Origin of the sequence: Nostoc sp., assembly GCF_036917635.1 — a bacterium.
In the GTDB taxonomy this organism is placed as follows: Bacteria; Cyanobacteriota; Cyanobacteriia; order Cyanobacteriales; family Nostocaceae; genus Nostoc.
Window position 1 is genome coordinate 57,672 of record NZ_JBALCW010000023.1, and the last position, 57,671, is coordinate 115,342.

The following is a 57,671-nucleotide window of genomic DNA, read 5'->3' on the forward strand; positions in this document are numbered from 1 at the left end:
CTAAAATTGAAATTAAACAAAAAGCAGCTAATTTAATTTATAAAGGTTTTCTTACTAGCATCCAAGAGTTACGCGATTGGTTAACATTGCCAAAATTACTCACGAAATATCAAGCTGATGCAGCAGTTGCATTGGCAGAAAATAACTTTAAAAGTTGGCAAACAAATACTCTTAAAAAAGACCTGACTCAGTTGCAATTTGCTGTGGTAAAATGGCTTTATCAAGCTTACGAATTTTTCCAACAAGAACGACCACAAGATTTGTTAATTCCCTTTCCTAGCGAACCAAAAGTAACACTACCCTCAAAACTAAGCAATACTGATAATTTAAGTGAACCGGGTTCTATCGCTGTTGGTGGTGGTATTGGTTGGTTGTTAGGTGGCCCGGTGGGTGCTGCTGTCGTCGGGAGTATTTCTTATTTGTTAAACAAGAACATCGAAAAACAAGACGAACAATTAGCAAAAGAATCTTATCATCAGGAAGTTGCTAAACTTTGCATAACTGCAATTGAAGATTATTTCTCTCACTTCAGTAATCAAAGCTTATCAATTTTGACTGAATATGAACAGCAAGCCGAAAAAGTAATTTCTTTTGAATTTAGTCAAGAATCGAGAGAAACTACTCAAAAACGCGAAAATTTGCAGCAGTTACAAAAGGCTTTTAATCAGTTGCTACGAGAGTTAGAAAAAGCCAAAATTCTCTCAAATCATCAACCTTATAAAGAAATACCCAAATACACGAATACCAATAGAAAATATTCGCCACAACCTGAAAGAGTTCAAATTTATCCTAAAAAAGATTCTGGTGTTAAGCAACAACAGGAAAATAGTGCTAATAATACTTGGACAAGGGTAAAATCTGTTTCTCCACCACCACCGCCAAAAGCTTCTCCCTCTCCACGGAAAGAAGAGTTAGAGGCTAAATTTCGTGATTGGGAACTCAATGAAGAAATAGCGCGAATGAAAGCAGAGATGCGTAGCCCTAAGGCTTGTCGTCAGACATCGCCTAGTTCTCAAACTAGCAAACAGCAAAATACAACTCAAAGCAATAAAGCACCCAATCAACCAAAAACCCAAGCCCAAAAAGATAAGACTACTCGCGCTTACAACATTTTAGGATTGCAAACAAATGCTTCTTTAGCTGAGGTAAAACAGGCTTATCGAACTTTAGTAAAAAAATGGCATCCAGATTTATTTGTGAATCAGCCGCAACTACAAAAACAAGCTCAAGAGAAAATGCACTTAGTTAATGAAGCTTACACAATTTTGAGTGACCAATGAATAATAAGATACTTAAATAATTCGTAATACTTCTCTACGAGAGGCTGCGCCAACGGCTACGCTCAGTACAAGTTCGTAATTCGTAATACTATCCGTAAACATCAGGATTTTCAGATCCGGGAGTAACTAGGAGTGGCGATTCATCCTAATTTCATCTCTAGCTGCAAAAATAAGGAGTAAATATAGAATTAAGAAACTGTTTAGGTGAGACTTATGCAACTGCTATCTTTGAGGAATGGCTTTTTGGTGTTAACCTTTAGTGCGATCGCCTCAGCAGGTGGATTAATCACAGGGTGTACTAGTAGTGCTTCCCAGATCCAAAGCCAAGCGCCAGAAGCAACCGCCACCAATGCTAACGACAAGCAGATGATGAACCACGGCGGTGGGATGATGAACCACGGCGGTAGTATGATGAATCACAGCATGGGAATGGATTTAGGCCCAGCCGATGCTAATTTTGATTTACGATTTATCGATGCTATGATCCCGCACCATCAAGGGGCTGTGGAAATGGCTAAAGAAGCGCAGCAAAAATCAAAACATCCTGAAATCAAAAAGCTAGCAGACAATATCATCAAATCGCAAAACCAAGAAATCACCCAGATGAAGCAGTGGCGACAAGCTTGGTATCCCAAGGCGGGAAATAAACCAATGGCTTACAACAGTCAAATGGGTCACATGATGGAAATGTCATCTGATCAGATGCAAGCTATGATGATGAGTCAAAACTTAGGTGTAGCTGATGCTGAGTTTGATCTGCGCTTCATCAATGCGATGATTCCTCACCACCAAGGGGCTGTAACAATGGCAAAAGATGCCTTAAGTAAGTCTAAACGCCCTGAAATCAAGAAATTAGCCCAGGAAATTATCCAAGCCCAAAATATAGAAATTAAGCAAATGCAACAGTGGCGAAAATCTTGGTACAAGAAATAATTCGTAATTCGTAATTCGTAATTCGTAATTTGGTTTTTGCGGAAGTTTTATAACTATCTTTGTGAATCTGCAAGTAATCAATATGTATTTGCGGTTGGGAATTTCAGGAGCAATGTCTAGGGACTTCCAACAAACAAATTACCCAATCTTGTGGGGTGGGCGTCTCGCCCGCCCATATACAAGGGTGGGCGTCTCGCCCGCCCCACAATAAGTAGTTGAGTATTTTTTTATTTGGAAGTCCCCTACAACGGACTATTGGGTATCGCAGCCCAATTTCATCCTAATTTCATTTTTCAATGGAAGACTGGGTATTGAAACCGAACGACATATTTTCTCTGCGTCTGTATCCAAAAACTTTTGATAGTGATGCCTAATTCCTATTCCCAACCATTTACAGTTATTCGTTGTGTTTCTGGGATACTTTTTAATATTTTGTTACTTGCTAGTCCCGCAGTTGTTTTGGCTCACGGCGGACACGGAAACGAATTTCAAGGAGGAACTGAAACAACGGGTGCTACTGGTTCTATTCAAGTTGATGTTCAAACAGCCAAACGACTAGGAATTAAAGTTGAACCTGTCAAACGCCAGAGGCTAGATGTTGGGATTAAAACTACTGGACAGATTGAAACTTTACCCAGCCAAAAAGTAGAAGTAAATACACCAATTTCTAAAGCAAAAGTGGTTGAGTTATTGGTTGAACCTGGTGTTATGGTGAAAAAAGGTCAATCAGTTGCTGTTATATCCAGCCCGGAACTGGTGGAACTGCGGGTTAATTCCCAAGAAAAACTTGCTCAAGCTCAGGCGGATTTAGAGCAAGCGCAGGCCGATTTAAAACTAGCTCAACAAAACCGCGATCGCTATCAACAAATAGCCGCAGCTGAAATAGCTCAAGCACAAAGCCAAGTGACTTATGCTCAAGAAAAGTTTAACAAAGATCAACAGTTAGCTGATGCTGGCGCTTTACCACGGCGTAATGCTCTTGAATCCGAAACTCAGTTAGCTCAAGCCAAAGCGGATCTTGCTAAAGCCGCCAATCGTCGGGACGTTATCGAGGCAGAAAATCAGCTAAAACGCGCTGATTCAGCCGTTCAGGTCGCAAAGTCTCGTATCCAACTAAGTAATAGTATTTATCAAACTCGGCTTTCTCAATTGGGAACTCGCGCCAATGCTCAAGGACTTATTACCGTAACGTCTCCAATTTCGGGGAAGGTTGCTGATAGGGAAGTTACCCTTGGTCAATCATTTGAGGATGCGGGTGGGAAGCTGATGACAATTATTAATGACAGTCGCGTTTTTGCCACAGCGAATATTTATGAAAAAGATTTAAATCAGATAAGAACTACTCAACAGGTAAGGGTCAAAGTAGCTTCCATACCTAACCGGATCTTCAACGGACGAATTACCCGAATTGGCTCTGTGGTGCAAGGAGAAACGCAAGTAGTACCAGTGCAAGCTCAACTAGAAAATTCTGGTGGAGTGCTAAAACCAGGAATGTTTGCAGAACTAGAAGTTGTTACAAACCAAACATCATCAGCCATATTAGCAATTAAGAGCGCGGCTGTAGTTGAAACCAATGGCAAAAAACAGGTTTATGTACAAAATGGCAACGCTTATCAGCCTGTTGAAGTTACTTTAGGTCAAACTTTTGGGGATATGGTTGAGGTCAAAACTGGCTTATTCGAGGAGGATTTGATAGTTACCGTGCGATCGCCTCAACTTTATGCTCAGTCTTTACGTGGCGATACTAAGCCAAAAGTAGACGAACACCCGGAAACTCCTCGACAGACTACAACAGAGCCAGTACCACTGTGGCTGTTGGGAACTGGGGGAGCAGCATTAACCACTGTAGCTTTCATTCTAGGTGCTTTTTGGTCTAGTCGTCGTACTAATCAACTTGAATTAGCTAGTTCTGCACAAGTAGATGGATCGCCAGAATGGGTTGATAACCATCGTGTAACGAGTGAAGATTCCGAAATTAAGATTCAGAAATAGTCATGCTGAGTGCGATTATTAAATGGGCGATCGCCCGCCGTTGGTTAATCATTCTGGGTACAATTGTCATAACGCTTTGGATATTTCGGATAATTATCCAAATGCCGTTGGATGTTTTTCCTACTTTTGCACCGCCCCAAGTTGAAATTCAAACTGAAGCACCAGGATTAGCACCAGAAGAAGTTGAATCTTTAGTAACTTTACCAATTGAAAGTGCGATTAATGGTACTCCAGGAATCACAGCAGTACGTTCTTCTAGTGCGTCGGGAGTTTCCGTTGTCAAAGTAATTTTTAACTGGGGAAGTGATATTTATCAAGCTCGCCAATTGGTAACAGAGCGATTACAACAGAGTTCTAGAAAGCTTCCTGAAGGAGTGGAAACGCCACAAATTTCTCCCACCAGTTCCCCCATCGGTACTGTGCTGCAATATGCCTTTACTTCTGAAAATACTCCTTTGATGGAAGTGCGGCGCATTGTCGATTGGCAAGTAACAAATCGCCTTTTAGCTGTTCCCGGTGTTAGTCAGGTTGTAGCCTATGGCGGTGATATTCGCCAATATCAAGTATTAATTAACCCAGAGAAGTTACAAGCTTTTAATGTCACCTTAGAAAATGTGCAGGAAGCTGTATCTGGTGCCAATGTTAATGCACCTGGTGGTTATTTGATTACCCGCGATCGCGAAAAAATAATTCGAGGCATTGGACGGATTGAATCTATTGAAGACTTACAGCAATCAGTAATTACTGCCCGCAACGGTACACCGATAAAAATATCCGATGTCGCTGATGTCCAAATTGGTGCAGCTATCAAACGGGGTGATGGTAGTTTTAACGGTCGAAAGGCAATTATTGTGATGATTAATAAACAGCCTCAAGCCGATACTCCTACTGTTACCCGTGCTATAGAAGAGGCGATGTCGGAAGTAAAAGCTGCCTTATCTAAAGATATTAATATAACTTCTACCTTCAGACAAGAAAACTATATTGATTCTTCGATTGCTAATGTTAGACAAGCTTTAATTGAAGGCAGTATTATTGTTGCACTTATCCTGATTCCGTTTTTGATGAATTGGCGTAATCTAGTTATTTGCCTAACTGCCTTACCCTTATCCTTACTAATAGGATTGCTATTACTAAATTGGCTAGGACAAGGTTTAAATACTATGACATTGGGAGGATTAGCAGTATCAATTGGTTCAGCAGTGGATGATGCAATTGTCGATGCCGAAAATGTCTATCGTAACCTGCGAGAAAATAAATACTCTGCCAATCCGCGCCCAGTTTTAGATGTGGTATTTTCCGGTTGTCAAGAAGTACGTGATTCCCTTTTTGGAGGCACTATAATCACCATAGTTGTCTTCTTTCCAGTTTTTGCTTTAGCTGGGGTAGAAGGTAGTATTTTTATCCCAATGGGATTAGGCTATATGGCGGCAGTTATCGGCTCTAGTATCACAGCATTGACTGTAACTCCGGCATTATGTGCAATCTTATTACCTTACGGGAACTTGCCAGAAACTGAGCCTTGGATAGCAAGATTTTTTAAGAAGTTTTATCATCCCCTGTTAGCATTTTCTCTGCGGCGTTCTGGAATTATTTTAATCTTAGCTGCTGCCAGTTTAGTCGCAGCAATTGTGATTGCTCCTTCCTTTGGAAGAGTGTTTTTACCAGAATTTCAAGAGCAAACTTTGGTGAATACCCTCACTCTCTATCCTGGTGTATCTTTAGAAGCTACCAATGTTGCTGGAGAAGCACTAGAAGACGCGCTGAAGGGAGATTCTAGATTTCCTTACGTACAATTGCGTTCTGGACGTGCGCCTGGTGATGCAGATGCAGCAGGGGTAAATTTCGGACATTTGGATATCGAGTTGAGCAAAGCAGCGATGGAAGACAGGGAGAAAACTATTAAAAAGCTGCGGGAAGAATTTGCTAAATTACCAGGGGTAGCAGCAAATATTGGTGGTTTTATCTCTCATCAGATGGATGAGGTTTTGTCCGGTGTGAGAAGTGCGATCGCTATCAAAATTTTCGGCTCAGAATTAGAACAACTCCGCATGATTGGGAGCCAAGTAAATGAGGTGATGAAAACTGTTGATGGTGTTGTTGATTTACAACTTGAGCCTCAAGTCCCAGTCGAACAAATACAAATTAAGTTTAACCGTCAAGCGGCTTCTCGATATGGTTTAACGGTAGGAAAACTTTCTAAAATTGTTGAAACTGCCCTGAATGGAAAAGTAGTTTCTCAAATATTGGAAAAACAACAAACTTTTGACTTAGTTGTGTGGTTAAAACCGGATGCACGTCAAAATTTGGATACCATTGGCAATTTATTAGTTGATACTCCTAACGGTCAAAAGATTCCTTTAGCACAAGTTGCTATAATTAGCAATGGCACAGGCCCAAATACGATTAACCGTGAAAATGTTTCCCGCTTGATTGTTGTTTCTGCTAACGCTAGCGGTAGAGATTTGCGCTCTATTGTGAATGAAATTCGGGATAAAGTCAACCAACAAGTGCATTTTCCCTCTGGTTACTATATTCAATATGCAGGGCAATTTGAGGCGCAAGAACGAGCCACTCAGAATATCTTAATTTCTAGTGCGATCGCCTTCGTCGTCATTACAGTAATTATGTATCTTTCAGTCAAATCTATCCCTTCTACAATCATGATTATGATTAACTTACCTTTAGCATTAGTGGGAGGAGTATTTTCGGTAGCTTTCACAGACGGAGTTATTTCTATTGCTTCCTTAGTTGGCTTTATCACTCTATTTGGAGTTGCTACTCGCAATGGTTTGCTTTTGGTAGATAATTACAATACAAAATTTGCGGAAGGGATGCCTCTTAAAGATGTGCTTATTAAAGGTTCAATGGAACGACTAAACGCCATTTTGATGACAGCTTTTACCTCAGCTTTAGGATTAGCACCATTAGTCGTTGACAGTGGTCCTGGTAAAGAAATTTTGCAACCACTTTCGATAGTAGTATTAGGTGGCTTGTTTACCTCTACTGCCTTAACGCTGTTAGTTATTCCTGCGTTGTATTCTCAGTTTAGGAAGTTTTTAGTTCCTAGAAATACTAGATCAATACAAAACATCGTTTTAGTCAAATACCCAGAATAATAAATGGGTTTTTTAGTTGTTTATGTCTTAGGTATTAATTGTTTTTGATGCGGAGTAAACAGATGATTTCACTAAAATCGACCTTAATTGTTATAGGAAGTGTAGGGCTGCTTTTTTTGGGAGCTTGTAGTAATAGTAATCAAGCAGCTAATACCGAAAAAAGTCCAGCTATTTCTACCTCAAGTGTTAATTCCCCAGCTTCACCTATTGCCAAAACATCTAGCCAGCATGGTCAATCGAAAGGAGGTCAAGTTGTGGAAACAGGAGCCTATCATTTAGAGTTTGTACCTGAGAAAGAAGCTAATGGCACTCACATGGATTTTTACTTACAAAAAGGAGATAATCACGAAGCAATATCTAATGCCAAAGTGAAGGCTCAAGTTCAGACACCTGATGGAAGCCAGAAAACTTTAAACCTTACTTATGACCAAGAAGGTAAACATTATACTGTTTTGCTCCCAGAAAAATATTCAGGTCAATATCAAGTGAAAATGCTCGTAGATATGAATGGCAAAAAAGTAGATGGTCGTTTTACTTTTAATAAGTAAATCGGCGTAAATAATTATCACTGGTTTGTAGTTGCGCTTTAGCGAATACAGCGCAACTACGAGCCAAATACAGAGATTTTACTTTTCGTTACATAGTTGGGTTTAACAGAGTTAAACCCAACAATTAACGCTTGATGTTGGGTTTCGTTCCTTAACCCAACCTACGCGAATTAAGGTTTTTGTGGATAACTAAACCCTATTGGAACATACCTAAATTTCATCATGATTTCATCTGTCTCTGTCAAGCTAGTTAATAGCAGATTTATTTAAAATAATGAGTCTGATACTACATTAACAAGATTGATTTATTAGAGATTTGAAATCATGAAAAAAATCATTTTTACAACTGCGGTTAGTTTGACACTTACAGCTTTATTTTATCCTGTCTATGCAAATCAGATACCAGCTAATAAGAGTTTTCCTCATATTCTTAGCACAGTCCAATTTCCCCAAACTAAATGGGGAACTGTTCGACATACTTTAAAATTGGAAATACCTCAAAATAGCAGTGCTATTACCCAGATAAATATCGATGTTCCACCGGGTTTAACTGTCAAAAATGATTTCAGTATTTCTGACAAATCTGGTCGAAAAATTCAGGCAAACACTACTGTTAACGATAGCAAGATTACGATCGCTTTCGCCCAACTTGTCACTCCTGCGAATATACTCAATATTGATATGAATAGAGTAAACCGGACGGGAACTTCAAATGCTTGGCTCTACCGAGTTTATGCTAAATTTGTTGGTAGTGATGCAGAAATTCCCGTAGGTATAGCCCAGTTTCGCATCTACTAATCTACAGTTTTTGATGGCAAATCATAGATTTTTAACCCTTGAGGAGGTGAAGGTGGTTCTCAGGATATCAATCTAGGAGATAGAAAGGCTGGTAAATGATATGAGAGTTCTGTTAGTCGAAGATGAGCCAGATTTGGGTTTGGCAATTAAGCGTACTTTGAACCTAGAAAAGTATGTAGTTGACTGGGTTTTAGATGGTAATGAGGCATGGGATTATCTAGAAAACCAATGGATGCAATACACCCTAGCTATTATCGACTGGATGTTGCCAGGATTGTCTGGGTTAGAACTGTGTAGTCGCTTACGAACACGACGTAATCCTTTGCCAGTTTTGATGTTGACAGCTAAAGATCGGATGGAAGATAAAGTTGCTGGGTTGGATGCTGGTGCTGATGATTATTTGGTGAAACCTTTTGGTATGGCGGAATTGTTGGCGCGGTTACGTGCTTTGCAAAGGCGATCGCCCCAATTTCAATCTCAGGAGTTAACTGTTGGCAATCTGACTCTCGATTACAGTAACAGTATGGTTGTCACTCAGAACCATCAGGGGGATAAACAGGTAATTCCTTTAACTAACAAAGAATTCCAGCTACTAGAGTATTTGATGAAGCATCCGCACCAAATTGTCACAACTGAACAGATTCGCAATCAGCTTTGGGAGGTGAGTGCAGAACCAGTTAGTAATGTGGTGGCGGCTCAAATACGTTTGCTACGCCGGAGATTGGCTAATAGTGGTTGTGGGAACCCCATTGAAACTATGCATGGTGTGGGATATCGTCTCAATCTTACCGATGAAAATCCCCGTTTTTAAGAGTGAAATAATTGTCATAGATACTCATTTCCTGGCTATCCCAATCATCTGCAAAGGTTGCTAGATGCGATCGCTGTTATGAATCAAAATAAACTTTTTAACCTAACGCGAATACGTTTAGCTCTGTGGTATGCGCTTGTAATGGCTGTGATTTTAAGTCTATGCGGATTCGGGCTAGACAAAGCTGTATCCCATGCCCATTGGGTAGCATTAGACCGAGAATTGGAATCTGTCGCCGGAACGATACACGATAGTATCGAACTGAAACTAAAGCAACCCGGACGCATTGAACCAGTTGTACAGCAGCTTTTACCAAATATTTGTCTGATTGGGGAAAGCTGCATTCAACAGCAGCCAAATTCTAAACGGCATATTCTCAGCGCAATTCATCAAGGCTACTACTATATACGTTTTTTTGATAATTCAGGACGCTTAATTGCGATCGCAGGTTTTCATCCAGAGGGACTTTCTCTAGTCTTTAATAAGGAACTTTGGCAAACGATAAAAGACAGCAAAGGCAATCCATATCACCAAATTTCATTTGTACTGCACACTCAAGACAATCATAATTGGGGATACATCCAAGTCGGGCGAAGTCTGGAAGATTTCAATAGTTATTTGGATGCTGTTAAATTAATTTTAGCCGTGGGATTGCCTACAACGATGCTTGTGGTGAGTGTTGCTAGTTGGTGGCTAGCAGGATTAGCGATGCAACCGATTTATCAATCTTATAGACAAATCCAACAATTTACAGCAGATGTAGCACATGAGTTGCGAACACCTTTAGCTGCAACCCAAGCAACGGTGGAATCAGCTTTGTTGATGCCAAAATTGGATGAAATCGAAGCGCGGGATATTCTACAAACTATACAGCGTCAGAATCATCGACTTAATTCTTTAGTTGTAGATTTGCTGCTTTTAGCTCGTCTAGATCGGCAACCTCTGCCATTACGACATGAATGTTGCTTAAATGATATTGTCAGCGACTTAATAGAGGAATTTGCCGCGATCGCCTTTTCTGCAAAAGTGACACTAACATCTGCAATCCAACTCAATCAACCTCTAAATATTATCGGCGATTCTGAGCAACTTTATCGTCTGGTTTCTAATTTAATTATCAATGCAATTCAATACACGCCACAATTCGGAAAGGTAACTGTTATCTTAAAACGCAGTGAAAATTATGCTATCATTCAGGTTCAAGATACAGGTATTGGTATTCCAGATCAGGAACTGACTCGGATTTTTGATCGCTTTTATCGAGTAAATAGCGATCGCTCTCGTAAAACTGGCGGTTCTGGATTAGGATTAGCGATCGCTCAGGCAATTATTCAGGCACACCAAGGTACTTTCAACGTGCAGAGTCAATTAGGCAAAGGTAGCACTTTTACCATTCAATTACCCTTCGATGTCACCTCAATTTATCAATTTAAATTGTATCGCCGCCAGCCGAAATTTAAATAATTTATCATTCGTCATTCGTCATATCATGTCCGCTTGATTACTTATTAAATAAAACTTATTTTACCAAACTTTACTCATATTCAAAATAAACCCAGGCAATACTAACTCGCCGCTAACAGTCGCAGGATTATCTAAACATTCCTCTGGCAATCCAGGACGATAAATATAAACTTTACGCTGCTTACGGTCAATCAACCAGCCTAACTCTATTCCTGGCTCATTCATATATTCCTGCATTTTTTCTTTCAAAGTCTGGAGGTTGTCGCTGGGAGATTTAAGTTCGACTACAAAATCTGGACAAATGGGTACAAACTTTTCTTGTTGTTTTGGAGACAGAGAATTCCACCGTTCTAGCTTAATCCACGAGGCATCTGGCGATCTGTTTGCACCTGTTGATAGTTTAAATCCAGTACTAGAGTCAAAAGTTATACCTGTACTATCTTGTTCGGACCACACCCACAGTTGCCCAAAGATGTTGCCTCCACGGTTGCCTGTTGTCCCACCGGTAGGCGGCATAATTGATATCTCTCCAAATTTATTTCGCTCAATGCGTAAGTCACGATTCACCTGACAGAACTCAAAAAAATGTTCGTCTGTCATTTGCATTGATGAGGGAATTTGCAAAAGCAAACCAGATGAGAACATAGGGATTTCCTCTAGCTTTAGATACCTAGCCTAATTACTATATTTTCACGCAAAAAACAAAGACGCAAAGTTATATCTTGGCATCTTTGCTTTTTTATCCGAAATCATTTTCAGATTTACTTGTTAGGCTGAGGAGTTAGGCGCAGATAGGGTTTAACTTCCTGGTAGCCTTTGGGGAATTTCTCTTTAAGTACTTCTGGATCTTTGAGTGAGGGGATAATTACACAATCGTCTCCATCTTTCCAGTCAGCTGGTGTCGCCACGCTGTAATTATCAGTCAATTGCAGAGAATCAATTACCCGCAAAATCTCATCAAAATTGCGTCCGGTACTGGGAGGATAGGTGAAAGACAGACGGAGTTTCTTGCTGGGGTCAATCACGAAAACCGATCGCACTGTCACCGCCGCGTTAGCATTCGGGTGGATCATGTCGTAAAGGTCAGAAACCTTGCGATCGCTATCTGCCAAAATTGGATAGTTAAGGGTGGTATTTTGCGTTTCTTCAATGTCTCCCACCCAGCCTTTGTGAGATTCTACATCATCAACGCTGAGAGCGATCGCTTTAACATTGCGCTTGTCAAATTCTGGTTTTAGCTTGGCAACTGTGCCTAATTCTGTTGTGCAAACAGGTGTAAAATCAGCAGGGTGAGAGAACAGCACAATCCAGCTGTCACCTGCCCATTGGTAAAAATCGATGTCGCCGTGTGTTGAGGCTTGCGTAAAGTTGGGTACTGTGTCACCTAGACGGAGAGTCATGTAAGATTCCCTGTAGTTTAGAAGATTATTATATATGTTCTACTTTGCAATCATGACATAAAACCCCTATTGCCCAATCGGGCTTTGGCGGTTTGAAACAAAATTTTAGGTTGCCAAAATTTCCTGGTAGGCTTGAATTGTTTGCCGAGCTATCGCATCCCAGCTAAAATTTTCCAATGCATATTTTTGAGCGTTTAATCCCCGTCGTTGGCGTTCTTGGGGATTTTCCAAAGCTTCTTGCAATAATTCTACCAGTACTTGCACATCTGTTGCACCTACCCAACCCGACTCACTATCACGTATCTGTTGACAAATATGCACTTGGTCAGAAATGACTACAGGTATACCTGCTACCATCGCTTCAGCTACAGCAATTCCAAAGTTTTCGTAGTAGGAAGGCAAGACAAATAAATCAGCAAGTTGTAGTAAACTAACTTTTAATTCACCAGTCACAAAGCCAGTAATTGTAGTGTGCGATCGCAGTGGTGAATTTTGAATTTGGGATATGATCTTTTGTTCGTAATCTGGATCTTGAGGATTTGTCCCAGCTAAGACAAAATGAAACTTATAACCAACCGCTAACAGCTTCTCTAGCGCCGGAATCAACAAATTTAACCCTTTTTTCGGGTCAATTCGTGACAGAAATAGCACTAATGGCACATCCTTTGGTATTTCTAACTGACTAGATACATTTTTAATAGAGAATTGAGGCGGAATCACACCCAAGGGAATCACCAAATCTGGCGTAGATACTCCAAAGCGTTCTGATATTTTAGCTTCTTGAACACTGGTAAAATGAATAGCCGCCGCACCAGCTAAATTTTGACGTTCTATAATTGCAACATAAAGCCGTTTTAATTGTTTTTTCTTCTGTAAATCAGCCGGATCAAGAGTACCCAAAGGACGGAAAATATAAGGTAGCTTTTGTTGACGACACACAATAGCAGCAGCACTAATTATCGGAGAGAATAGAGCATGAATATGTGCTATATCAAACTCATGAGCATGAAGTTTTAGCCAGTTTAATAAATCTAGAGAAAATTTGTAGCGACGAAATGGGGCGCAACGAAAATAAATTATTTCATAGCCATCTTGTTTAATTGGGCGATTTAAAGGAACATCCAGAGGTGTTTGGCCATTATCCCCATTACTATCAGTTGTGAGAATTGTAACTTCCACTCCCTCTTTTACCAAAGCTGGAGCTAATCCTAATACCATTTGACTGGGACCGCCGTAAATCAGAGAAATTGAGGGAACAATTTGTAATATTTTCATTTTTTTGTCATTTTTCCTTTATCATTTGTCCTTCGTCCTTTATTATTCACCAATAACCAATGACCAATGACTAGTGACTATTAACCAATTCTTGATAAAACTCTAATTGCTGTTTAGCCAAGGCTTTATTTGTATATTTAATCATTGCGTTTTGATAGCCAATTTCACCCAGAGTTTGAGCAAAATCTGGTTTATCTATTAATTGAACTAAGCAATTAGCAAGGGATTGAACATCACCTTCAGGAAATACTAAACCAGCATCGCCAATTACATAGGGAATTTCACCAGAATCAGAACCAATCACAGGTACTTGGCAAGCCATCGCCTCAATTAGCACATGACCAAATTGTTCTTTCCAGCCAACAGAAGTTAAGGTTTTAAAATTGTGAGCAGTTTCAGAAGGCAGTACTAAAGTACTCATTAAATTGATATAGTTTGCAACTTCGTTATGGGGAACACTTTCTACCAAAATTAATCGTTCTTCAATATTGTTTGCTGCCGCCATTTTGATTAATTGACTTTGTAACTCTCCTCGTCCCAGCAGAAGTAATTTCCAAGGTTTATTTTTCAAAGTGATTAAGGCTTGCAAAAGCGTTAACAAACCTTTTTCTGGCACAAATCGCCCAACAAAACCTACAACAAAATCTTCTTTTTTAATATTCAACTTAGCTGCTAACTCTGGTTGAGCTTTGGGAGTAAATAAACTTTCATCTACACCCAATTGTGGCATGACTTTAATTGCCCCTTTATATCCCCGTTGGCGCAAAACTTCTGCTCCATCTTGATTGCCAGAAATAATGCCGTGGCTGTTATTGAGGTTATATGTTTCTAATAAAGCAACTGGTAATTTCAGATGATATGGTAAATTCCACCAGGTAAAAAATACATTTTTTGCCTTGAGTCCTAATAGCTGATTTAAGCCAATCATCTGAGTATAAGCTAACCCCCTAGAACCTTGTTCAACTTGGATGATTTGGGGACGAAATTCTTTTAACAATGATATTAAATCAGCACCAAAGGTAAGCAGTCCCTGGTGATTTTGACTTAAATTAGAAAGAGGAACTATTCTAAATGTCCCTTCATCACGGTATTCAGTTTCAATAATTCTATTTTGTACACCGCCTGGTTTCCAGCGCTTTGGTACTACAACTGTTACTTCAATTCCCGGTTTTAGTTGAGATAAAGCACGTAGTTTTTCACAGTTTAGGTCTACGATATAAGTGTGACTAGCAACTAAAATTCTCATGGATATTTATTAATTGATATTTATTCTTTGTCAGCTATTCTTTATTCTTCACTAACTCCCAACTCCCAACTCCTAACTCCTAACTCCTAACTCCTAACTCCTAACTAAACCAGTTCATCCAATCGGCTGTAAATTTGACCATCGTTCCATAATGATTGGATGATAGTACCCAACGCTTTGAAAAAACCTAAAATGTAGAAAAAACCGCGAGTCACAATTTTCATTGGGGAACCGCTTTTGTTGCAAGGTGGGTGTCCGAGAACGTGACAGTCAAATAAACGGGCATATAAGCGTAAAGCTTGAGTAGCAGTAAGGTTTTTCAGCCCTAGTAGGAAATGGTTGTGGTAGAAGGTGAGTTGATATTTGAGCGATCGCATACTAATATCATGACAACCTCCTGTTTCTTCGCCTAAATGCACCAAATGGGCTTCTGGGTCGTACCAAATTTTATACCCCGTCTGTCGCACCCGCAAACAAAAATCTGACTCTTCGCGTACAGCACTACCGCCAAACCTCTCATCAAACCTTAGCCCATACTTTGTAAAAATTTCGCGGCGAAATGACATATTGCAGCCCCTCGCCGTCAGCACTTGCTGAGGTTTGATGGTATGTACTAAATCAATATGATACCAAGCAATTCCAGGGTCCATAGCTTGGGGAGGTAGATATTCAATCTGTAAATCTCCTCCAGAATCACCCAATTTCATTCTGTCAAATACCCGACCGGCTACAGCTCCCACTTCTGGATTTTGCAAATAATTTTTTGCATGGGCTGTTAACAATTCTGGGGTTAGCTGAACATCATCATCAATAAATAATATTATTTCACCAGATGACCGCCGCACAGCATAATTCCGCGCTCCTGGCAAACTTGCCCAATCTAAGCGCAACCACTTAATTTTACCTGCCCCCGCCATCTCTTCTAGATAGGCTTGAATTTCTGGCTGGTGTTTTGCGGTTTGGTCTACCACTAAAAATTCAAAATTTGGATAGTCCTGTTTCAGGACATCTACAATACTATCCCGTAGGGCTTCTTCTCTACCATAGGTCGGGATAACCACAGTAATTAATGGCCAATTATTCATGCTTTTTATTAAGGAATTTTTCTACCTTGATAATAACCTTATAGAGCAGTTTTCACTTGGGTACAATTCAGTCTGAAGCTCACCCCGTATTTGATGGGTGCAAACACTCCCCTCTCCAAAGCATCGGAGAGGGGTTGGGGGTGAGGTGAGAACTGTTATAAAACTTAATTTTCATTCACTTCACTAAACTACTATTGCCTTAATTTAAATTCAGTCAATAGCCGAAGGACTGCTTAAGATTATCTTTCGTTCTTTAGGGACTTCCAAATAAAAAAATGTTCCAAAACTGACGCAAAAACTCCTCTATTTATTCTCTCTCTGCGTTATCCCGAAGTTTGCTCAACGCTCTTAACCCGCGCAGGCAACTGCTCTCTGCGTCTGGAGTGGTTCGTTTATTTGAATAATTTATTTCTTGGAAATCCCTATACTCCCGCCGCAGCTGCTGCATAAAGATCATCAAATAACTCATTTTGCTTTTCAGAGTTATGTACAATTTGCGCTTGAGCTAACGCTCCGGCACTTAAGAATTCGTAATGTTCTCGTTTATCACTTCTATCAAGAAATTGAATGATTTGGTGCAATGCTTGCTCTACCAAATAATCATAAGTGCTATTTAAAATTTCCCAATATTCATTAGTTTTAGTTTTTTCTTCATGCAGCCAATCACTCCAGTGCCTAAGTTCATTAATTGGTAGCTTTAAAATATAGCCATTTTCGCCATGACGAATAAATTCTGGTAAAGCGCATACATTTGTTGTAATTGCAGGAGTGGCAACAGAAAACCCTTCAATGATACTATAGCCATAAGTATCATGTAATGTCGCCATTAATTGAAAATGACTTTGCGATAATAACTCAATAACTTTGTCATTAGGAAGATTTTTATGAAAGACAACGTTATTTAAATCCAATAACTTTAAATCCTCTACATATTTGGTTTCATCGGGAAAATCAGTTGGGACTCCTGAACCAAGTCCCAGATCGGAAATTATATGTACAGTAATAGGTAAACCTAGTTTCTCCGCTTTTTTAGCGAGTCTTAAAGCAACAACTCCGCCTTTGCGGGCAATATGATTTCCTATAAATATAAGCTGGAGTTGCTGTTCTTGATAAAGTTTCGATTCCTTAACCCTTACTGGAAAGCTTGGATGGATTACATCCAATTTTTTACTTGCTTTTTCTTTTAGCTTCCAACCTTCTATCCGCTTAATTAATCTCAATTTTGCATAATCGGAGATAGCTATAAGTTTTTGGCAATTTTCTAATGCTAATCGATTATTTAACAATTCATAAATTGCGGCTTCACCTTGATTTTGAGGATTTCTATATAAAAAACGATGATCCTCAAAGGTGAGAAACCAAGGTTTGTTTGTATATAAAATTTTGTTGAAAGAATGAATAGCTTGGTATCTTTCCCATATAGGTTGCCAGGGAAAAAAGCTGCTTAAAGGATACCAAATTTTTTCTATAGGATATCTGCCACCAGGGAAAGGCTTGGGGCGGATGAGTATATGCCGAGATTTTCGAGGTAGGTTGGGAATGCTGAGGTGTTTTTGACCTACTATGATAACTTTTGCCATTTTTTTCACTTAAATTGTTTTTAGACGTTTTTTCTTATTGGTTGTCTCGGGGTTAGCATCTTCTATATCTTGTTTCTCCAGTTCTGGCAATTTAAAAAGAACTCCCGCAAAAAACCAATAATAGACAGCAACCGGATCAACATCCAGAGGATAGTAATAGGTGTTGTAGCTAATAAACAATATAAACACCCACAAAGCTGCTCCGTAACTGCGGAAATTACGGTTCTTTATGGAGCGATAAGTTTTAAAGCCAATAATTGTTAAACTAGTGACCAAACTCAGAAAAGCTAGCACTCCAACAATTCCAACTTCAAAAAGAACTTTGGGATAGTAGGTTTCCACTAGCTTAGTTTGACCCATTACGCGGGCAGAGTTAGTTGCTCTACCTAAGCCACTTCCTAATGGCCCGTCTACGTTTTTCCAATTTTCTGCAAATTGCTGAACGATAAAGTCTTGAGGTGGTGAAGCCTCCCATCGACCTGTAAAACTCTCCGTTCTCTCTTGCACGACAACAGGGTTAGTCACCATTACTATTCCCACAACTAGGGCAAGTCCTATTCCTATGGGGATAAATCGTTTTAGGTTGCCAATTTGACCAGTGAGCAATAGCAAAATTCCGAAGCAGATTGGTACTAAAGCTAAGGCGATTCTCTGTCCAGAAATTACAGCATTGATAAAGACTATCACTAAAGAACCTAAACCGAGCAGCCGCCATATTGGGGAGGGGTCGGTGAAGCCGGTAGCAAAGGTAAAAAAGGTGCTGGAAATTAAGAACCATGCCCACTGCCAAGGAGCTACAAATGTCCCTGGTAGGCGAATGACTCCTTCTTCAGGACTATATAAGAGCGCTCCACCAAAATAACACCGGGCTTCTAATGATGTGACAAATAGGGCATTTCCTTCAAGACCTCTAGTGCCTTGACATACACCAGTTAGTAATAACAGGTATTGAATAAATCCCAGCACACAGCAAATCAGTATAAGGACAATTTGGAGGCGCGATAAAAATAGAAAATCCCGTTTATCACGAATTAAATAGTAAGCACAACCAAGCAGGGGGACATAGCCTAAAAATACTTTCAGTCCCAGAATGCCCATACCTAATGGTATTTCTTGGGGTGCTTTTTCCAATAATCCGACGCTAGGCGGGTTAAACTGCTGTCCACCATTAACAAATAATAGTGTTAGCAGACTACAACCTAAAACAATATAAAGTGGGATTTTAATGCCTTGAGGAATAATTAGAGGTAGCCCCTGTTTACGGCAAGTCTGCCAAAGTCCAATTAGGGCTGGAACATAAAAGGCATCTTTAGCTAGTTGGAGTATGGGACTATTGCCCAAGTAGTAGGTGATAGTACCCCCAATAGGTACGTAAATGATGAAGGCATATAGTGCTTGACGCGGGTATTTGTAGGAAAGGGACATGATAATTATCCCCAAAACAGCAGGGATTGCTGCTTTAATTCCACCTACGAAAAAAAGCGCAATGCCAACGAAGACACCGCCAAAGGTGGCGGTGGTGAGTAAGCTAGTAAGTTCTTTACGTGCTTGGGCTGCTTTGCGTTTTTGAGCTAACTGTTCTTTGAGGTTAAGGGTAGAAGTTTCCTTTTTAGCCTGCTTTTTCGAGTTTTTAGATGGTCGGGATTTTGATTTTCTTTTCGGCATAATGGTGCTGTAGCCTATCAGCATCAGGGAAATATATTATAGTTGACAAATTTCTCTGGATTGCTGTAAATCGTACAATCCGAATTCATCCATAACTGATTGATTTAATAATTTACGATTAAAAATGCTAAATTTTAATCTTTTTGAATTATCAAAAAGATTTTCTCCTGTGTCCAATATATAAACTGCGCCTGGAAATGGTAATGATTTAATGGGTTTTGCTCTGTTATTTAAAATATCTCTGACTTTGGCGTGGTCTATATAATATCTATAGTATCCATAGCCACGATTATATTCTGCGACTTCAGGCAAATCATTTAAATCATATCGGATAATGTTACAACTGCCGCACATTTTATAAAAATTGTTTCTTTTAATATATATGTAATTACTACCTTCTTGATATTTATAACCTTTATTTATAAACCATCCATTAGAATCTGGATATTGTTGAATAAATTTGGCTAAATTTTTACTAACACAATCGTCAGCATCAACTGTCATAGTGTGAGTGGGAGAAAATTGACGAGCATAAACCAATCCTTTTAATATTTTCCGCCCTTTATCTGTATCTCCTTTAGCTACAGGGTTAGTTTCGTTGGGAGGAGAAAAATCAACTGTAATGTATGTGATGTGAGAATGAGTGAATTCTATTTTTGGCTTTTCGTGACAAACAACAATAACGTGAAAGTTAGGTGAGGTTTGATTGCAAACTGATTTAATGCATCTTTCAAACAATTGTGTAACACGTTCCCAGGAATTGGAAACTTTTGCACTTTTGAGTGGGATAACAAAAATAAGCATAATATTATCTTAGAACATATAACTAAGAATCTCGAAATAAATAATAACACGTTCCGAGTTACGCCAGGACTAATTATATTGATGCGGTGAGTTTTGTTGACAAGTAATTAATTAATTCGGTGACGATCTAACAATGCAAATATAAATGTCACAGCTTCTACAAATTAACCAGCCTTGGCCATTAGTAGAAGCTGTGACGTAAAATTGGCGCTTGTTAAAAGCTGAGATAATAACTAATTTAGTCCATCAGATGCTGTTGGACTTTTGAAACTAATTCATTTGTCCAGTAGTTGGTAAGTTCAGCATTGGCAGCTTCTACCATAACCCTGATTACTGGTTCTGTACCAGAGGCGCGAACCAAAATTCTGCCGGAATTACCCATTGCAGCTTCAGCAAGAGCGATCGCTTCTTGCACAGGTTGACAATCTTCCCATCCTAAACGGCGATCGCGATCTATAACTCGCACGTTCCGCAAAAGTTGCGGATAGGTTTGGAAGCTTTGATCTACTAATTCGCTAAAGGGAACACCCGCCTCTTTCACCAAAGCTGCTATATGTAAGGCTGTTAACAAGCCATCTCCAGTTACGGCATAATGACGGCAAAGAATATGACCTGATTGTTCGCCGCCCAGCATTCCCCCAGTCCGTAACATTTCGGCTTGTACGTATTGGTCGCCGACTGCGGTACGAATTAAGTTACCACCAATTTGCTGCCAAGCTTTTTCAAAGCCTAAGTTGGCCATGACTGTAGATACAATCAGGTTATCTGGCAATTGTTGGTTTTGTTTTAAGTGGCGTCCCCACAGGTAGAGAATGTAATCGCCGTTAACTTGCCTGCCAGTATTGTCTACTGCTAAGACGCGATCGGCATCGCCATCGAAGGCAAAGCCAATATCGGCGTTGTGTTCTTGTACTGTGGCTGCAAGAATATCTAGGTGGGTGGAACCACAGTTAACATTAATGCGATCGCCATCTGCTTCGTTATGCAAGCAGATTACCTCTGCCCCCATTTCTGTAAATACTGCTGGTGCTAACCCGACTGCTGCTCCCCACGCCAAGTCTAAAACAATCTTCATCCCCTGAAGCTTGATGGCACTGTTCAAGGGTTTTTTTAACGCCGAGCTATAATGCCCCACTAACTCGAAACGTGAGTAATGCCGTCCGCAATTACTGATAGCAATAGGTGAGATTTTGCCACGCAGTCCGGCTTCAATTTCTGCCTGCAATATTTGGGGTAACTTTCCACCATCGGCACTAAAAATTTTAATCCCATTGTCTTCTGGCGGATTATGGCTGGCAGAAATCATCACTCCGCCAATAGCATCACTGATGCTGGTGAGATAGGCAATGCAAGGAGTGGGGCATAATCCCAAATACCAAACCTCTAGCCCTGCTGCTGTTAACCCTGCACTCAAAGCCATTGCCAGCATATCGCTAGAGTTTCTAGAATCTTGTCCGAGAATGACTGGCCCTACTTGAGTAGCATGGTTACGTAAAACAATCCCCGTCCAAAAACCAACTTGCAATGCTAGGGGCGCACTCAGTAATTCTCCCACTCGTCCCCGAATCCCATCTGTGCCAAATAAGGGATTTGTTGGTAATGAGATTAAATTCAGTTCAAAACTGCTCTCAATCCCTTTCCCCAATCCGTCAACAGAAGCAGAATCCCCCGGAATGCCCGGTGTCCGAGTTATAAATGAAACCATCTGTTTCAATACTCCACACAATCACACTAGAAAATAGCATTTAACACTTGATTCAACAATTCTGACAGAAAACCTTTTCTCAAATCTTGCATTACAAAACCGAAGACTGGAATTGGTGGCTAAATAAACCTTGGCGTAGCGTCCCGTAGGGTAAGTCCCCTTTGAAGTTCTGATTTTATCTAGAAGAAACTGTCATTTAGGTATCTACGTATTTATCTGGCTCAATAATTATGTATTGAGTCAGATAAAATACTCAGCAATTATCTACCTGGTAAAATCCCCACCCTTTGTGGCGATCTTTCAACTTTAAGCTGAGGCACCGACTAAACGCCCAGCTAATGCTAACGGAACTCAGCACTTTTCATCTTAGGCGATATGATAGCGATCGCGTTAATGGGATGCTCTCAAAGATGGTTGTTTTAAAAGAAAATTGAGTTTCTTCCAATTACGAAGCTAAGAACCTAGATTTTTTGGACAAAAACCTGATTTTTTCAGTTGGATAACAGTGTTCAGATTTCAGTTTAACAAAGAAGACCGAACAATTTTGAACCGGATTTTTCTGTAAAAATGCATAATTGCTTTTCCAAGTTTATCTATAGCTTTGCTCACAAAAGAGCGTTTAGGGTATAAAATTTTCTCGTGTTCTTCAAAATATTTAGAAATTTCATCCGTATTTGATTGACCCTTGCTAATTTTTACTAATTCAATTTTATTATTAAAAAATGAAATGCCTTCCATTTCACTCCATCTAACTGCCAGCCCAGCTTTATAAGCAGCTAAACCTATTGCATTCCCTTCACCTTCATAAATTCCGTTTAGCTCAAAGTAATTAGCGAGCATATCCCATTGTTGCAAAAATTCAATTTCTTTGCCTGAATCTTTAGTGACTGAGAATAAGTACTCGTGAACAAAACTAATATCTTTCCAACTTGTTTCCAAGTTAAGCATTTTTGTTGCATTTTTAACAACTGCAAATTCTTTCAAAAATTTACTATTAGCAGTTCCTGCAAGAACTTTAGTAAATTTTTTTGGCATATCCATACAAGCTCTGGCGCTAATTCCTGGTGTTAGCAGCCATTGCATATCTTCTGGTACTGGTGCCAAAATTCGCATATCTGAGTCGATGAATATACACGAATTAAAGAGTGACAGAGCTTTTGCGATCGCAAATCTTTTATCGTGGTAACACTTAACACCCTGTTGTTCATGCTTAAAGACTACAACTTGAGAATGTTTACTAAATTCTTCAGGATGATCGGTTAAGATAATAAAAGAAGTATTAGGGGAATATATCTCTATATCTTTTGCTAATAAGGAAGCAAGAGCGCTATATTTTTTGCCTAATGCTAAAGTACAAAAGCAAAATTCTTTTTGTGATTGAATCATTTATTTTCCTGTTAATTTTCAATAAAGAGATTGGGATTTGGAAAGTAGGTATTTTATTGGCTTAAGCTATTAAGTGATGTAAAAAACATCAAAAATCAGCTATCCATCAATGAATAAATGGCTAAAAACCACATTAAATCTAAAATTTAATGTTAACAAAAAAGTGGTTCTTCCGAATCTTCCACTAATTTCTATTCTGCCTTATTCATTCAAACAAAGTTAAACACAATTTCATTTTCTCCAATTCCAAAGCAGAAAGCTATAGCTTTGGCAATTCTGATTTGAAAAAAACCTCATGAGGTAAGAAGAACCGCCAGAGAAAACCAGGAGGTAGTACTGCGCTAGATTCACCATCTATAGGTAAATATTGAGAACGATAGGTTTTGATCGCCTCATTCTTTTTGGATTGCACTGTGTGGATAGATAATCGATAAGCACCTGCCAATTCGTCAAATTTGAGATCCCGAAATAGTAAGGATTTCCAAAGCAACCAGATGGCATACTCCCACAAATCAACCTTTACTCCAGCTTTAACAATAGCGGCCTTAACAAGTTGATAAGTCATCTCATGATCTCGACTCCGATCTTTTTTGTGAGTTACATAAACTTCTTGAGGGGCAAAGGTATGCAACAATTGCGCCATTTCTTCAATCGTTTGCTGCTGTTCGGCTTCTGTCATTTTGTGTAGTGAGCCATCAGATTTATTAAGAAAGTGAATATCTTTGGAATCAACACCCAAAATGTTTAAAGCTGTCAGTGCTTCTTGTCTGCGAATTTGAATAATTTCGGAGCGGCTAATCTTGGCATTACCATGATGAGAACCCCCTCCATCCGTGACAAAAACAACCTTAATAGGTACACCTTGCTCTCGCTTTAGTGCAATAATTCCACCACAGCCCAGTGCCTCATCATCTTGGTGAGGAGCAAACACAATCAGCGATTTATCACTAACATTTAGCGGTTGACTACCTCGATACAAAAGCCAGTAGAACTGTAGTCGGATTTGAAGTTCTCGCAATCGGTAGTTAAACAGCCATAGCTTATTGTGCAGACTAACCTTTAAACGATTTAAAATATTTCCCATATTGTTTATGTAATCATTTATTGCAATTAAGTAGCTCAAAAGTTGAAATTTAATTGAGTACTTATAATATCATTAATGTGTCATTAATCAAAAATAAGACAGTTTCTCTGTCTGGCGTTGAGACTTAAATGTTGTCAATTACTGAGTTAGAAACTGCTGTATAATACATTATTAATAATGAAAATATGCGTTTTTTCCTCAGTTAATCTATTTGTAATATATCACTTGCATATTCTATGTTCCTCAGTATCTGTACTTAAATTGGTATTAAGTCTTAGATTTTATCAAAGAACTACTGAAATAAGAAAAACTCGCTAATTTATTATCTAGGCATTCATCTGGATAGAATTAATACGAGGATTAAGAGATGTTTGATTTGAGCATGAAGTTGACTTAATTTAAAAATCTATATTACTGTAGTGTATTATTCCTTTCGGAATTTTGGAAACACAAAAGCTGATTTTCTGACTGGAAAATAAGGAATGGGCAATGGGGAATGCTGGGGAAATAATTTTCATGCGTTCAGGGCAATTATTTGCTTACGTCGTCATTGTATAAAAAGATGCGTTATTGTGGCAGCTTAAAAAATTTTAATATAAATTCTCATCAAATAGTTTTAAGGTAACCTTTTAATGGCTTTTTTAGCCGTTAGTAAATTAGAACTTCGGTAGTTAACTTTATTAAAAGTTGAGAAATTTAGTATGAGCAGCAATTTAGCAACCAAATTACGTGTAGGCACTAAGAAAGCCCACACGATGGCAGAAAATGTAGGTTTTGTCAAGTGCTTTTTAAGAGGAGTAGTCGAGAAAAACTCTTACCGGAAACTTGTTGCTAATTTCTACTTCGTCTACTCAGCGATGGAAGAAGAAATGGAAAAGCATCGCCAGCACCCAATTCTTTCTAAAATTAACTTTCAAGAGCTAAACCGCAAGTATACCTTAGAGCAAGACCTGAGTTATTACTTTGGTGCTAACTGGAGAGAGCAAATCAAGCTATCTCCCGCAGGTGAAGCTTATGTAAAGCGCATCCGAGAAATATCTGCCACAGAACCGGAACTGTTAATCGCTCATTCATATACTCGTTACTTGGGTGACTTATCCGGGGGACAAATTCTCAAAAATATTGCTGTAACGGCGATGAATTTGTCTGATGGGCAAGGAACAGCCTTTTATGAGTTTCCAGAGATTTCTGACGAGAAGGCATTCAAAGCCAAATATCGGCAAAATTTGGATGAATTACCCCTTGACGATGCTACAAGCGATCGCATCGTTGATGAAGCTAATGCCGCCTTTGGCACGAACATGACGATGTTCCAGGAATTGGAAGGCAATTTGATCAAGGCGATCGGGGTAATGCTTTACAATAGCCTCACACGGCGACTGACACGCGGTAGTACTGAACTTGTTACTGCTGAGTAAACTTTAATTAAGTAAAATTTTGTAAATCTAGGGGCAACCTTCCTGGGTTCACCTGAATAAAATCAGGCGATCGCGGGGATGTTGCCCCTACTGCTGTTTGTTAGCGATCGTGGCTATTACAGCAGAATTCAGAATAACAGAATTCAGGAGTAAAACACGCTTTATACCTGGCTTTGAGAGGAACATCATTAGGTTTTTGTTTGATTATGGATAGCCGAAGGACTTCCGCCTCCTGGTAGTTTCTGATGTTTTCGGCATATTTTGCTTGTTTTATCAATAGCTTAATAGTTTTAGCAGAATTCATTTGCGATAATCTCACTAATTTCTATCTACAGAATATATAAACCCTGATTCCTAATTTAGTCAGCGATCGGGGAAAATACAAACAGACACAATTAATTAAATAATGGCAACAAAAATTCCTGTCACAGTAATTACAGGCTTCTTAGGTAGTGGAAAAACCAGCCTAATTCGCCACCTGCTACAAAACAACCAAGGACGCCGCATTGCCGTTTTAGTCAATGAATTTGGCGAACTCGGTATTGATGGCGAATTGTTAAAATCCTGTCAAGTTTGCCCAGAAGATGGTGAGGGCGACAATAATATCTTTGAATTAACCAACGGCTGCTTATGCTGCACCGTGCAGGAAGAGTTTTACCCGATGATGCAAGAGTTAATCAAGCGGCGGGATAGTATCGATTGCATTTTGATTGAAACCTCTGGTTTAGCCTTGCCAAAACCACTGGTGAAGGCTTTTCGCTGGCAAGAAATTCGCAATGCTGCCACTGTGGATGCAGTGATTACCGTGGTAGATTGTGCGGCGGTAGCGGCGGGGACATTTGCTAGCGATTTAGAGGCGATCGCAGCCCAACGACAAGCAGATGATAGTCTAGAACACGAAACACCCTTGCAAGAACTGTTTGAAGACCAACTTGCTTGTGCAGACTTAGTGGTGTTAAATAAAATTGACTTGGTGGATGCCGAGACAAAAGCTAGAGTTCAGGAATTGATTAAGCAAGAGTTGCCTAGAGTGGTGAAGATTGTCGAGAGCGATCGCTCTCAACTAGATGCATCTATATTATTAGGATTCCAAGCCGCAGTGGAAGATAATTTAGATTCTCGTCCTAGTCATCACGATACCGAAGAAGACCACAATCACGACGAAGAAATTACCTCAACTAATTTAATTTTGAATCGTACTTTTGACCCAGAAAAGCTGCAACAGCAGTTAGAGAAAATAGCACAACAACAAGAAATTTACCGGATTAAAGGTTTTGTAGCAGTGCCAAATAAATCCATGCGCCTAGTGATGCAAGGGGTGGGAACCCGATTTGATAAATTTTACGATCGCCCCTGGAAATCTGAAGAGGCAAGGCAAACGCGCTTAGTGTTTATTGGACGTGATTTGAAGTCTTCAGAAATCGAATCACAACTTGTAGCTTTGTAAGTATAATCAGATCCCCGACTTCTTAGAGAAGTCGGGGATCTATATCCTGAGAGTTACGAGTTATGAATAATTAGTTAATTCAAAACAAATAATAACTGAAAACTCTTCACCTAACAAAAATATGACGATCTCTCAACTATTTAACGGCGCTAATCTTTTCGTATTGCCTTTTTGGGCGTTGATGATTTTATTGCCAAATTGGAAAGTTACACGGCAGATTATGTCATCATATTTGCCCTTTGTGCTATTAGCTGGAGCGTATGTGTATTTGTTTATCAATAGCATTACGGCAGAAAATGCCCAAGCTTTATCGAATCCCCAATTAGCTGATATTGCGCGGTTTTTTGCAGATGAAACGGCTGCTGCAACGGGTTGGATTCATTTTTTAGTGATGGATTTATTCGTCGGTCGCTGGATTTATTGGGAAGGACAAAAAACAGGTATTTGGACAATTCACTCTCTTGCACTATGTTTGTTTGCTGGGCCTATGGGATTACTGTCTCACATCTTGACTGACTGGATTGTTAAGACATTTTTCCCTATATCTCAGCAGAATGAAACGGTGACGATAGGAGAAAAAGCTGCGTCATAATCTGGCACATAGTAGGGTAGCACACCTGTGCTACCCTACTATTACAAATTACCTGATTTTAAAATCATTAAGCGTTGTCGTGTCTATAATCGGCATCTAACCAACAGCGTGGTAGAACTTCACCTGAAGGAAAAACGAGATTTTCCTTTTTAAAACTATTAGTTTGCTGTTCTTCTTGACCTTCTTGGTCTTTTGCGTGAACAACATCACTATTGGGATCAAGTAATTCCTGAATTTCAACAATCTTTACCAATTCGCCACTATCTTTAACTTGTAAAAGCATAGAAATTGCCTCAATGAGTTTGCATGGAAGTTCAAAGCGAGTCTCAAGATAAACTTGCTCAAATGTAAACCGATTTTGAACGCGGAGATTCCTTAATTGTTAAAGGATTTTATCAGATATCCACATATAAATTACACGAGATTAATTTGTGTGTATTTGTGGAGTTCATTTTTATAAAATAGATACCTAATCCAGAAGCTAAAATCGAATCAGGGAATGCTGATTAATAAAATTGTCTAACTTAGATAATCTTGATTTTAGCGATTAGAAACCACGTTGATATTTTTCCAAAATATCTACTAAAGTGACTTGACATTGCAGGGGTAGTAAATCAATTAAAGGAACTTCACGTTTCCCGCCACCAATCTTTATTGGAATCGATCCCAAGACTTGTAAAACTCGGTCTTCATTTACAGCGTTGGAAGTAATTAAAGGATACAGTTGCTCGGCAACAACTGTATGGAGTTTGGCATTAGATAGATAAAGATGCCATTTGGCAACGTCTATGTAAACGTTTTCGCCAATTTCAGCTGCTAGGGCTTCTAGTAGTTCTGTGGTGTTAGTCTTAGCCATAAAAATAACCCTACATTAAGAAAAAGTGCGAAATCTCAGGCTTTTTTACATTATGGCTGAATTAACAGCCTAATCCTACTACCAGAGGTTACAATCGCCCCAGCATGAGTAATCCATCTTCAGGTAGATTTTGGCGGAGTTTCGGTGTAGTTAGCGATCGCACTAATATAAATCAGATGCACCAAAACTATTCCTGTCCAACTTAAAGTCACCCAAGGCAGCCACTCCCAAGTAGTGCCTTTCAAGATGTGGAAAAACCACAAGCCAGAATTAATCGTAGCAGCGATCGCTACATGCATGGCAAAATTCATCCGGTCATCGATCTTGCGGTAATCAGGGTCTTTGCGATCGGGTTTGCGAGGCCAACGAGGAGGCATAAATATTTGTTACAGATTTAAATACACCCTATTCATTCTAAGGTTTTTGTGGCAGTGGTTGCTATTAGATCCTTACAACCAGTCATAATCGAATTGAAAGTCAAGAGCCGATGGGTTAAATTCTATGACGATCTTTGAGCAAATAGACCCGGATCTCCTTTATCCAGATAGCGACGGCAAACCAATGGCAGATAACACAGAGCAATATCGTTGGATTGTTCTGATTAAGGAGAATTTAGAGATTCTGTTAGCTAATAAGGATCATGTTTTGATTGCTGGAGATTTGCTCTGGTATCCTGTGCGTTCTCGGCTGATTACACCGACTGCACCTGATGTAATGGTTGTCTTCGGTAGATCAAAGGGAAAACGTCGTTCTTATCGTCAGTGGCAAGAAGATAATATTCCACCGCAAGTAGTCTTTGAGATTCTTTCTTATAGTAATGATACCAAGGAGATGGAGCGGAAGCTGGAGTTTTACGATACTTATGGTGTTGAAGAATACTATTTATACGATCCTGAAAGTTTTCAACTAGATGGCTGGTTGCGGCAAAACAACCATTTGAATAAGCTATGGCAAATGGATGGTTGGCTCAGTCCCCGCTTAGGAATTAGATTTCAAACTGGCCTTGGAGAGTTAGTAATTTACCGTCCAGATGGACAGAGATTTTTGAATTCCCTAGAACTAAATCAACGGGCAGAACAGGCTGAGTTATTAGTAGAACAAGAACGCCAACGCGCTGAACAAGAACGCCAACGCGCTGAACAAGAACGTCAACGCGCTGAACAGTTGGCAGCATATTTGCGTAATCTTGGCATTGATCCTGATAATCTGCCATGAGTGGGGAGTGGGGAGTGGGGAGTGAGGAGTTAGGAGTTTGCCCAATGCCCAATGTCCCAAAATAGAGTAGCTTATTGCTCTGGCGGTGAATAATCTCCTGATTTACCGCCACTCTTACTAATTAAACGAATTGATTCAATTTGAATCGATTTTTCTAAAGCTTTTGCCATATCGTATAAAGTCAGGGCAGCGACAGAAACGGCAGTTAAGGCTTCCATCTCTACACCAGTTTCAGCTTTGGTTTTGACTGTGGCTTGAATATGATAACCAGGTAGTTGCGGATCGGGTATAATTTCGACTGCGATTTTTTGCAAAGGCAAGGGATGACACAGGGGAATTAAAGTGGCTGTTTGCTTGGCTGCCATAATCCCAGCCAACCTTGCAGTTGCTAACACATCCCCTTTTGGAACATTTCCGGCTTGAATGGCAGCGAAGGTTGCTGGCAGCATCCGCACATTGGCCTCGGCTACTGCTTGGCGAATAGTAGGTGCTTTATCAGACACATCCACCATCTGTGCCTGTCCTTGGCGATCCAGATGGGTTAAATTAGCAAAATTAGATGGGAAATTATCTTGCGTCATTTGGTTATAACGTGTTAATATAGATTGTCGGTGAGGGCGTGTAGCTCAGTGGACTAGAGCACGTGGCTACGGACCACGGTGTCGGGGGTTCGAATCCCTCCTCGCCCGTTTTTGTAGAGATGCGAATTTGTAGAGACGCGAAATTTCGGGTGTAGAGACGCAAAATTTCGCGTCTCTACATTTGTTATCAAGGCATAAGCATCGGGAGCTAGAGCGAGTGCAAAGGGCAGGGAGTTTGATAGGTCTTTGCTCGACTGGGTGAGAAAAATTGCAAGGGCTAGAGAAGTCATCACAGCAGCATAGCCAAACATATCACGGTAGCCTACTTGTTGAGCGATCGCACCCAGAACAAGAGCAGCGATCACAATTCCTAAGTTAAGTCCAGCTATACATATAGCAAAAATTTGCCCCCGTTCTTGTGGCAGTGAGCGGTCTGCCATCATCGTCACCATCATGGAGATGAGTGTACCACCACCAGCACCTTCAGCGATCGCAGCCAGTAAGAAAAGGGAGATGAGGGGGATGAGGGAAAAGAATTAATAACCAATGCCCCATGCCTAATGCCCATTGCTACCTTACTTAACATTTTTTGCTACTACTTCTCGCACGCGATAGATAGGCCGCCCTTGGGATTCGTGGTATGTACGCATGAGTAATTCTGCCAAAAGACCGAAGCAAAATAACTGGACTCCAGTTACAAGTAGGAGAACTGCTAAAATCAGCAAAGGGCGATTGCCAATCATTTGACCGAAAGCTAATTTGACGAAAGTTAAGTAAATTCCGATCGCAGTTCCCGAAACCATTGAAATCAAGCCCAACAGCCCAAAAACGTGCATTGGACGGGTGAGGAATCTTTTCATAAACAGAATGGTTAACAAATCCATCAACACCCGGAATGTCCGCCAAATCCCATATTTACTGCGACCAAAGCGACGGGCGTGATGACGCACTGGTACTTCAGTAATTCTAGCTCCTTCGATGTACGCCAAAGCTGGTAAAAATCGGTGTAGTTCTCCGTAGAGGTTCATATCTGCCAGTAGTTCTGCACGATAGGCTTTCAGCGAACAGCCATAATCATGAATATTCACGCTAGTAGTACGCCGAATTAGCCAATTCGCTATTTTAGAAGGAAGTAACCGATTTACAGCCCCATCTTGGCGTTTTTGCCGCCAACCACTCACCAAATCGTAACCCTCATCCAGCTTTGCTAATAACATGGGGATATCAGCCGGATCATTCTGGAGATCGGCATCTAAAGTAACGATCACTTTCCCGACTGCATAATAAAATCCAGCAGCCATCGCCGCAGTTTGTCCGTAGTTGCGACGCAAAATCACTGCCTTTAAATCTGTGCGAATTTGCGCCTCTTTTTTCAGAAAATCCCCAGAACCATCTGTAGAACCATCATCTACACAAATAATTTCATAATTTATCTGACTAGAAGATAAAGTAGATGCGATCGCTTCTAGTAAAAGCGGCAAACTTTCCACCTCATCATGTATCGGCAGCACCACCGAAACATCTGGGACAATAGCTAAAATCGCCCCATTCTCTTCACTCAACCCTTGATCAACTAACCCACTCCTCATAAGCCTCAGCGCCCTCAGCGTCTCTGTGGTTCGTAACTTTTGATAACTCTACCAGCACCTCGCAGCTGCTGATAGTACGACTGACTAACAGCATCTCCCTGTTCCGAGAGAATATCAATTCCAATCCCATCCCGTCCGCGATCTTTCCCAGAACTATGAATGTAATAACCATCCGCCAAATAAAGCCCGACATGGGTTGCTTTTTGGCTAGTTCCAAAAAATACCAGATCCCCGGCTGTTAATTCTGCAATAGTAATTGGTTGAGTAAACCCTTCCTGCTGATAGGCATCTCTAGGTAACCAAATACCCACCGAAGCAAACGCCGCCTGCATCAACCCCGAACAGTCATAATTTGGCCCAACCGTACCACCCCAAAGGTAATAATTGGATTGTTGCATCGCTTTTTGGGTAAAGGCGATGACCTTTGCTAGGAGTTTTTTAATTTCAGATTCAGAAAATGTTGCAGCAGGGTAATGTACAGTAGCAGATTGTAATGAATCAAAATCTGAAAAGGATACCCATCCTGGATAGTCATCTTCACACAAATACACCTCAATCGCTAAATTTTGATGATTTGATGTTACCCATAAATGCCGCCCAGATGCAGCTTGAGTTGCTAAACGCGTACATTCAGGAGAATCATATAAATTCAGGTCAGCAATACACTGATACTGCCCTGATTTTGGATTTTGGATTTTGGATTTTAGATTAAAGGACATTACTAGAGAATGATTTTTTTTAATAAAGACGAACAACTGGAAAATCTTGGGTTAGGCATTTTAGATGCAACTTGGGCAGAATTTCCGACCTTAGCCCGTAATCAAATTGCCCTGACTTGGGTTGTTTACGATCCACCAGTGCTAGTAAATACTGGTGGGGCGCTGACTCCCAACGCTTTTTGGGATCATCCAGTTCGTGGTTTTACTTATCGTGGTGTTGAACGGATTTATCCCGCCAGTGTAGTCAAGCTATTTTACCTGGTAGCGGTAAACGAATGGCTAGAAAAAGGCATGACTCAGACTTCCAAGGAGTTGGAGCGAGCTTTGCGGGATATGATTGTAGATTCAAGCAATGATGCTACCAGCTTGGTTGTGGATATTCTGAGTGGTACTACATCAGGGCCAGAATTACCAACAAGTCCCTTTGAAACTTGGAAATATCAGCGTAATATTATTAACCGCTATTACCAATCATTAGGTTGGGAAGAAATGCAGACGATTAACGTCTGTCAAAAAACTTGGGGTGATGGCCCTTATGGACGGGAACGGGCGTTTGTGGGAGAGTTACTGGAAAATCGTAATATGTTGACAACAAATGCGATCGCTCGTTTACTGCATAGTATTGTAGGTGGGGTGGCGGTTTCAAGTGGGCGATCGCAAGCAATGATGGCTTTACTGAAACGGACTCTCAACGATTTACCCACTGACACCGAAGAAAATCAGGTAACAGGTTTCTTAGGCGGTGGAGTCACTGAAAATGCTCAAATTTGGTCAAAAGCAGGTTGGACAAGTCAAGTTCGCCATGACGTTGCGTATATTGAAATACCAGAACAGCGCCCTTACCTCTTAGTGGTATTTACTGAAGGTAAAGCGCACGCTAAGAGTCAGGCAATTTTGCCCTTTGTTTCTAAACTAGTTGCCGATGCGATCGCTAGTCTATAATCTTAGGACTTACGCACAAGAGATCCCCCCTTTTTTACTTGTCGTTATCCATATTTTTATAACACTCAAAGTATCGCGCTTACCCGATATCCCGCCCAGAACTTCAGTTCTGGGCTGATAGCTTGCATTCCACTAAGTGTGGACTGAAATTCTCCATTTTAGATATGATAGCCATCTATATGGCTAAAAATTTGGCGTTGCTAAATTGGGAGCATCCCTATTTTGGCTTAAATCTTTTCCCTCACCCCCAGCCCCTCTCCCAAATATGTGAGAGGGGAGACATAATTCTAGTTCCCCGAATCCCAAATATGTGAGAGGGGAGGCATAATTCTAGTTCCCCGAATCCCAAATATGGGATTCGGGGTTAGGGGATGAGGGCTATCAAGGTTTTTGCACCTGACGGGATGCTCCCTGCTGAATTGCGGTATGAATATAGATGTAGAGACGTTGCAATGCAACGTCTCTACAAAGATTTTGATATCATGCAGAATCATTTTCATACATGAAATCAGCAACGCCAAAAATTTTGTATTTAGTCCTCTTGAGAGGACTTTAGCTATTAGCCTGGGAATTTATTCCCAGGCGGTAATGGTAAGGATGACTATTTCAACTTAAATTCATCAAACTTCAATACTTCCGAATCCGGCTTGCGAGTATCAAAACGATAACTACTTATCGTACCCGTCCCCGTGTCAAAGATACTAAAAACCGTAATATCATTACTCGAAATATAAGGCATCGGCTTTCGATCATCACCCAGCAAAGGGGCAATTGTTGGCACTATCGGTTCTAACCCATTAGGATCGCCAAGCTTAACATAATCTTCTTGATATCCAATTGGCACTTCTCGCTTTCTCTCACCCCAAGCAGCACCGTAAGTATTGCCCACATTAGATGTTTCCAGAAAGTGCATTCCACTGGGGCTAACAAAGCGGTTCCACAAATGGGAATGCCCATAGAATACTAATTGCACATTAGCTGCTTCAAGTAAAGGGACAACATCGCGGATAATGTAATCTGCATCTTTTGGGTACTCATAACGGACTGCTTTGATATTATTATCATCCCGTTCAATTATTTGAACTGGTTCTGTATAAGCAGGAACTATATTATCGCCCAGAGTGTGGGGCGGATGATGGAACATTACAACTTTGTATTTTGCTTGTTTAAACTCAGGGCTGTTGAGTTCTGCCTCTAGCCAATTGTACTGCTTGCTGCCTTTAGCAATTGGCTCATAAATCACCTGTCCATAACCCCAATTTTCATGATTATTTAAATCCTTTTCGGCTTCTCGATATCTACCCCTATGCTTTCCATTTAAACTGGGAGTCCGCCACATATTCGTAGCGAATAGTACCACCAAACGCACATCACCAAAACTGACTGCATAATACCTTTTTCCACCCTCTTTACTTTTTGGTAAAGAGAAAATTTCTTCGTAGGTATTAGTATTAAAAGAATTGTCTACTAAAGATGTGTCTCGATAAATTTTTTGAGCAACGGTACGGGGAATTGTATCATCAAATTCATCATCTAAACTTCCCATCCTGGCAAATCGCCCCATTACCTCATGATTGCCAATGCAAGTAAACATGGGTGCGTGTTGAATTATTTGTCCACCAGTGTAGATTGTCTTAACACCGTCGTGCGTCATTTCATATTTAGCACGACCTTGTAAACCGGGAAACAACGCACCACCACTATTATCATCAAACCATTCTGAGGCGCGATCGCTGACATTAACCAAATCACCGGCAAACCATACTCCATCAACCCGTCCAACCGTTTCTACCACCTTTTGCAGATTTGCCGCAGTCATCGGCTTTAATTGATGATCTGATGTGAGTAAAATTTTGAGTGGTGTATCCAGTTTTGCAGTAGCTGCGAGGGTAAAAACATCACTCCTAACACTTTCGCCGTCTTCTCGCACACTCGTAATGCGATAGTTTACCCGCAAACCAGGAGTTAACCCAGTCACCTCAGCCTCATGTCGCCAAATATCGCGCCAGACGGGTTTTTGATAAACTTGTCCGTCTTTGGCTTGGTTTGCAACTCTTGAGTGTTGGTCTTCACGAGTGCGACTGAGTTTGGTAGTATTTGCCTTAACAGTTTGTTTAAGATTTTCACCGTAGATTACTGTGTGATTAACACCAGCAAACTCAGTAAACCAAACTACTTGCACTGAGGTTTCAGTTGGCAGTTGTAAAAATGGGTCGGTGAGCAATTGGGATGCTGATGTCATAATTTTTTGCCCAAATGAACGCACACTTAACAGAGTAAAGCATATAACAAGCACAAGCGTAGCCACCGAGAAAATTTTACGGCGGCTTTTGCGTCTGAGCATGAGTAACATACCAAATTTTTTAGCGTTTGGTAAAAATATACATCTACCACAAGCTTTATTTGCGATCGCACTGCTGTCAGGATCACTCACTTGCTGCGGTTTGATCGCTTTTGTTGGACGGGCTAAAAAAATCACCTAGAAGCTGAAATATTTTGTATTCTGTGTGCTACGTCATTTCTACAGTGCCATGAAAAAACCTGCTAATCATTTTGAAAAGACTAGCAGGCATGGCTTATCATCAATCGGAGCGGCGGGATTCGAACCCACGACCTCCACTACCCCAAAGTGGCGCGCTACCAAGCTGCGCTACGCCCCGGTCAGAATTCCTATTCTACAGCAAAACTCTAGGATAAGCAAGAGGCAAATTTAAAAAACCTTAAGCATCCCACTCGCTTGCACTAAATCTGGAACAACAGAAGCATCCCATTTACCTTCTACACATCGCCCTGTATTTAAGATGAAGCGCAGACTGTAAGCATGAGGATAGCCTTCTACCTCCATCCATAATAAATCGCTTTCGGCTTCACAAGCAATTTTTTCCTCTTCCATTAATTCTGTTGCGAGTTGCTTCATGGTGTCTGCTAGCTGTGCTAGTAAGCGGCAAAAATCATTCAACTCGGCTTCGGTTAACTCAATTGCCCAATCATCTGTACCGACTAAACCTTTAAATTCAGGTGCATCGGGGTTGTGTCCTATACGCCAGCCAAATCCGGTTTTTACAAGGCGTTCCATAGGTTAGTTTTTTAAACGCAGAGGGACGCTGAGGTTTAACGCAGAGGAACGCAAAGGAAGATTTTGAACTCTGGGTTTGGTCATTTCAGTAGTTCAGCACCTCCTCGTTGGGGTGGTTGTGGGGTGGTTGATGTATTAGGGCTGGGTGTGGGGTTGGGGCTGGGGGGTGGAGTATTTTGGGGACTCGGGTTAAATATATTGACTAAGACTTGCACTAGGGCATTTCGTTGGCTGCGGGTGAGACGGGTGATGGCAAAGCGATCGCCTTCCATCGGATTTTCCCGTAGTGTTTTATTGCCTGGATAGGTAGTATCATACATAATTTCGTTCGCACCCAGGTAATCAGCTAAAGTCAGCTTCCAATCTAAGCGATAAATTGGGGCCCGCCCTTTGGTATAAATGTGATATGTAATCAGGCGACTTACTAAGGTGTTGTTTTCGGCAACTTTCCCATTTTCTTTGCTGATATAGTTATTTTCTCGTGGTAAATCGGGCAATTGCTGATATACTAGCTGCCAAACATCGCTAGGTGTGATTCTCTGAGCATCAGCAGGTTGGATACTAAATAAATTTCTATGTATTGATTTTTCCGCCCCTGAACCCAAAACAATTACACCCACCACCATTAAAGCAGTGAGTGTCTGCCAAGGTTTAAGTAGGGGTTGAATGAACGATAAATTTTTGCTCATCCTACCTTCTCTAAAGCCTTTTTTTATAATTCGCCAATAATTTCTGGCTGAGTCAATTCATCGGACATTTCGATAATTGCCCTTAACACTGGCTTCATCATCACATCTTCGTTATTTTCAAAGTCTTCATAACGCCGACGTTTAGCACGATTTGCCACCTGAACCGTAATGCGGTAACGATTTGAGGCTGCACTAATCAGCTCCTCAGAACGGTGCATAATCTGAGACTGAGTTGTCTCGAACTTAGAACGCTTTAGCATAATCAGTGGTTCTTGGGGTCATTCCCCAGTGTAGCAGTACCAATAAATCTGCTGCTGTGTATTTAATCGCTAGCAACCTCTCTCTTGATAGAGGTTGAGAGTGTTTTAGTCAATATAAGTTACTTGTAATATATACCTGACTAAAGTCACACACCCTTATGGCTGACCTTGTGGAAACTGCTATCAACGCGGGAAACTTCAATACCCTGGTAAAGGCTGCTGAAGCTGCAAATCTGATAGAAACTCTGAAAAGTCCTGGTTCTTTTACACTATTTGCACCAACTGACGAAGCCTTTGCCAATCTGCCAGAGGGAACCTTAGAATCGCTACTACAAGATATCCCTAAGCTCCAGAAAATTGTCGCATATCATGTCGCTAGTGGGGATGTTCGATCTGATGATTTGGCACAGATCAATGAGGCACAGACTCTTGAAGGGTCAATTGTCGCCATTGAATCTGCCAACGGTAAATTTAAGGTAAATAACGCTAATGTCATCAAAACAGACATTTTGACAGACAATGGCGTGATCCACGTTATTGATGCGGTGTTGATGCCTGCAATGGTTGCGGGGAGATAGGGGGATTGGGGATTGGGAATTAATCAATAGTTTTTTTTCTTCCTCTGCTCCCTAGTAGTCTGTCAATTTGATTTTGTTAAGTTTGTTTGTACTATCCAAAACCTTGTAGAGACGCGAAATTTCGCGTCTCTACATCCGTCATTTTTATGTTGACATACTACTAGTCTCCAGCCCCCAGGATGCAGCCACTGCGTGGGGGAAGAGTTAATAACAACTGTTCACTATTCCACTCAACTTCAGCAGTGCCATATAACAGCTTATTGGGTTGGGTACGCAAACTGGCGACATCTGCATTGGCTGTTGTCGAACTTGTGCCAGCGTTCACGGCAATTATCAATTCCTCTGTCCCTAAAGTTCGTGCAAAGATATAAATTTGTCCTTGAGCATGGAGGACTTGGTAATCACCTGTACGCAATGCTGGGTATGTGTGGCGCAGGGCAATTAATTGACGATGAGTATTGAAAATTTCTTGATTCCAGTTACTCTCTAAAGGAAAACCACGACGTGAGTCTGGATCTATTGCACCAGGTAAACCAACTTCATCACCATAGTAAATGCTGGGCGCACCGGGAAAGGTGAGTAGTAGTAAAGTTGACAATTCTATACTACCTATATCACCGCCTGCAATGCTCATTAATCGGGCTGTATCGTGACTTGCTAACAAATTGAGTTGAGTTAGCTGAATTTCCCAAGGGTAAAGTTGCAGTACTTCTTGAATTTTGGTGGCGTATTCGGCTGCAAATAAGGGTGGGTAGGGTTGATAGTCGCGGCCTTGGACTTGTTCTAAGACTACGCGATCGCCTGCTGCAAAGGCAATTGTCGGCCCTGCAAATAGATAATTCATCACGCCGTCAAATTGCGTTCCATCCAACCACTCGCGGGAATCTCCCCAGACTTCGCCGACAATGTAAGCTTCAGGATTGACTGCCTTGACGCGATCGCGGAATTCCTGCCAAAATCCAGGAGTTTTTATTTCAAATGGTACATCTAATCGCCAACCATCAATGCCGAATTTTATCCAATATTCGGCAATTTCCATAATGTATTCTCGCACTTCTGGATTATCATGGTTAAATTCTGGTAAAGCCCGATTTCCCACCCAACCTAGGTAATTTGCCGGCAATTCCCCATTGTATGGTGAAAGCGGCCAGCCTTCTATTTTGAACCAATTTACCCAAGGTGAATGGGGGCCATTCTCCAAAACGTCGTGGAAGAAGAAAAAACCACGGCTAGAATGATTAAACACCCCATCTAGAACAACTTTGATATTCCGTTGATGGGCTGCATCTAGCAATTCCTTAAAAGCTTCGTTGCCCCCCAGCATCGGGTCAACTTGATAATAATCGTGGGTATGATAGCGATGATTGCTGGCGGATTGAAAAATCGGTGTAAAGTAAATCGCGTTAATTCCCAAATCCTGGATGTAGTCTAAACCCTCTATGATGCCCCATAAGTCGCCGCCTTTATAACCCTGGAGTGTTGGCATTGAGTCCCAATCTTCCCAACGGGCTTCCTGCAATAACCGTTTGCGCGGCTGTTTGCTTCTGGCAAAGCGATCTGGGAAGATTTGGTAAAAAACTGCGTGCTTTACCCAGTCTGGTGTTTGAATTTGCATGGATAACTTTTTCTAGCTTCAGAAGCGATCGTTGCAAATCTTAGCTTCTTTATGGCTCTTACTTATGATAGAGAATTGGGAATTGGGCATTGGGAACACTTGTCTCTATTCCTTATCTACTATGTTTTTGAGCAAATGTTATTACTATAGCAATCCTGAATGATTCGTGAGACAAAAGATCCCCGACTTCTTAAAGAAGTCGGGGATCTGCGGCTTGCACTAAATTCTTGGCTTCTAGCTCCCAATAAATTGAATTTGAGGTAAAAATGAGGCACGAAAAACTTTCTCCCGGATTACTTTTGGCATTTCGAGACTATCAAAATGAAGGAGAGCAAGCTTTAGTTACACACAAGCGATCGCTTGGCATCATTGCCCACAAAAGCCCAGTCAAGCCCACAAAAAGCGTCGTTTTTATTTACTGCGACCATGATGCAGACTTAAGTTATCTATCACAATATAATATTGAAGTCAATCAAAACTCTGGAAGTGTGCGGACGGCTTTCTTACCGATAGAGAATTTAGATGTCTTATCTGAAGAAGATGTGATTCGGCGAATTAAGCCATCACGCAAACTTCATTTAAGAATGGACACTGCAATCGGAACAGTCAAATTACCGGAGTTCCAGAACCGAACCGGACTGACTGGTAAAGGAGTAATTATCGGCATTATAGACAGTGGCATTGATCCGAAACACCCCGCCTTTGCTGGACGAATTTTACACATTTGGGATCAAACACTGCCAGGCCCCGGAGTCACAGAGGGCGGCTATGGGGCCCAATTGACGGGAGCGCAACTGACAATTTCTCAGGATACTGGCGGTCATGGTACTCACGTTGCGGGAATTGCCGCCGGTGCCGATGCTAGCTATGGCGGTATCGCACCAGAAGCGGAATTGGTTATCGTCAGGTCAGATTTAGAGGATGCCCACATTGCTGATGCTGTGCGTTACATTTTCCGAGTTGCTAGAGAATTGGGACGCCCAGCAGTGGTAAATCTCAGCTTGGGCGGACACGCTGATGCCCATGATGGTAGTGATTCCTTATCAAAGGTCATTGATGCCGAAACTGGCCCTGGAAGAATTGTTTGCTGTGCGGCGGGTAACGAAGGAAACCATAACATTCATGCTCAAGCGACGATACCCAGTGGACGCACTCGCGGTATACGCTTTAATGTTCCTTTGAATCAAATACCCATAGTTTGGTTAAACGGTTGGTATTCCAAAAACGGCGAATTGGAAGTTTCTGTGCGGAGTCCTAACGGTTTTATCACCCCTTTCCAAAAAATAATTACTCAGGGTAATGCCGCACAAGATTATCAGTTACCAGATGCACGGGTGCAATTAGCGACACCAGCGCCAGACCAAGCCAACGGCGACCATAATTTCTTTGTGCAAATACGCGGTATTGACCCCTCGCCAGTCATGGGAGGTATTTGGCAACTGCGAGTCCGCAATGCTTCCTCATCTGACACACGTTTAGACGTGTGGACACTAGATGACAGTTCATCAGTGTTTTTCACAGGTAAAAGTGTCAAGGATGCAGTAAAAATTGGTTCGCCAGGAGCCGCTAGCAGTGCAATTACAGTTGCCGCTTATACTACTAAAACCAAGTACACAGATATTGATAACCAAGTGCGAGAAATGGGGTTAGAATTGCATACTATTTCGGAATTCAGTAGTGAAGGGCCTCTACGGAATAATGGACAAAAGCCGGATGTAGCAGCACCAGGAGCGATGATTATTTCGACGCTTTCCGCCGATGCAAATTTTGACCGCTCATCGATGATTAGTTCCAAGTTTGTGGTGCAGGCTGGTACGAGTATGGCAACACCGTTCGTTAGTGGATTAGTGGCACTGCTGTTGCAGCGCGATCCTAAACTCGATCCGGCTGCGGTGAAAGACTTGCTACGTAAAAATAGTACCATTCCTGGAAAACCCGCAGGCACATTTGATGACAAATGGGGTTATGGAGTGATTAAGACCTTAAATCTGTAATTAGACTGAGAAATATGAATATTATTTCTGTACAAGGGTAGGCAATAAAAACCTATAAATTTGATAAGTTAAGGTAGACAGAAATTGTCTACTCTTTTTAGTAAGGAGTTGCTGATGAATTATCAAAAATTAGATGCCGCTCTTGCTACAGCGCTGAATGATGTTCAAAATTCACAAGAAACTAGTTTGGCTGTTTTCATCCATACGGAACCAATTTTAAACTCTACTGCAACTGCTGTTTTAGAAAGTTTTGGTGTCAGTGACGTTAGCAGTGGCAAAGATATTTTTACGGCAACACTCTCACCAAATGCCATTTCCCAGTTATCAGAGCAACCTTGGGTGAAATATCTGAAGCGATCGCAGCAATTAGGTTTGGTTAATAGAAGATTAAATACAGGGAAGTAAGCTGTTTAATGGGCATTGCCTAACCCTACAATGTGCGGATAATTTTTTGCTGTTACTGTGAATCAGGTTTTGATTAAACAAACTGTTGGCAAGTTTAATTATACAGAAATCCTGTAGTATTATATTGGATAGTTAAATTCTAAGTAAGTCATTACCGATGTATTATTAATTAGTTATACCTGGTTAGTCTGAGAATTATCAAGTGATTGTTTGCAATGCCAGAACAGTTTATACTTAAAAAATTGAGTATAAATTATTACTTGTAGTCACTTTTTTGATTAACAGGCAGCACTATCCATTACCAGTAGCTTTCTGTAAAATTCATCCCAAAGAATCAGATGAACCCCCTTACCTGTGGTGGCAGACAGTCCTAAACTGAAGATGAGAGTTGAAAGGCAGTCGGGAGACATTTTGTGAAAAAAGTTTTATCAATCATTCTTGGTGGTGGCGCGGGTACTCGGCTTTACCCACTAACCAAACTACGTGCTAAACCAGCAGTACCAGTAGCAGGGAAATACCGCCTAATCGATATCCCTGTCAGTAACTGCATCAATTCCGAAATATTCAAAATCTACGTCCTGACACAATTCAACTCAGCTTCCCTGAATCGCCACATCGCCCGTACCTACAACTTTACTGGGTTCAATGAGGGGTTTGTGGAAGTGCTAGCGGCACAACAAACACCAGAAAACCCTAACTGGTTCCAAGGTACAGCCGATGCTGTACGTCAGTATCTGTGGTTAATGGAAGAATGGGATGTAGATGAATATTTAATCCTCTCAGGCGATCACCTCTACCGCATGGATTATCGTGAGTTTATCCAGCGCCATAGGGAAACGGGGGCTGATATTACTCTCTCAGTCATCCCTATAGATGAACGCCGCGCCTCAGATTTTGGCTTGATGAAAATTGACGATTCTGGTAGAGTAATCGATTTTAGCGAAAAACCGAAAGGTGAAGCTTTAATCCAAATGCGCGTTGATACAAGCGTACTGGGATTATCAAATGAACTTGCCCAGCAACAGCCTTACATCGCCTCAATGGGGATTTATGTCTTTAAAAAAGAGGTTTTGTTCAAGTTGTTGAAAGAAGGTATAGAAAGGACTGATTTTGGTAAAGAAATTATTCCTGATGCCTCTAAAGATTACAACGTTCAAGCTTACCTTTTTGATGATTACTGGGAAGATATTGGAACAATTGAGGCATTTTATCATGCCAATTTAGCTCTGACTCAGCAGCCCCAACCGCCTTTTAGTTTCTACGATGAAAAAGCACCAATTTATACCCGCGCTCGTTACTTACCTCCGAGTAAACTATTAGATTGCCAGATCACAGAATCAATTATCGGCGAAGGTTGTATTTTGAAGAATTGCCGCATTCAACATTCAGTTTTAGGAGTGCGATCGCGGATTGAATCTGGCTGTCTGATCGAAGAATCTTTGCTGATGGGTGCAGATTTTTACCAAGCTTCTGTAGAACGCAAATCTAACGTAGAACAAGGTGACATTCCTGTAGGTATTGGTGCTGACTCAATTATTCGCGGTGCGATCATCGATAAAAACGCCAGTATCGGTCACGATGTCAAAATTATCAATAAAGATAACGTGCAAGAAGCTGACCGCGAAAGTCAAGGTTTCTATATCCGCAGTGGCATCGTTGTTGTACTGAAAAATGCTGTAATTACCGATGGAACGATTATTTAATAGTTAGGAGTTAGGAGTTAGGAGTTAGGAGTTGGGAGTTAGGAGTTTGGAGTTGGGAGTTAAACCTTATCTAAGTTGAGAAGCGTAGTTTTCACCCTCTCCCTAAATCCCTCTCCCAAATCTGGGAGAGGGAGTTTGAAATTCTGGCTCCCCGAATCCCAGATTTAGGATTCGGCGTTGGGGGATGAGGGCAAATATTTTTCATCATGGAAGAACTATAGGTTTCAAGATAGACGTGGTTTAGGAGTTAGGAGTTAATGACTAAAAATTATGATTATTCCTCACTCTTGACTTTTAATTCTTCACTTCTAACTTCTCATTCCTCGCTTCTTTTGTTGATTGGCCTTCCAGGTAGCGGTAAGTCTACTTTGGCAAAAGAATTACTCACAGAATGCCCCCAGATGCTACTGATTTCTACGGATGGCATTCGGGGGCACCTGTTTGGTTCTCAAGCTATTCAGGGGCCGTGGCTGCTGATTTGGCAAGAAGTAGAACGGCAATTTCAGCAAGCTATTTATACTAAGAATATAGCTATTTTTGATGCCACTAATGCCCAACGCCGCCATCGCCGTGAAGTCATTGCTTTAGCCCGTGACTTGGGTTTTACCCACATTACCGGAATTTGGGTGGATACCCCAGTGTGGCTGTGTATAGCACGTAATAAAAGGCGATCGCGCCAGGTTCCTGAAGAAATTATCTTGCGGATGCACCGTCAACTCCGAGATGCTCCCCCAAGTCTGGAAGAGGGACTAGACAGGCTGATTTGCTTATCAGAAAAACCAGAGTACGGAAATTGCGATCGCTTGTTGAGCGAGAACCACACTTGAATTTCTATATTCTTTGTTAATTTAAAGTCAGATTCTCAATGCTAAGGCACTATACCGGGCAAACTAACATCTCTTATCTTAAAAAAAACATAACAGGAATTTCTATAGGAGGCTGGTAGATAGATGGCTGCAACCGACTTCAAAGACTATTACGCAATTTTGGGAGTTAGTAAGACTGCCACTCAAGACGAGATTAAGCAAGCCTTTCGTAAACTAGCCCGCAAATATCACCCTGATGTCAACCCAAATAACAAACAGGCAGAAGCACGCTTTAAAGAAGTTAGCGAAGCCTACGAAGTTGTGTCAGATGTAGATAAACGCAAAAAATACGACCAATTCGGTCAATATTGGAAACAGGCTGGTGAAGGTTTCCCATCTGGCGGCGCTGGTGTTGATATGGGTGGTTTTGACTTCAGTCAATACGGAAATTTTGATGAGTTCATTAATGAGTTGCTAGGACGTTTTGGTGGTGCTACCCCTCGCGGTGGGCGACAAAGTTACTCACAACAAACTAATAATTACTCAAATTACTCACAAAATTACTCTTACCGCAGTTCTACAGGTGCGACGAGTGGTTTTAGCGGCAACTTTAACGATTATGGGTTTGGTGATGCAAGTACGGGTTCTTCCCAGGATAGTGAAGCTGCGATCACTTTAAGTTTTGCTGAAGCATTTAACGGTGTGCAAAAGCGCTTCAGTTTAGGTAACGAAACAATTGATGTTCGTATCCCATCTGGCGCTAAACCTGGTACTCGTCTGCGCGTGCGGGGCAAAGGTCAAATCAACCCGATGACTCAACAAAGAGGGGATTTATACTTAAAAGTCGAATTTCAGCCGCACTCGTTCTTCCAAATGGAAGGCGATAACTTGGTGTGCGAAGTACCAATCACACCAGATGAAGCTACTTTAGGAGCGTCTATTGATGTACCCACTCCCGATGGTTTAGTTAATGTCAAGCTACCAGCAGGAGTGCGTTCTGGTCAATCGCTGCGTTTACGTGGCAAAGGTTGGCCTCTCCCTAAGGGTGGACGTGGCGATCAGCTGGTAAAGGTGGCGATCGCACCACCAAAAGACCTCAGCCAGCAAGAGCGGGAATATTATGAAAAAATCCGGGCTATACGTACTTATAATCCCCGCAGTCATTTACAGCAAGTCAAGCTCTGAAAATTTCGCATTTTAGAGACGCGAAAGCGTCTCTAAATTAATTAGGTTGGTTATTTCGCCATTCTCGCTAGCAGGATGGACTTCATCGCTTCCATTGCTTCTGGTGTAGCCTCGGTAGCTTGCCACGTTGTTCGTGCTACTAAGCGATCGCACCAAGCATTTAATTTTGGATATTCACTCAAAGATATGCCTGCAATGGGGATCAAAGGTACTACAGTCCCAGCGACAACCTCGGCGAGAGTTAGGTTTTCACTACCAAAGTAAGGGCGATCGTCAAGTAAATTATCAAAAAGCTTCAGCACTGTAGTAATTTTTTGCTGTGCCTTCTCGATTTTTTCTGGATCTCCTCCAGGCAAGCCGAGATACTGAGGTAAAAAGGTGGTGGTTGCTGGCAAAAGCTCATTTATAGTTACCAGTTCTACCATGCGGGCGATCGCTAAATCTTTGGCATCTTTAGGCAACATTGCAGGTGTGGGATATTTTGCCTCTAAATAGTCCAGAATTGCCAAAGATTCCACTACATTAAAGCCGTCATCCACCAAAGCCGGAATGTGATGAAAGGGACTAATTGCCAAAAACTCTGGTTGAAACTGCTCCCCATCCAGTTTTATCTCTACTAATTCAAACTCAAGTCCTTTTTCCAGCAGAGTAATCCAGACGCGGCGGGAGTTAGGAGAAATCAACGAATGATAAAGGGTCAGCACCATAAAACCTCACAATTTTATGAGTAGGGTGGGCATTGCCATTTACACATTACACTCAATTGAATTGTTCTAACAATGTCTCAATACTAGCATTGTGATCCAAAAAAGAAAATAAATGCCAGTATTGGAGTTTTCCTTCTTTATCTAATATGAATTGGCCTGGTAAAGGCGCTCCCAGCGCTTGTCCTACTTGATAGGTACGAAATACTCGACAACTGGGATCGCTCAATAACGGCATTTGTAAGCCTAAATCCCTCACAACTATTTGACTCTGCCGTTCATCGGTACTAGTAATCATTAAAACTTCTATACCACGATTCTTAAACTGCTCATAGTTTTCATTTAAAGCTTTGATGTGAGGGAAACAAAAGGGGCAATATTGTTTTTCAGTAAAGATGCGAGTAAAGGCGAGTAACACTGGTTGCTTGCTTTTATAATCAGACAATTTTACTAATGTTCCGTTGGTAATATCAGGAAGTTGAAAATCTGGCGTTCCTACTCCCAACCTGAGTTTATTTGTCGCTGGAACTGGTAAAAAATTGCGGAAGAATCGCTCATTTAATAAGCCACTAAAATCAGTTGAAGTAAGCATAATAACATTTTGTATTTTGTATTTTGGATTGTCGAAGAGTTATTTAGTAATCGCTTTTTGGCATTTTATCTGTCACAACCATTGTTAAGATTAGTATATTTTTAACAATGATTATTTAAACCTCATCTAAGTTGAGAACCGTAGTTTTTGCCCTCACCCTAAATCCCTCTCCCAGATATGGGAGAGGGACTTTGAAATTCTGGCTCCCCGAATCCCTCTCTCTGGGATTCGGGGTTGGGGAATGAGGGCAAATTCTTTTCATCATCGAAGAACTACAGGTTTCAAGATAGACGCGGTTTAAATGCCATTTTATTAAAAAACCACAGATAGATACCGAGGTTGACACTGTTTAATGTGTATCTCTGTTTATCTGTGGTTTTCGTTGATTTTAGTCTCAACTCCAAGAGGATGTATTAAATCCTAGCTAGCGAAATTTAGACAGCAGAGAAGTAGACTTTAGACTTCACTGGGTCAGGATTCATTGTTTTGTCACCAGGTTGCCAACCAGCTGGGCAAACTTCGTCGGGGTGAGACTGAACATACTGAATTGCTTGCAATGTCCGCAGGGTTTCATCAACGCTGCGACCAAAAGCTAGATTGTTGATGGTAGCGTGCTGTATGATACCATCTTTATCTATGAGGAACAGACCACGCAAGGCAATGCCGGCTGCTGGATCGAGAACGTTGTAAGCGGCGCTAATCTCTTTTTTGATGTCGGAGACTAGAGGATAATTCAGGTCGCCGACGCCACCAGACTTACGATCTGTTTGAATCCAAGCGAGGTGGGAGAATTCACTATCAACAGAAGCCCCAAGGACTTCAGTATTGATTTTCTTAAATTCTTCGTAGCGATCGCTAAATGCTGTGATTTCAGTGGGACAAACAAAGGTAAAGTCTAGTGGGTAGAAAAACAGGACGACATACTTACCGCGATAATCGGAAAGTTTGATTGTCTTAAATTCCTGGTCTACCACAGCCGTTGCTGTGAAATCGGGAGCTTGTTGACCAACGCGGATGCTTGTTTTGGTTTTGTCTTCGGTTTCGTGAGTAAGGGACATTAACCTAATTCTCCTTTATTCGTTTAGTAGCGTTGGAATTCGGGTTAAGTAAAACTCACCCATCTACGCTCTCACAGTTTAATTACGATCTGTTACGACTATATCATACTCATAACGATTTTGAGTAGCAAATGCTTGATTTAGATACAAGAGAATGGTTGCTTACCAATGGCTTAGGAAGTTTTGCCAGTGGTACAGTTTCGGATGTTCGCACGCGCACTTATCACGGTTGGCTGTTTGCCGCGACAAATCCTCCAAGCGATCGCACTCTGCTGTTGTCGCACCTAGAAGCTAGCTTGGAAGTATTAGGGAGCGTTGTGGCACTGGGGACAAATTTTTGGGGTAACGGTCAGATTGAGCCGACAGGCTATGAACTGCTACGCTGCTTTGATATTAACCCAGTTCCAAAATGGATTTGGGGTCAAGATAACTGGCAGTTAACTAGACAATTGGTGATGCCTTATGGTTGGGAAGGGAGTAGGGAATGGGGAGTAGGGAGTAGGAAAGAGAATGATACTTCCCACTCCCAGTTTTGCCATCGAACTTTGATCCAATATCGTTATGAGGGAAGTGATACAGCGATTTTACGGCTGCGACTGCTGATAGCAGAACGTGACTTTCACCACCAGCAAACTGCTAATCCAGGATTACAGTTCTCACAATTGCTTGGGCAACAGCAAATCTGTCTGCAAGCAAAAAATTTTGGGAATTTCGGTATACCTTGGCACTTGCGCTGGACACAAGGAAGATATCAAACAGATGCAGTTTGGTATTGGCATTATGGATTGCCTGAGGAGAGAAAACGGGGATTAGGCGACAAGGAAGACCTCTACAGTCCTGGTTACTTGATAATCACACTGCAACCAGGAGATACAGTTACTCTAGAAGCACGAGTAGGTTTTCCCGACTCGATGGCAGGTGTTCTTACCCCCGAAACCTTTACAGAAGCCGTGAAGGCAGAGGAAGAAAGGCTCTCACAGATTTTTGGATGGAGAGAGGGAGGCAGAAAAGCACAGGAGCAGGGGAGCAGGGGAGCAGGGGAGCAGGCGAATAATTACGAATCTCAAATGCCCCATGCCCAATTCCCAATGCCCAATGCCCAATCTACAATCTGGCAACAACTACTCAAAGCAAGCGATCAGTTTATCGTTTATCGAGCCTCAATTCGAGGCCCTACAGTAATTGCTGGTTATCACTGGTTTAATGACTGGGGACGCAACACATTAATCGCTTTACCAGGGTTAGCACTTATTCCACGGCGCTTTGACTTAGCAAAAGGAGTATTGCGGACTTTTGGGCATTATTGTCGCCACGGGTTGATTCCTAATGTATTTCCTGATGTCAATGGCGAACCAATTTATAACAGTATTGATGCGGCGTTGTGGTGGATTGAAACTTTAGGACTTTATTTAGAAGCTACCCAAGACTGGGAATTTTTGGCGGAGCAATTCCCCTTAGTACAGCAAATCTACAAAGCATTTGTCGGTAGTACACATTTCAATATCCAGATCGATGCTACCGATGGGCTAGTTAGTTGGGATGCTCCTGGTGTAGCCCTTACCTGGATGGATGTGGTAATTGGAGCATACCCCGTCACTCCCCGTTATGGTAAGCCAGTAGAAATCAATGCACTGTGGTATTCTGCTTTATGTTGGCTGAGTCAGTGGGCAGAACGATTGAGTCTGCTTGAGTATGGTGAGCGGGCGCGTCTGGTTAAGCAAGCACAGCGTTATGCTCAACAAGCAGAACATGTGAAAACCTCGCTGCAAAAGTTCTGGAATCCTCATCTGGGTTATTTGTACGATACTATTGAGCCGGACGATCGCCGGAATTTTCAAGTTCGTCCCAATGCCGTTTTAGCACTGTCGCTGCACCATTGCGCTTTTTCTGAACAGCAAGGGTGTCAAGTATTAGATTTGGCAACTGTCAGCTTACTCACCCCTTATGGCCTTCGCAGTCTCGATCCAGGAGATCCCGAATATAAGGGGAGATATGAGGGTAATCAAGAGCAACGCGATCGCGCTTATCACCAAGGCACTGTTTGGGCTTGGCTAATTGGGCCATATATTCGGGCTTGGCAACGTTTTTATCCACAACGATCGCTGCCTTTTGATTGGCAACCTCTGCTAGATCACTTCTTATTTGACGCTTGTCTTGGTTCTATTTCTGAGATTTTTGATGGCGATGCACCTCACAAGCCCAGAGGAGCGATCGCTCAAGCTTGGTCAGTTGCTGAAGTAATCCGCCACATTAAATAGTGCTGAGTATAATTATCCCGATTGTGGTTTGCATTTTAGATTTGGAACCGTCAAACTGCTCGATTATCAAAATCGATGGACAGAGTTAGAAAATAGCGATAATCCCTTTGCGACGGTGGTAATGGCACATTTAAAAACCCAACAAACTACTAAACAGTTGGAAGAAAGGAAAACGTGGAAATTTAGTTTAATTCGGCGATTGTATGAACAAGGGCTGCAAGAAAAGGATATTTGTAACCTCTATCGTTTTATCGATTGGGTTATGATTTTACCAAAAGGATTAGAAGCAGAATTTTGGCAGGAGTTTAAACAATTCGAGCAGGAGCGTACCATGAGTTACATTACCACAGGCGAACGCATTGGCTACGAGCGAGGAAAGGAGGAAGGACAACAGGAACAAGCACAAACACTTGTACTACGACAGCTACAAAAACGAGTACGAGAGTTACCACAACAGGTTCGAGAACAAATTCAGGGTCTTTCTCTAAAACAATTGGAAGCACTGGGTGAGGCTTTGTTAGATTTTAGTGCGTTGGCGTAGCCCGTCGTAGACATCGCTGATTTGCTCAACTGGCTACAAACTCATCAAACAGTTAGTGCTGAGTCCTGAGAATTAGAGGTCAAACCTGCCTCTTACAGAGCAGTCAAAGTTACTTTATCTTAATTCCACTTATCGCTCACTACTTATAACTTTTAAATTATAATTGGTGGATGTATGGACATCTAATGTTTATTTTTGCTTTACCTCATGCTCTTCTTTTAAAAGAAACAGAAAATTCAATGATTAACAAAGGAATTTATAAAATATGTCCTTACTGTGCAGAAACTGTGAAAAAAGAAGCTACAGTATGTAAACATTGTGGTAATGCTCTAGTTTAAAACCCTTTATATTAGCCTACGCAACTCTATCCATTAAATAATCTGCCGCTTTCTTTTCATCGTAATAGGTATTATTACTCTCTCTTCTCTTCCAGGCATAAGCAGCTAAAGCTAAACTCATAATAGTATCTGTGGCTAGACCTTTAGTAGAGTTATTTTCCAGTAAAGATTACAGACTAGAATTTTATTTACAACTTTTTTATAACTCAATAAAGGCTTTGTTTTAAGTCTTTTTGAAGATAAAACTAAATTCAGTATTTTCTCTCTGTCGGGTAAATAATCTACTGGATAAGCTATTAAAAGCTCTAATAGTATTCAAATTAATGTCTAATAAGATTAAATATAGTGCTGCTTTATTTGTTTCTTTAGTTATAGGTTTGATTGGAGCTAATACCATTAAACCTTCCACTTACAGCTACTGTGCATTTCCTGTAGGAAGTTTGGATAATTGCAGTATGAACTTCACTGCAATTGATAAAGATAAAACTTTTTCAGATCAAATACAAAGAGGATTAATAGTTCGGGCAGCTACAGGCGTTCTTCTATTTGGGGGAATAAATATATTGTCTAAAAACTGAAGATTATGTTTCAGATCCCAATAATGCAAAAGTAAATTCAGTAGCTTAGATAAAAATGAGACTTAATAAAATTTTTTTACCTATGATCCTGGCTTGCATAGTAGCCTGTCCAGTATTAGCCCAAGCAAAACCAACTATATGCGCTTTTGATGAAGAGACTGCTTCTGAGATTAAAAGAACAGTAACCTTAACTAATATGGGAATAAAAATATCTATTCCAGCTAATTATAGAGCAATAGCTATAGCAGATGGCTCTATAGAATTTGTAGATAATGGCACTTATCAATTGTTCCAATGTGTAGCTAAGAATCCTGGGGCAGGAGGTAGAGGATATTTTGGTATAAAGGTATATAAATCAAAAATTAATTATTTATACAGTAATGTACAAGATATGGTTCCAGGCAGACCAAACTTCTTCATTGTCTGGGAGAAAAAGCAAGAAAATGATACTACCTTTCACAGTCTGAAGTTAAGAATCAAAACTAAGAAAGCTATTTTAGAAGTTGAAGATGTAAATGATAATGGGCCTATAACCACTGAAAAGGAAGCTCAAGAGTTAAGAACTGGACTAATTGAAATAGCTAGCATAATAGATATACTTTAAAAAATATTGCGTTTATTGCCTAATATAAGAATTCCGCTCGCTAGTGCTACTGATAAGTAGAAGCTGAAACCCTTATATTTTTCTTATTTTAAAAGTGGCTCAGGTCGGAGTTGAACCAACGACCCCAGGCTTATGAGTCCCGTGCTCTAACCAACTGAGCTACTGAGCCATATATCTTCAAATCATCTACTAGTATAGCATACAAATTTGCAAAAAGTCCTAGTTTTAAGCAAATTTCTTACAGCTTTCATCCCTGTTGAGGCAATAGAAAGCAAAAGAGGGAGTTTAACTCCCTCAACTTAACAAGGCAATGATTTAATTACAGATAGCCTGTTTTACACGCGTTGGGGTAGGAAGGCTATTGGGTTAACAGCTTCTTTACCTCCTGGATGAATTTCAAAGTGGCTGTGTGGCCCAGTGCTGTGACCAGTACTACCCATTAAAGCAATTGTTTCTCCTTGATGCACCTGCTGACCAGGTTGTACCAGAATTTTGCTGTTATGAGCATAACGAGTTGTGCTGCCATCAGGATGGCGGATTTCAACGAGGTTGCCGTAGCCACCGTTGTTCCAGCCAGCTTTTTCTATCGTCCCCTCAGCTGAAGCAACAACTGGTGTGCCAGTGGAGTTAGCAATATCAATTCCCTTGTGCGGTCTTCCCCAACGCATACCAAAGCCAGAAGTGAGAGTGCCGTGTGCTGGCCAGTCGAAAGCTATGGTTGAGGAAGAAGATGGAGGAGGCGTTAGTTGATCAATGGCTCTGGGCAGATATTGATCGACTGCTGCCAAAGGTGGTATTACCTGTGGAGAAACAGTCCTTCCCCGCATCATTCCTAAAGAGTCAGAAGCATTTACTCTTCCAGAAGATGTTGCAACCTTTACGGCTGCTGGGGTGTCAGAGGGAGTCCACTTACTAGGAGAACCTAGATTAGGCAAGAACTCTGGGTTTACTGCCTCGCTAGGGCGTACAGAAGTACGGAATTGGGGCTTAATTGGCTGAACGCTATACTTACTCTGAATCGGTGTAGGAACTGGAATTTGGATTGCTACACTATTCGGTCGAGCCGCATTGGGTACAGTGAAATTATTGGGGGTGGAAATAGGAGTCAAAATCGCAGCATTATTAGTTTCGGTAGCTGCTGCTGACACAACTGAGTTCCCAGACTGTTGAGTGCGATATTTCTGCTGTAACCTTTGAATTTCCGCTTGTAAACTCCGCAAACGGTCATTATTGTTATTATTTACCCTTGCTACCCTATTTGTTGGTGCTTTAAAGTGTTGCATTTCGGCAAAAGTTTGTGGCACTTGATTTTCACCACCGACGCCATAAGAAGAAACAGGAGTAGGGGCTGTTTCTAAGTCGGTTGCACTATTTGCCTGAATCTGAACAGTTACCGGTGTAGGGACGGTAATGTTAGTGTTGCCGGCAATAGTTGGTGATTGTGAACTAGGTAGATATGAGTTGGCACTACCAATATTTATCGGGGAGGTGGCAGTGGCAACATGAGGAGTTTTGCTGGACTCTACAAAAGTGGGCTTAATCGCTAGAGTGGAGTTACTCGCTAGAGTGGGGTTACTTGGTACAGTTGCCTCAATTTGAACAGCAGGAATAATTAGTTGTTGACTAATTTTCAGTTCATTTGGATTATTGAGGTTATTTGCCTTGACTAGTTCTGATACGGAAGTGTTATATCTGCTGGCGATCGCTGCTAGTGTATCTCCAGGCTTAACTTCGTAGGCTGTTCGAGTCGAGGACGCAATAACTGTTGGTTTAGCTGGTGTTAGTGGAGTCGTCTGTGTCTTCTGTTTTAACTTCGATATCAAGTTCGCTTTGCTTGCATCGCCAGAAGTGTCCGACTGGGCTAATACAGTCTTCTCAACTACAGTCGTTGGCTGTGCCAACCCCATATCAGCTTGTGATAAATCTTTAGTCTCTCCAGACCGCAACTGTGCCAGACTATTTCTTAAACGGTTCGATTTTTCTTGTAAGCGATTCAGTGCGAACTCTTGTTGCGCCTTAAGTTGTGCATTTATTTCACTGTTGGCTGCGCCAGATATTGCCACTGTTTGTGGCTGGGCAGTTAGTGATGCTTTTGCAATACCAACACCATTAGCACTAGACTCAGACAGATTATTGACTGTTGGGAAACTAGTTTCAGCTAAGGTATTCTTTAATCCCTGCGCCACTTGGGGCTTCAGGTAGGTAGAATTTTTATAAACTGCTGTTCCTTGGGAAAATTTTTCTGATACAGGAACTTGCAAAGAGATTCCATTTGCCGCGACTTGCCATTTAGCTTCAAGCCCAGGCACTTGTGAGACTGCCGTTGGTTCCACAATAACAGGATTTTCCGGCACGCTCGCTGATGAGACTGCTTGGGACTCCAGCTTTGTGGAGGCGAATTTCACCTCAGTGTCAGCAACAGCAGGAATCGTTGAAGTTGCCTTTTGGCTACCTACAGGCACTGCTGCTTGGGCTTGATCGCTTTGTCGAGTCACCAAAAGGCTGGTTGCTCCCATAGAGATTGCCAAGCCAATCATGGCGGCTTTTGTCCGCACCCGGCGGTTAACTTTTGGATTTGTCACATTTAGCAGTTCTACCGGGGCATCATCGCTGCTGGGGTTATTGTTCAACACAGCTTTTACTCTCTTTTTCAATGCTCGTTTCAAAGACGACCTCCTTACGATCACTAGCGCTTAACTGATCTCGATTTTTCAGTTGGATACTAGTCAATGATTTAGATCACAACAAATGATAGATCGAGATCACATTCACCAGAGATGCTTACGCAAGATTAACCTGCTTCTCTGATTTAAACAAGTTCACACGTATTAGCAAAACTTAAATTTTGCTGTGTTTACTTGTCCGAACCACTCCTCACACCACTTAGGACGTTTTACTTTTTACCATTGTCCGCCATTGTCTTGCGTCAATTGCGGGGACTGGACAAGCTATTTGCCAAGTCCATAGTCGCTGCCGAGAATTAAATTGCTGCGACTTCTGGAAAAGTGATGCCCCCCACTGTAGATATCTTCAAGATATTTCTACCCAATCAGTCTTCTCAACACGAGACTTTAAGTTGATTATTCCCTAAAAAACAACCGTATGATCTATCGGCTACTTTAAGGCTGCTTTCTAGGTTGATCGAGCTAAAATTGCTCAGATATCTATTATGACTGGATTTAGCCGTTTTTCCCCCCATTTTAGGATCTTTCAGATTCATCAAAATCTATCATTCAAATTTGGCAATATCCCAAGTTTCATATACAAATTTCTTATAATAACCTTCATATCCTTGTAAGTATCTTCCACTACAATTTCGGAAAAAAACCCATTTTAGGTATCTTGTTTTACATATTGTTGCAGTAATTCAGAAAATTTTTACTGCCACAAATCCTTTGTCTAATAGATATCTCAGAATTTCATAAGTATATTTACTTGTGGTGATGAAGGTAAATAGCTATTGTAAATAGCCTAACTGACGACGCGTTTCAAATAAGCTAATTGCCACACTTACTGAGAGATTCAAGCTCCGAACCCCCGGTTGGCTCATGGGAATATACAGAGTAGCATCGCAATCTGACAAAATTGCTGGTGGTAAGCCCGTAGTTTCACTACCAAACAGCAACCAATCATCTGGTTGAAACTGAAAGCTGACGTAATTAGAATTTCCACCGACAGTAAAACCCAACCATCTGCCTCCACGCTGCTGATGTAGGTTTTTAAAGGCTTCTAGCGATTCGTGATAGTGCAGTTTGACGTAAGGCCAGTAATCCAATCCTGCTCTTTTGAGGTAGCGATCGCTAATTTCAAATCCCAAAGGCCCCACTAAATGCAACTCTGTACCCGTAGCTGCACAAGTACGGGCAATATTACCTGTATTAGGAGGAATTTGTGGGTGAACTAAAACTACCTGGGGCATTGACCGTATAATCTACGTATTGTATAAAAAAATCTATTCTCCATGTTAAATCTACCAAAGGGTAGAGGCGATTCATAGGTTTTGTTAATAATAATCAAACATCCTCTATCAATTAGATTTTTAAAACGAAGCCCAAACCCTCCCAGAGCAATGTCTGAGAGGATAGTTGGTTAAAATAAGGAAATATTAAGTTTTATGTAGAAATAAAAAGGGCTAGTGTCTTCAAGAAAATCTATCATTTATCTAAGGGAACTCCAAAAAATAAATTATCCAATTTCTGGACTTCACTACGACTTTCCTGCCCCCTGCTCCCTGAGTTAAGCCAGTAGGGAGGAACACAATTTTTCTTCGAGTTCGATTTCGCGCTCTTGGGTGGCGACAATAGCTTGGGTGATGACGCGCTGGGTGTCAAAACCGACTGCGTGTAATTGCAACCATTGTTGAGCTTCATTGCCTTCGCGGAGGATTTTGTGTAAAGGGGAAAGGAAACAACTAAAGCCTCCTTGTTTAGCGATCGCCCAAACATCGTGGTACATTTGGGCAATCCAATCTCTGGCTAGGATACTTCTACCATCTTGCCAATGCTTCAACTGAGCATCGAGACTACCAGCTGCTGCTGCTGCTTCGTTCTCAGCAGTCAGGGTAACGAGTTCTTCGCCAGAGAAGGTACTTTGAGTTAACGGATCGATGCTGGGATTTTCGATTATTTGCAACAAACGCGCTTCTAATAAGGCAGTAATGGCTAGCAAGGCAAGGGGATCTGTGACTAAATCGCAAATTCTCAATTCTAGCCGATTTAGGTCATAAGGACGGCGATCGCCATTTGGTCGCACTGATGCCCACAAATGCCGCACGTTTTGCATGGTTCCGGCAACTAGCTGATCTTCCACCCACTGAATATGATCGGCGTGGCTGGCAAATAACGGTATATGACTAGGCGTTTGCGGAAATACGCCCCAACGGGTGGAGTGATAGCCAGTAGCTTTGCCATCCAGGAAGGGAGATGAGGCGGCCAGGGCGAGAAATAAAGGTGCTTCCATACGGATCACCCGACACGCCCGCATTAATACTTCTGGATCGCTAATGCCGACATTGATGTGGACGCTGGCGGTGACTACTTTTGTGCCGTAGGTGTTCTCAATGTAGTCATGATAGGGGTTTGCTGGATCGGAACGGAGAAAGCGATCGCTCCCACCCAAAGATAAAGTACTCCCCGGTATCAGGGTATAATCGC

General features: G+C 41.3%; 53 protein-coding genes, 3 tRNA genes and 2 pseudogenes (2 of these 58 cut by a window edge). 25 read left to right on the plus strand and 33 right to left on the minus strand.

The window, feature by feature from the left end; translation table 11 throughout:
- From V7K32_RS07470 to rppB, 8 genes are all read left to right on the plus strand, one after another.
- Positions 1-1,280, plus strand: the 3' portion of a protein-coding gene (locus tag V7K32_RS07470; protein WP_334991731.1) for a dynamin family protein. The gene continues 967 nt to the left of window position 1, outside the view; the window shows 1,280 of its 2,247 coding nt (coding positions 968-2,247); its start codon lies off the left edge, out of view; it ends in the stop codon at positions 1,278-1,280.
- A gap of 213 nt (positions 1,281-1,493) precedes the next feature.
- Positions 1,494-2,213 (plus strand): DUF305 domain-containing protein, encoded by a 720-nt coding sequence (locus V7K32_RS07475; RefSeq protein ID WP_334991733.1) that lies wholly within the window; start codon positions 1,494-1,496, stop codon positions 2,211-2,213.
- Positions 2,214-2,579: 366 nt separating this feature from the next.
- Entirely contained in the window at positions 2,580-4,205 is a 1,626-nt protein-coding gene (locus V7K32_RS07480; RefSeq protein WP_334991735.1) for an efflux RND transporter periplasmic adaptor subunit, read from the plus strand.
- Positions 4,206-4,207: 2 nt separating this feature from the next.
- Positions 4,208-7,324: an efflux RND transporter permease subunit gene (locus V7K32_RS07485; protein WP_334991737.1), complete on the plus strand. Its 3,117-nt coding sequence runs from the start codon at positions 4,208-4,210 to the stop codon at positions 7,322-7,324.
- Between the two features lie 62 nt (positions 7,325-7,386).
- The gene (locus V7K32_RS07490; protein WP_334991739.1) at positions 7,387-7,872 is read left to right on the plus strand and encodes a hypothetical protein; all 486 of its coding nucleotides are present in this window, start codon (positions 7,387-7,389) and stop codon (positions 7,870-7,872) included.
- 324 nt (positions 7,873-8,196) lie between these two features.
- Complete coding sequence (locus tag V7K32_RS07495; protein ID WP_334991741.1) at positions 8,197-8,670, plus strand: hypothetical protein; 474 nt, start codon at positions 8,197-8,199, stop codon at positions 8,668-8,670.
- A 100-nt stretch (positions 8,671-8,770) separates the two neighbouring features.
- Positions 8,771-9,481 (plus strand): two-component system response regulator RppA, encoded by a 711-nt coding sequence (rppA, locus tag V7K32_RS07500; protein ID WP_334991743.1) that lies wholly within the window; start codon positions 8,771-8,773, stop codon positions 9,479-9,481.
- Between the two features lie 78 nt (positions 9,482-9,559).
- A complete protein-coding gene (gene rppB / locus V7K32_RS07505; RefSeq protein WP_334991745.1) occupies positions 9,560-10,945 on the plus strand; it encodes a two-component system sensor histidine kinase RppB in 1,386 nt (461 codons plus the stop codon).
- A 60-nt stretch (positions 10,946-11,005) separates the two neighbouring features.
- Here rppB and V7K32_RS07510 read toward each other — a convergent pair whose 3' ends face one another.
- The 11 genes from V7K32_RS07510 to V7K32_RS07560 form a co-directional block, all read right to left on the minus strand.
- A complete protein-coding gene (locus V7K32_RS07510; protein WP_334991747.1) occupies positions 11,006-11,590 on the minus strand; it encodes a Uma2 family endonuclease in 585 nt (194 codons plus the stop codon).
- Between the two features lie 116 nt (positions 11,591-11,706).
- Positions 11,707-12,345, minus strand: coding sequence for a peroxiredoxin (locus tag V7K32_RS07515; protein WP_334991749.1), 639 nt, complete (start codon positions 12,343-12,345; stop codon positions 11,707-11,709).
- Positions 12,346-12,450: 105 nt separating this feature from the next.
- A complete protein-coding gene (gene hpsP / locus V7K32_RS07520) occupies positions 12,451-13,620 on the minus strand; it encodes a hormogonium polysaccharide biosynthesis glycosyltransferase HpsP (RefSeq protein ID WP_334991751.1) in 1,170 nt (389 codons plus the stop codon).
- A gap of 70 nt (positions 13,621-13,690) precedes the next feature.
- Positions 13,691-14,866 (minus strand): hormogonium polysaccharide biosynthesis glycosyltransferase HpsO, encoded by a 1,176-nt coding sequence (gene hpsO, locus V7K32_RS07525; RefSeq protein ID WP_334991753.1) that lies wholly within the window; start codon positions 14,864-14,866, stop codon positions 13,691-13,693.
- Positions 14,867-14,970: 104 nt separating this feature from the next.
- Entirely contained in the window at positions 14,971-15,951 is a 981-nt protein-coding gene (gene hpsN / locus V7K32_RS07530; protein WP_334991755.1) for a hormogonium polysaccharide biosynthesis glycosyltransferase HpsN, read from the minus strand.
- Between the two features lie 422 nt (positions 15,952-16,373).
- Positions 16,374-17,531, minus strand: coding sequence for a glycosyltransferase family 4 protein (locus V7K32_RS07535; RefSeq protein WP_334991757.1), 1,158 nt, complete (start codon positions 17,529-17,531; stop codon positions 16,374-16,376).
- A 9-nt stretch (positions 17,532-17,540) separates the two neighbouring features.
- Positions 17,541-19,196, minus strand: a complete 1,656-nt coding sequence (gene hpsL, locus V7K32_RS07540) for a hormogonium polysaccharide biosynthesis protein HpsL (protein ID WP_334991759.1) — start codon at positions 19,194-19,196, stop codon at positions 17,541-17,543.
- 36 nt (positions 19,197-19,232) lie between these two features.
- Complete coding sequence (locus tag V7K32_RS07545) at positions 19,233-20,000, minus strand: glycosyltransferase family A protein (RefSeq protein WP_334884969.1); 768 nt, start codon at positions 19,998-20,000, stop codon at positions 19,233-19,235.
- 238 nt (positions 20,001-20,238) lie between these two features.
- Positions 20,239-21,705 carry a phosphoglucosamine mutase gene (gene glmM / locus V7K32_RS07550; RefSeq protein WP_334991762.1) on the minus strand — a complete coding sequence of 489 codons (1,467 nt, stop codon included), beginning with the start codon at positions 21,703-21,705 and terminating at the stop codon, positions 20,239-20,241.
- A 516-nt stretch (positions 21,706-22,221) separates the two neighbouring features.
- On the minus strand, positions 22,222-23,091 hold the full coding sequence (locus V7K32_RS07555; protein WP_334991764.1) for a hypothetical protein: 870 nt from the start codon (positions 23,089-23,091) through the stop codon (positions 22,222-22,224).
- Positions 23,092-23,350: 259 nt separating this feature from the next.
- On the minus strand, positions 23,351-24,175 hold the full coding sequence (locus V7K32_RS07560; RefSeq protein WP_334991766.1) for a PIG-L deacetylase family protein: 825 nt from the start codon (positions 24,173-24,175) through the stop codon (positions 23,351-23,353).
- Between the two features lie 701 nt (positions 24,176-24,876).
- Between V7K32_RS07560 and V7K32_RS07565 the strand changes: the two genes are divergently transcribed.
- On the plus strand, positions 24,877-25,593 hold the full coding sequence (locus V7K32_RS07565) for a biliverdin-producing heme oxygenase (RefSeq protein ID WP_334991768.1): 717 nt from the start codon (positions 24,877-24,879) through the stop codon (positions 25,591-25,593).
- Between the two features lie 100 nt (positions 25,594-25,693).
- Here the strand turns inward: V7K32_RS07565 and V7K32_RS07570 are convergent, their stop codons facing one another.
- Positions 25,694-25,897, minus strand: coding sequence for a hypothetical protein (locus tag V7K32_RS07570; protein ID WP_334991770.1), 204 nt, complete (start codon positions 25,895-25,897; stop codon positions 25,694-25,696).
- Positions 25,898-25,999: 102 nt separating this feature from the next.
- On the opposite strand from V7K32_RS07570, the gene cobW reads away from it, so the two are divergent.
- Together cobW and V7K32_RS07580 are read left to right on the plus strand one after the other, a co-directional pair.
- Complete coding sequence (gene cobW, locus V7K32_RS07575) at positions 26,000-27,040, plus strand: cobalamin biosynthesis protein CobW (RefSeq protein ID WP_334991772.1); 1,041 nt, start codon at positions 26,000-26,002, stop codon at positions 27,038-27,040.
- Between the two features lie 121 nt (positions 27,041-27,161).
- Positions 27,162-27,632 carry an ABA4-like family protein gene (locus V7K32_RS07580; protein ID WP_334991774.1) on the plus strand — a complete coding sequence of 157 codons (471 nt, stop codon included), beginning with the start codon at positions 27,162-27,164 and terminating at the stop codon, positions 27,630-27,632.
- A gap of 67 nt (positions 27,633-27,699) precedes the next feature.
- Here the strand turns inward: V7K32_RS07580 and V7K32_RS07585 are convergent, their stop codons facing one another.
- The 3 genes from V7K32_RS07585 to V7K32_RS07595 form a co-directional block, all read right to left on the minus strand.
- Positions 27,700-27,915 (minus strand): acetyltransferase, encoded by a 216-nt coding sequence (locus tag V7K32_RS07585; protein WP_334804079.1) that lies wholly within the window; start codon positions 27,913-27,915, stop codon positions 27,700-27,702.
- A gap of 264 nt (positions 27,916-28,179) precedes the next feature.
- Positions 28,180-28,488, minus strand: a complete 309-nt coding sequence (locus V7K32_RS07590) for a DUF3181 family protein (protein ID WP_334991776.1) — start codon at positions 28,486-28,488, stop codon at positions 28,180-28,182.
- Between the two features lie 119 nt (positions 28,489-28,607).
- Entirely contained in the window at positions 28,608-28,865 is a 258-nt protein-coding gene (locus tag V7K32_RS07595; RefSeq protein WP_334991778.1) for a hypothetical protein, read from the minus strand.
- 124 nt (positions 28,866-28,989) lie between these two features.
- Here V7K32_RS07595 and V7K32_RS07600 point away from each other — a divergent pair, with 124 nt between their 5' ends.
- A complete protein-coding gene (locus V7K32_RS07600) occupies positions 28,990-29,703 on the plus strand; it encodes a Uma2 family endonuclease (protein WP_334991780.1) in 714 nt (237 codons plus the stop codon).
- 71 nt (positions 29,704-29,774) lie between these two features.
- Here the strand turns inward: V7K32_RS07600 and moaC are convergent, their stop codons facing one another.
- Positions 29,775-30,284, minus strand: a complete 510-nt coding sequence (gene moaC / locus V7K32_RS07605) for a cyclic pyranopterin monophosphate synthase MoaC (RefSeq protein WP_334991782.1) — start codon at positions 30,282-30,284, stop codon at positions 29,775-29,777.
- A gap of 34 nt (positions 30,285-30,318) precedes the next feature.
- Between moaC and V7K32_RS07610 the strand changes: the two genes are divergently transcribed.
- A tRNA-Arg gene (locus V7K32_RS07610) sits at positions 30,319-30,392 on the plus strand.
- Between the two features lie 80 nt (positions 30,393-30,472).
- Here V7K32_RS07610 and V7K32_RS07615 read toward each other — a convergent pair.
- The 4 genes and pseudogenes from V7K32_RS07615 to V7K32_RS07630 form a co-directional block, all read right to left on the minus strand.
- Positions 30,473-30,790, minus strand: a pseudogene (locus V7K32_RS07615) (MFS transporter); the annotation flags it as partial.
- A complete protein-coding gene (locus tag V7K32_RS07620) occupies positions 30,736-30,870 on the minus strand; it encodes a hypothetical protein (RefSeq protein ID WP_334991784.1) in 135 nt (44 codons plus the stop codon). The gene V7K32_RS07620 and the pseudogene V7K32_RS07615, both read right to left, overlap by 55 nt.
- Complete coding sequence (locus V7K32_RS07625; protein ID WP_334991786.1) at positions 30,860-31,873, minus strand: glycosyltransferase family 2 protein; 1,014 nt, start codon at positions 31,871-31,873, stop codon at positions 30,860-30,862. Before V7K32_RS07625 ends, V7K32_RS07620 begins: the two co-directional genes overlap by 11 nt.
- Positions 31,874-31,887: 14 nt before the next feature.
- Positions 31,888-32,592 (minus strand): C40 family peptidase, encoded by a 705-nt coding sequence (locus V7K32_RS07630; RefSeq protein WP_334991788.1) that lies wholly within the window; start codon positions 32,590-32,592, stop codon positions 31,888-31,890.
- 9 nt (positions 32,593-32,601) lie between these two features.
- Between V7K32_RS07630 and V7K32_RS07635 the strand changes: the two genes are divergently transcribed.
- Entirely contained in the window at positions 32,602-33,534 is a 933-nt protein-coding gene (locus tag V7K32_RS07635; protein ID WP_334991790.1) for a serine hydrolase, read from the plus strand.
- Positions 33,535-34,135: 601 nt separating this feature from the next.
- Here V7K32_RS07635 and V7K32_RS07640 read toward each other — a convergent pair.
- From V7K32_RS07640 to V7K32_RS07660, 5 genes are all read right to left on the minus strand, one after another.
- The gene (locus V7K32_RS07640; protein WP_334991858.1) at positions 34,136-35,776 is read right to left on the minus strand and encodes a metallophosphoesterase family protein; all 1,641 of its coding nucleotides are present in this window, start codon (positions 35,774-35,776) and stop codon (positions 34,136-34,138) included.
- A gap of 344 nt (positions 35,777-36,120) precedes the next feature.
- Positions 36,121-36,194 (minus strand) — tRNA-Pro (locus V7K32_RS07645).
- Between the two features lie 50 nt (positions 36,195-36,244).
- Positions 36,245-36,610 carry a DUF1818 family protein gene (locus V7K32_RS07650; RefSeq protein WP_334991792.1) on the minus strand — a complete coding sequence of 122 codons (366 nt, stop codon included), beginning with the start codon at positions 36,608-36,610 and terminating at the stop codon, positions 36,245-36,247.
- An 80-nt stretch (positions 36,611-36,690) separates the two neighbouring features.
- Positions 36,691-37,299, minus strand: a complete 609-nt coding sequence (locus V7K32_RS07655; RefSeq protein WP_334991794.1) for a hypothetical protein — start codon at positions 37,297-37,299, stop codon at positions 36,691-36,693.
- 23 nt (positions 37,300-37,322) lie between these two features.
- Entirely contained in the window at positions 37,323-37,559 is a 237-nt protein-coding gene (locus V7K32_RS07660; RefSeq protein WP_334885017.1) for a DNA-directed RNA polymerase subunit omega, read from the minus strand.
- Positions 37,560-37,717: 158 nt separating this feature from the next.
- Here V7K32_RS07660 and V7K32_RS07665 point away from each other — a divergent pair, with 158 nt between their 5' ends.
- Positions 37,718-38,137 (plus strand): fasciclin domain-containing protein, encoded by a 420-nt coding sequence (locus V7K32_RS07665; RefSeq protein WP_334991796.1) that lies wholly within the window; start codon positions 37,718-37,720, stop codon positions 38,135-38,137.
- Between the two features lie 160 nt (positions 38,138-38,297).
- On the opposite strand, the gene V7K32_RS07670 is transcribed toward V7K32_RS07665, so the two are convergent.
- Positions 38,298-39,752 (minus strand): glycoside hydrolase family 13 protein, encoded by a 1,455-nt coding sequence (locus tag V7K32_RS07670; RefSeq protein ID WP_334991798.1) that lies wholly within the window; start codon positions 39,750-39,752, stop codon positions 38,298-38,300.
- A 266-nt stretch (positions 39,753-40,018) separates the two neighbouring features.
- On the opposite strand from V7K32_RS07670, the gene V7K32_RS07675 reads away from it, so the two are divergent.
- From V7K32_RS07675 to V7K32_RS07695, 5 genes are all read left to right on the plus strand, one after another.
- A complete protein-coding gene (locus tag V7K32_RS07675; protein WP_334991800.1) occupies positions 40,019-41,746 on the plus strand; it encodes a S8 family serine peptidase in 1,728 nt (575 codons plus the stop codon).
- Positions 41,747-41,860: 114 nt separating this feature from the next.
- Complete coding sequence (locus V7K32_RS07680) at positions 41,861-42,151, plus strand: hypothetical protein (RefSeq protein ID WP_334991802.1); 291 nt, start codon at positions 41,861-41,863, stop codon at positions 42,149-42,151.
- 413 nt (positions 42,152-42,564) lie between these two features.
- Positions 42,565-43,854: a glucose-1-phosphate adenylyltransferase gene (locus V7K32_RS07685; protein ID WP_334991804.1), complete on the plus strand. Its 1,290-nt coding sequence runs from the start codon at positions 42,565-42,567 to the stop codon at positions 43,852-43,854.
- A 257-nt stretch (positions 43,855-44,111) separates the two neighbouring features.
- Positions 44,112-44,681 carry an AAA family ATPase gene (locus V7K32_RS07690; protein WP_334991806.1) on the plus strand — a complete coding sequence of 190 codons (570 nt, stop codon included), beginning with the start codon at positions 44,112-44,114 and terminating at the stop codon, positions 44,679-44,681.
- A gap of 123 nt (positions 44,682-44,804) precedes the next feature.
- Positions 44,805-45,845, plus strand: coding sequence for a J domain-containing protein (locus V7K32_RS07695; protein WP_334991808.1), 1,041 nt, complete (start codon positions 44,805-44,807; stop codon positions 45,843-45,845).
- A gap of 50 nt (positions 45,846-45,895) precedes the next feature.
- Here the strand turns inward: V7K32_RS07695 and V7K32_RS07700 are convergent, their stop codons facing one another.
- The 3 genes from V7K32_RS07700 to V7K32_RS07710 form a co-directional block, all read right to left on the minus strand.
- Positions 45,896-46,549, minus strand: coding sequence for a glutathione S-transferase family protein (locus V7K32_RS07700; RefSeq protein WP_334991860.1), 654 nt, complete (start codon positions 46,547-46,549; stop codon positions 45,896-45,898).
- A gap of 55 nt (positions 46,550-46,604) precedes the next feature.
- Positions 46,605-47,141: a peroxiredoxin family protein gene (locus V7K32_RS07705; protein WP_334991809.1), complete on the minus strand. Its 537-nt coding sequence runs from the start codon at positions 47,139-47,141 to the stop codon at positions 46,605-46,607.
- Between the two features lie 434 nt (positions 47,142-47,575).
- The gene (locus V7K32_RS07710; RefSeq protein WP_334991811.1) at positions 47,576-48,199 is read right to left on the minus strand and encodes a peroxiredoxin; all 624 of its coding nucleotides are present in this window, start codon (positions 48,197-48,199) and stop codon (positions 47,576-47,578) included.
- A gap of 131 nt (positions 48,200-48,330) precedes the next feature.
- Between V7K32_RS07710 and V7K32_RS07715 the strand changes: the two genes are divergently transcribed.
- From V7K32_RS07715 to V7K32_RS07730, 5 genes and pseudogenes are all read left to right on the plus strand, one after another.
- A complete protein-coding gene (locus V7K32_RS07715) occupies positions 48,331-50,457 on the plus strand; it encodes an amylo-alpha-1,6-glucosidase (RefSeq protein ID WP_334991813.1) in 2,127 nt (708 codons plus the stop codon).
- Positions 50,453-50,998 (plus strand): annotated as a pseudogene (locus V7K32_RS07720) (DUF4351 domain-containing protein); the annotation flags it as partial. The gene V7K32_RS07715 and the pseudogene V7K32_RS07720, both read left to right, overlap by 5 nt.
- A 239-nt stretch (positions 50,999-51,237) precedes the next feature.
- A complete protein-coding gene (locus V7K32_RS28680) occupies positions 51,238-51,336 on the plus strand; it encodes a zinc ribbon domain-containing protein (RefSeq protein WP_442938705.1) in 99 nt (32 codons plus the stop codon).
- Positions 51,337-51,659: 323 nt separating this feature from the next.
- A complete protein-coding gene (locus V7K32_RS07725; RefSeq protein WP_334991815.1) occupies positions 51,660-51,914 on the plus strand; it encodes a hypothetical protein in 255 nt (84 codons plus the stop codon).
- A gap of 55 nt (positions 51,915-51,969) precedes the next feature.
- On the plus strand, positions 51,970-52,518 hold the full coding sequence (locus tag V7K32_RS07730; protein WP_334991817.1) for a hypothetical protein: 549 nt from the start codon (positions 51,970-51,972) through the stop codon (positions 52,516-52,518).
- A gap of 95 nt (positions 52,519-52,613) precedes the next feature.
- Here the strand turns inward: V7K32_RS07730 and V7K32_RS07735 are convergent.
- The 4 genes from V7K32_RS07735 to gshA all read right to left on the minus strand — a co-directional run.
- A tRNA-Met gene (locus tag V7K32_RS07735) sits at positions 52,614-52,687 on the minus strand.
- Positions 52,688-52,853: 166 nt separating this feature from the next.
- The gene (locus V7K32_RS07740; protein WP_334991819.1) at positions 52,854-55,151 is read right to left on the minus strand and encodes a peptidoglycan DD-metalloendopeptidase family protein; all 2,298 of its coding nucleotides are present in this window, start codon (positions 55,149-55,151) and stop codon (positions 52,854-52,856) included.
- Positions 55,152-55,975: 824 nt separating this feature from the next.
- The gene (locus V7K32_RS07745; protein ID WP_334991821.1) at positions 55,976-56,437 is read right to left on the minus strand and encodes a tRNA (cytidine(34)-2'-O)-methyltransferase; all 462 of its coding nucleotides are present in this window, start codon (positions 56,435-56,437) and stop codon (positions 55,976-55,978) included.
- A gap of 317 nt (positions 56,438-56,754) precedes the next feature.
- Positions 56,755-57,671, minus strand: the 3' portion of a protein-coding gene (gshA, locus tag V7K32_RS07750; protein WP_334991824.1) for a glutamate--cysteine ligase. 223 nt of this gene lie beyond the right edge of the window; only the last 917 of its 1,140 coding nucleotides appear in the window; the start codon falls outside the window, past its right edge — the gene reads right to left on this strand; the stop codon is at positions 56,755-56,757.

Bases quoted from the DNA above. Each gene is read 5' to 3' on its own strand.
- V7K32_RS07475 (WP_334991733.1), top strand. From the start codon at position 1,494: ATGCAACTGCTATCTTTGAGGAATGGCTTTTTGGTGTTAACCTTTAGT.
- V7K32_RS07480 (WP_334991735.1), top strand. From the start codon at position 2,580: ATGCCTAATTCCTATTCCCAACCATTTACAGTTATTCGTTGTGTTTCT.
- V7K32_RS07485 (WP_334991737.1), top strand. From the start codon at position 4,208: ATGCTGAGTGCGATTATTAAATGGGCGATCGCCCGCCGTTGGTTAATC.
- V7K32_RS07490 (WP_334991739.1), top strand. From the start codon at position 7,387: ATGATTTCACTAAAATCGACCTTAATTGTTATAGGAAGTGTAGGGCTG.
- V7K32_RS07495 (WP_334991741.1), top strand. From the start codon at position 8,197: ATGAAAAAAATCATTTTTACAACTGCGGTTAGTTTGACACTTACAGCT.
- rppA (WP_334991743.1), top strand. From the start codon at position 8,771: ATGAGAGTTCTGTTAGTCGAAGATGAGCCAGATTTGGGTTTGGCAATT.
- rppB (WP_334991745.1), top strand. From the start codon at position 9,560: ATGAATCAAAATAAACTTTTTAACCTAACGCGAATACGTTTAGCTCTG.
- V7K32_RS07510 (WP_334991747.1), bottom strand. From the start codon at position 11,590: ATGTTCTCATCTGGTTTGCTTTTGCAAATTCCCTCATCAATGCAAATG.
- V7K32_RS07515 (WP_334991749.1), bottom strand. From the start codon at position 12,345: ATGACTCTCCGTCTAGGTGACACAGTACCCAACTTTACGCAAGCCTCA.
- hpsP (WP_334991751.1), bottom strand. From the start codon at position 13,620: ATGAAAATATTACAAATTGTTCCCTCAATTTCTCTGATTTACGGCGGT.
- hpsO (WP_334991753.1), bottom strand. From the start codon at position 14,866: ATGAGAATTTTAGTTGCTAGTCACACTTATATCGTAGACCTAAACTGT.
- hpsN (WP_334991755.1), bottom strand. From the start codon at position 15,951: ATGAATAATTGGCCATTAATTACTGTGGTTATCCCGACCTATGGTAGA.
- V7K32_RS07535 (WP_334991757.1), bottom strand. From the start codon at position 17,531: ATGGCAAAAGTTATCATAGTAGGTCAAAAACACCTCAGCATTCCCAAC.
- hpsL (WP_334991759.1), bottom strand. From the start codon at position 19,196: ATGCCGAAAAGAAAATCAAAATCCCGACCATCTAAAAACTCGAAAAAG.
- V7K32_RS07545 (WP_334884969.1), bottom strand. From the start codon at position 20,000: ATGCTTATTTTTGTTATCCCACTCAAAAGTGCAAAAGTTTCCAATTCC.
- glmM (WP_334991762.1), bottom strand. From the start codon at position 21,705: ATGGTTTCATTTATAACTCGGACACCGGGCATTCCGGGGGATTCTGCT.
- V7K32_RS07555 (WP_334991764.1), bottom strand. From the start codon at position 23,091: ATGATTCAATCACAAAAAGAATTTTGCTTTTGTACTTTAGCATTAGGC.
- V7K32_RS07560 (WP_334991766.1), bottom strand. From the start codon at position 24,175: ATGGGAAATATTTTAAATCGTTTAAAGGTTAGTCTGCACAATAAGCTA.
- V7K32_RS07565 (WP_334991768.1), top strand. From the start codon at position 24,877: ATGAGCAGCAATTTAGCAACCAAATTACGTGTAGGCACTAAGAAAGCC.
- V7K32_RS07570 (WP_334991770.1), bottom strand. From the start codon at position 25,897: ATGAATTCTGCTAAAACTATTAAGCTATTGATAAAACAAGCAAAATAT.
- cobW (WP_334991772.1), top strand. From the start codon at position 26,000: ATGGCAACAAAAATTCCTGTCACAGTAATTACAGGCTTCTTAGGTAGT.
- V7K32_RS07580 (WP_334991774.1), top strand. From the start codon at position 27,162: ATGACGATCTCTCAACTATTTAACGGCGCTAATCTTTTCGTATTGCCT.
- V7K32_RS07585 (WP_334804079.1), bottom strand. From the start codon at position 27,915: ATGCTTTTACAAGTTAAAGATAGTGGCGAATTGGTAAAGATTGTTGAA.
- V7K32_RS07590 (WP_334991776.1), bottom strand. From the start codon at position 28,488: ATGGCTAAGACTAACACCACAGAACTACTAGAAGCCCTAGCAGCTGAA.
- V7K32_RS07595 (WP_334991778.1), bottom strand. From the start codon at position 28,865: ATGCCTCCTCGTTGGCCTCGCAAACCCGATCGCAAAGACCCTGATTAC.
- V7K32_RS07600 (WP_334991780.1), top strand. From the start codon at position 28,990: ATGACGATCTTTGAGCAAATAGACCCGGATCTCCTTTATCCAGATAGC.
- moaC (WP_334991782.1), bottom strand. From the start codon at position 30,284: ATGACGCAAGATAATTTCCCATCTAATTTTGCTAATTTAACCCATCTG.
- V7K32_RS07620 (WP_334991784.1), bottom strand. From the start codon at position 30,870: ATGTTAAGTAAGGTAGCAATGGGCATTAGGCATGGGGCATTGGTTATT.
- V7K32_RS07625 (WP_334991786.1), bottom strand. From the start codon at position 31,873: ATGAGGAGTGGGTTAGTTGATCAAGGGTTGAGTGAAGAGAATGGGGCG.
- V7K32_RS07630 (WP_334991788.1), bottom strand. From the start codon at position 32,592: ATGTCCTTTAATCTAAAATCCAAAATCCAAAATCCAAAATCAGGGCAG.
- V7K32_RS07635 (WP_334991790.1), top strand. From the start codon at position 32,602: ATGATTTTTTTTAATAAAGACGAACAACTGGAAAATCTTGGGTTAGGC.
- V7K32_RS07640 (WP_334991858.1), bottom strand. From the start codon at position 35,776: ATGACATCAGCATCCCAATTGCTCACCGACCCATTTTTACAACTGCCA.
- V7K32_RS07650 (WP_334991792.1), bottom strand. From the start codon at position 36,610: ATGGAACGCCTTGTAAAAACCGGATTTGGCTGGCGTATAGGACACAAC.
- V7K32_RS07655 (WP_334991794.1), bottom strand. From the start codon at position 37,299: ATGAGCAAAAATTTATCGTTCATTCAACCCCTACTTAAACCTTGGCAG.
- V7K32_RS07660 (WP_334885017.1), bottom strand. From the start codon at position 37,559: ATGCTAAAGCGTTCTAAGTTCGAGACAACTCAGTCTCAGATTATGCAC.
- V7K32_RS07665 (WP_334991796.1), top strand. From the start codon at position 37,718: ATGGCTGACCTTGTGGAAACTGCTATCAACGCGGGAAACTTCAATACC.
- V7K32_RS07670 (WP_334991798.1), bottom strand. From the start codon at position 39,752: ATGCAAATTCAAACACCAGACTGGGTAAAGCACGCAGTTTTTTACCAA.
- V7K32_RS07675 (WP_334991800.1), top strand. From the start codon at position 40,019: ATGAGGCACGAAAAACTTTCTCCCGGATTACTTTTGGCATTTCGAGAC.
- V7K32_RS07680 (WP_334991802.1), top strand. From the start codon at position 41,861: ATGAATTATCAAAAATTAGATGCCGCTCTTGCTACAGCGCTGAATGAT.
- V7K32_RS07690 (WP_334991806.1), top strand. From the start codon at position 44,112: ATGACTAAAAATTATGATTATTCCTCACTCTTGACTTTTAATTCTTCA.
- V7K32_RS07695 (WP_334991808.1), top strand. From the start codon at position 44,805: ATGGCTGCAACCGACTTCAAAGACTATTACGCAATTTTGGGAGTTAGT.
- V7K32_RS07705 (WP_334991809.1), bottom strand. From the start codon at position 47,141: ATGCTTACTTCAACTGATTTTAGTGGCTTATTAAATGAGCGATTCTTC.
- V7K32_RS07710 (WP_334991811.1), bottom strand. From the start codon at position 48,199: ATGTCCCTTACTCACGAAACCGAAGACAAAACCAAAACAAGCATCCGC.
- V7K32_RS07715 (WP_334991813.1), top strand. From the start codon at position 48,331: ATGCTTGATTTAGATACAAGAGAATGGTTGCTTACCAATGGCTTAGGA.
- V7K32_RS28680 (WP_442938705.1), top strand. From the start codon at position 51,238: ATGATTAACAAAGGAATTTATAAAATATGTCCTTACTGTGCAGAAACT.
- V7K32_RS07725 (WP_334991815.1), top strand. From the start codon at position 51,660: ATGTCTAATAAGATTAAATATAGTGCTGCTTTATTTGTTTCTTTAGTT.
- V7K32_RS07730 (WP_334991817.1), top strand. From the start codon at position 51,970: ATGAGACTTAATAAAATTTTTTTACCTATGATCCTGGCTTGCATAGTA.
- V7K32_RS07745 (WP_334991821.1), bottom strand. From the start codon at position 56,437: ATGCCCCAGGTAGTTTTAGTTCACCCACAAATTCCTCCTAATACAGGT.